Origin of the sequence: Gemmiger sp. An120, assembly GCF_002160955.1 — a bacterium.
Taxonomy (GTDB): domain Bacteria; phylum Bacillota; class Clostridia; order Oscillospirales; family Ruminococcaceae; genus Gemmiger_A; species Gemmiger_A avium.
The window spans coordinates 287,308-344,978 of the sequence record NZ_NFLN01000001.1 but is presented as its reverse complement, the minus strand read 5'-3'; the positions used below and the strand labels follow the sequence as shown (position 1 = coordinate 344,978).

47 protein-coding genes, 1 riboswitch and 1 other annotated feature (2 of these 49 only partly in view) are annotated in these 57,671 nt (G+C 60.6%); of the genes, 14 read left to right on the top strand and 33 right to left on the bottom strand.

What is annotated here, in order from left to right:
* Positions 1-1,939, bottom strand: the 5' portion of a protein-coding gene (gene uvrB / locus B5E65_RS01555; protein ID WP_087170020.1) for an excinuclease ABC subunit UvrB. 68 nt of this gene lie to the left of the window's left edge; the window shows 1,939 of its 2,007 coding nt (coding positions 1-1,939); it begins with the start codon at positions 1,937-1,939; its stop codon lies beyond the left edge, outside the window.
* A 47-nt stretch (positions 1,940-1,986) separates the two neighbouring features.
* Complete coding sequence (locus B5E65_RS01550; RefSeq protein ID WP_087170019.1) at positions 1,987-2,739, bottom strand: JAB domain-containing protein; 753 nt, start codon at positions 2,737-2,739, stop codon at positions 1,987-1,989.
* A gap of 87 nt (positions 2,740-2,826) precedes the next feature.
* Between B5E65_RS01550 and B5E65_RS01545 the strand changes: the two genes are divergently transcribed.
* Positions 2,827-3,789: an RluA family pseudouridine synthase gene (locus B5E65_RS01545; protein WP_087170018.1), complete on the top strand. Its 963-nt coding sequence runs from the start codon at positions 2,827-2,829 to the stop codon at positions 3,787-3,789.
* A gap of 24 nt (positions 3,790-3,813) precedes the next feature.
* Here B5E65_RS01545 and B5E65_RS01540 read toward each other — a convergent pair whose 3' ends face one another.
* Positions 3,814-4,734, bottom strand: a complete 921-nt coding sequence (locus tag B5E65_RS01540; RefSeq protein WP_087170017.1) for a DUF1848 domain-containing protein — start codon at positions 4,732-4,734, stop codon at positions 3,814-3,816.
* Positions 4,731-7,022: a bifunctional diguanylate cyclase/phosphodiesterase gene (locus B5E65_RS01535; RefSeq protein ID WP_158098482.1), complete on the bottom strand. Its 2,292-nt coding sequence runs from the start codon at positions 7,020-7,022 to the stop codon at positions 4,731-4,733. The genes B5E65_RS01540 and B5E65_RS01535 overlap by 4 nt, the downstream gene beginning before the upstream one ends.
* Positions 7,023-7,179: 157 nt before the next feature.
* Here B5E65_RS01535 and bsh point away from each other — a divergent pair, with 157 nt between their 5' ends.
* Together bsh and B5E65_RS01525 are read left to right on the top strand one after the other, a co-directional pair.
* Complete coding sequence (bsh, locus tag B5E65_RS01530) at positions 7,180-8,166, top strand: choloylglycine hydrolase (RefSeq protein ID WP_087170015.1); 987 nt, start codon at positions 7,180-7,182, stop codon at positions 8,164-8,166.
* Between the two features lie 28 nt (positions 8,167-8,194).
* Complete coding sequence (locus tag B5E65_RS01525; RefSeq protein WP_087170014.1) at positions 8,195-8,728, top strand: DUF308 domain-containing protein; 534 nt, start codon at positions 8,195-8,197, stop codon at positions 8,726-8,728.
* 114 nt (positions 8,729-8,842) lie between these two features.
* On the opposite strand, the gene B5E65_RS01520 is transcribed toward B5E65_RS01525, so the two are convergent.
* The 3 genes from B5E65_RS01520 to B5E65_RS01510 all read right to left on the bottom strand — a co-directional run bounded on the left by B5E65_RS01520 (position 8,843) and on the right by B5E65_RS01510 (position 11,315).
* Positions 8,843-9,943, bottom strand: coding sequence for a sensor histidine kinase (locus B5E65_RS01520; RefSeq protein ID WP_087170013.1), 1,101 nt, complete (start codon positions 9,941-9,943; stop codon positions 8,843-8,845).
* Positions 9,936-10,619 (bottom strand): VanR-ABDEGLN family response regulator transcription factor, encoded by a 684-nt coding sequence (vanR, locus tag B5E65_RS01515; protein ID WP_087170012.1) that lies wholly within the window; start codon positions 10,617-10,619, stop codon positions 9,936-9,938. Before vanR ends, B5E65_RS01520 begins: the two co-directional genes overlap by 8 nt.
* A 129-nt stretch (positions 10,620-10,748) precedes the next feature.
* Positions 10,749-11,315, bottom strand: coding sequence for a manganese efflux pump MntP (locus B5E65_RS01510; protein WP_430672982.1), 567 nt, complete (start codon positions 11,313-11,315; stop codon positions 10,749-10,751).
* Positions 11,316-11,664: 349 nt separating this feature from the next.
* On the opposite strand from B5E65_RS01510, the gene B5E65_RS01505 reads away from it, so the two are divergent.
* From B5E65_RS01505 to B5E65_RS01490, 4 genes are all read left to right on the top strand, one after another.
* Positions 11,665-12,414 carry an esterase family protein gene (locus B5E65_RS01505; RefSeq protein WP_087170063.1) on the top strand — a complete coding sequence of 250 codons (750 nt, stop codon included), beginning with the start codon at positions 11,665-11,667 and terminating at the stop codon, positions 12,412-12,414.
* Positions 12,415-12,555: 141 nt separating this feature from the next.
* Complete coding sequence (locus tag B5E65_RS01500) at positions 12,556-14,511, top strand: NAD(+) synthase (RefSeq protein WP_087170010.1); 1,956 nt, start codon at positions 12,556-12,558, stop codon at positions 14,509-14,511.
* Positions 14,512-14,706: 195 nt separating this feature from the next.
* Positions 14,707-15,087, top strand: a complete 381-nt coding sequence (locus B5E65_RS01495) for a BlaI/MecI/CopY family transcriptional regulator (RefSeq protein WP_087170009.1) — start codon at positions 14,707-14,709, stop codon at positions 15,085-15,087.
* Positions 15,084-16,919, top strand: a complete 1,836-nt coding sequence (locus B5E65_RS01490; protein WP_087170008.1) for a M56 family metallopeptidase — start codon at positions 15,084-15,086, stop codon at positions 16,917-16,919. The genes B5E65_RS01495 and B5E65_RS01490 overlap by 4 nt, the downstream gene beginning before the upstream one ends.
* Positions 16,920-16,969: 50 nt before the next feature.
* Here the strand turns inward: B5E65_RS01490 and B5E65_RS01485 are convergent, their stop codons facing one another.
* The 5 genes from B5E65_RS01485 to B5E65_RS01465 form a co-directional block, all read right to left on the bottom strand.
* On the bottom strand, positions 16,970-17,962 hold the full coding sequence (locus B5E65_RS01485; protein WP_087170007.1) for a bile acid:sodium symporter family protein: 993 nt from the start codon (positions 17,960-17,962) through the stop codon (positions 16,970-16,972).
* 114 nt (positions 17,963-18,076) lie between these two features.
* Positions 18,077-18,354 (bottom strand) — a binding site (T-box leader).
* 131 nt (positions 18,355-18,485) lie between these two features.
* A complete protein-coding gene (locus B5E65_RS01480; protein ID WP_087170006.1) occupies positions 18,486-18,854 on the bottom strand; it encodes a RidA family protein in 369 nt (122 codons plus the stop codon).
* A 109-nt stretch (positions 18,855-18,963) separates the two neighbouring features.
* Positions 18,964-20,235: a dicarboxylate/amino acid:cation symporter gene (locus B5E65_RS01475; protein WP_087170005.1), complete on the bottom strand. Its 1,272-nt coding sequence runs from the start codon at positions 20,233-20,235 to the stop codon at positions 18,964-18,966.
* A 71-nt stretch (positions 20,236-20,306) separates the two neighbouring features.
* Positions 20,307-21,476 carry a MalY/PatB family protein gene (locus tag B5E65_RS01470; protein ID WP_087170004.1) on the bottom strand — a complete coding sequence of 390 codons (1,170 nt, stop codon included), beginning with the start codon at positions 21,474-21,476 and terminating at the stop codon, positions 20,307-20,309.
* Positions 21,477-21,715: 239 nt separating this feature from the next.
* The gene (locus B5E65_RS01465) at positions 21,716-23,782 is read right to left on the bottom strand and encodes a sigma-54 interaction domain-containing protein (protein WP_087170003.1); all 2,067 of its coding nucleotides are present in this window, start codon (positions 23,780-23,782) and stop codon (positions 21,716-21,718) included.
* A 236-nt stretch (positions 23,783-24,018) separates the two neighbouring features.
* Between B5E65_RS01465 and B5E65_RS01460 the strand changes: the two genes are divergently transcribed.
* On the top strand, positions 24,019-25,311 hold the full coding sequence (locus B5E65_RS01460) for an L-cysteine desulfidase family protein (RefSeq protein WP_087170002.1): 1,293 nt from the start codon (positions 24,019-24,021) through the stop codon (positions 25,309-25,311).
* 68 nt (positions 25,312-25,379) lie between these two features.
* Here B5E65_RS01460 and B5E65_RS01455 read toward each other — a convergent pair whose 3' ends face one another.
* The 14 genes from B5E65_RS01455 to B5E65_RS01390 all read right to left on the bottom strand — a co-directional run bounded on the left by B5E65_RS01455 (position 25,380) and on the right by B5E65_RS01390 (position 43,732).
* Positions 25,380-25,985, bottom strand: coding sequence for a sugar transferase (locus B5E65_RS01455; protein ID WP_275532852.1), 606 nt, complete (start codon positions 25,983-25,985; stop codon positions 25,380-25,382).
* Between the two features lie 7 nt (positions 25,986-25,992).
* Entirely contained in the window at positions 25,993-27,858 is a 1,866-nt protein-coding gene (locus B5E65_RS01450) for a polysaccharide biosynthesis protein (RefSeq protein WP_087170000.1), read from the bottom strand.
* Between the two features lie 239 nt (positions 27,859-28,097).
* Complete coding sequence (mreB, locus tag B5E65_RS01445; RefSeq protein ID WP_087169999.1) at positions 28,098-29,120, bottom strand: rod shape-determining protein; 1,023 nt, start codon at positions 29,118-29,120, stop codon at positions 28,098-28,100.
* A gap of 69 nt (positions 29,121-29,189) precedes the next feature.
* Positions 29,190-29,897, bottom strand: coding sequence for a ComF family protein (locus B5E65_RS01440; RefSeq protein ID WP_087169998.1), 708 nt, complete (start codon positions 29,895-29,897; stop codon positions 29,190-29,192).
* Positions 29,894-32,095 carry an SF1B family DNA helicase RecD2 gene (recD2, locus tag B5E65_RS01435; RefSeq protein ID WP_087169997.1) on the bottom strand — a complete coding sequence of 734 codons (2,202 nt, stop codon included), beginning with the start codon at positions 32,093-32,095 and terminating at the stop codon, positions 29,894-29,896. Before recD2 ends, B5E65_RS01440 begins: the two co-directional genes overlap by 4 nt.
* Positions 32,096-32,221: 126 nt before the next feature.
* Entirely contained in the window at positions 32,222-33,622 is a 1,401-nt protein-coding gene (gene scfB, locus B5E65_RS01430) for a thioether cross-link-forming SCIFF peptide maturase (protein ID WP_087169996.1), read from the bottom strand.
* A 140-nt stretch (positions 33,623-33,762) separates the two neighbouring features.
* The gene (gene scfA, locus B5E65_RS01425; protein ID WP_087169995.1) at positions 33,763-33,912 is read right to left on the bottom strand and encodes a six-cysteine ranthipeptide SCIFF; all 150 of its coding nucleotides are present in this window, start codon (positions 33,910-33,912) and stop codon (positions 33,763-33,765) included.
* A 78-nt stretch (positions 33,913-33,990) separates the two neighbouring features.
* Positions 33,991-35,625, bottom strand: a complete 1,635-nt coding sequence (locus tag B5E65_RS01420; protein WP_143402940.1) for a DUF6020 family protein — start codon at positions 35,623-35,625, stop codon at positions 33,991-33,993.
* A 179-nt stretch (positions 35,626-35,804) separates the two neighbouring features.
* The gene (locus B5E65_RS01415; RefSeq protein WP_087169993.1) at positions 35,805-37,214 is read right to left on the bottom strand and encodes an aminotransferase class I/II-fold pyridoxal phosphate-dependent enzyme; all 1,410 of its coding nucleotides are present in this window, start codon (positions 37,212-37,214) and stop codon (positions 35,805-35,807) included.
* Positions 37,215-37,321: 107 nt separating this feature from the next.
* Positions 37,322-38,470 carry a methionine adenosyltransferase gene (metK, locus tag B5E65_RS01410; protein ID WP_087169992.1) on the bottom strand — a complete coding sequence of 383 codons (1,149 nt, stop codon included), beginning with the start codon at positions 38,468-38,470 and terminating at the stop codon, positions 37,322-37,324.
* A 103-nt stretch (positions 38,471-38,573) separates the two neighbouring features.
* Positions 38,574-38,671, bottom strand: a riboswitch (SAM riboswitch).
* A gap of 58 nt (positions 38,672-38,729) precedes the next feature.
* Positions 38,730-39,806: a 6-phosphofructokinase gene (locus tag B5E65_RS01405; protein WP_087169991.1), complete on the bottom strand. Its 1,077-nt coding sequence runs from the start codon at positions 39,804-39,806 to the stop codon at positions 38,730-38,732.
* A 99-nt stretch (positions 39,807-39,905) separates the two neighbouring features.
* Positions 39,906-42,374, bottom strand: coding sequence for an excinuclease ABC subunit UvrA (locus B5E65_RS16680; protein WP_087169990.1), 2,469 nt, complete (start codon positions 42,372-42,374; stop codon positions 39,906-39,908).
* A gap of 83 nt (positions 42,375-42,457) precedes the next feature.
* Positions 42,458-43,072 carry a thymidine kinase gene (locus B5E65_RS01395; RefSeq protein ID WP_087169989.1) on the bottom strand — a complete coding sequence of 205 codons (615 nt, stop codon included), beginning with the start codon at positions 43,070-43,072 and terminating at the stop codon, positions 42,458-42,460.
* Positions 43,073-43,090: 18 nt separating this feature from the next.
* Positions 43,091-43,732 carry a redox-sensing transcriptional repressor Rex gene (locus B5E65_RS01390; protein WP_087169988.1) on the bottom strand — a complete coding sequence of 214 codons (642 nt, stop codon included), beginning with the start codon at positions 43,730-43,732 and terminating at the stop codon, positions 43,091-43,093.
* A 187-nt stretch (positions 43,733-43,919) separates the two neighbouring features.
* On the opposite strand from B5E65_RS01390, the gene B5E65_RS01385 reads away from it, so the two are divergent.
* The 6 genes from B5E65_RS01385 (at position 43,920) to ftsH (ending at position 50,325) form a co-directional block, all read left to right on the top strand.
* Positions 43,920-44,636, top strand: a complete 717-nt coding sequence (locus B5E65_RS01385) for a ClpP family protease (protein WP_087169987.1) — start codon at positions 43,920-43,922, stop codon at positions 44,634-44,636.
* A gap of 149 nt (positions 44,637-44,785) precedes the next feature.
* On the top strand, positions 44,786-45,916 hold the full coding sequence (locus tag B5E65_RS01380; RefSeq protein WP_087169986.1) for an MGDG synthase family glycosyltransferase: 1,131 nt from the start codon (positions 44,786-44,788) through the stop codon (positions 45,914-45,916).
* A gap of 2 nt (positions 45,917-45,918) precedes the next feature.
* Positions 45,919-46,530, top strand: a complete 612-nt coding sequence (locus B5E65_RS01375) for a glycerol-3-phosphate acyltransferase (RefSeq protein WP_087170062.1) — start codon at positions 45,919-45,921, stop codon at positions 46,528-46,530.
* Positions 46,531-46,552: 22 nt separating this feature from the next.
* Positions 46,553-47,722, top strand: a complete 1,170-nt coding sequence (gene rlmD, locus B5E65_RS01370) for a 23S rRNA (uracil(1939)-C(5))-methyltransferase RlmD (RefSeq protein WP_242957448.1) — start codon at positions 46,553-46,555, stop codon at positions 47,720-47,722.
* Positions 47,723-47,749: 27 nt separating this feature from the next.
* On the top strand, positions 47,750-48,268 hold the full coding sequence (locus B5E65_RS01365) for a GNAT family N-acetyltransferase (RefSeq protein ID WP_143402939.1): 519 nt from the start codon (positions 47,750-47,752) through the stop codon (positions 48,266-48,268).
* 176 nt (positions 48,269-48,444) lie between these two features.
* Complete coding sequence (gene ftsH, locus B5E65_RS01360; protein ID WP_087169983.1) at positions 48,445-50,325, top strand: ATP-dependent zinc metalloprotease FtsH; 1,881 nt, start codon at positions 48,445-48,447, stop codon at positions 50,323-50,325.
* A gap of 53 nt (positions 50,326-50,378) precedes the next feature.
* Here the strand turns inward: ftsH and B5E65_RS01355 are convergent, their stop codons facing one another.
* From B5E65_RS01355 to larB, 7 genes are all read right to left on the bottom strand, one after another.
* On the bottom strand, positions 50,379-52,679 hold the full coding sequence (locus tag B5E65_RS01355) for a xanthine dehydrogenase family protein molybdopterin-binding subunit (RefSeq protein WP_087169982.1): 2,301 nt from the start codon (positions 52,677-52,679) through the stop codon (positions 50,379-50,381).
* Positions 52,663-53,148 (bottom strand): (2Fe-2S)-binding protein, encoded by a 486-nt coding sequence (locus tag B5E65_RS01350; RefSeq protein ID WP_087169981.1) that lies wholly within the window; start codon positions 53,146-53,148, stop codon positions 52,663-52,665. The genes B5E65_RS01355 and B5E65_RS01350 overlap by 17 nt, the downstream gene beginning before the upstream one ends.
* 1 nt (position 53,149) lies before the next feature.
* Positions 53,150-53,941, bottom strand: a complete 792-nt coding sequence (locus B5E65_RS01345) for an FAD binding domain-containing protein (protein ID WP_087169980.1) — start codon at positions 53,939-53,941, stop codon at positions 53,150-53,152.
* 167 nt (positions 53,942-54,108) lie between these two features.
* Entirely contained in the window at positions 54,109-55,263 is a 1,155-nt protein-coding gene (locus tag B5E65_RS01340) for a class II fructose-bisphosphate aldolase (RefSeq protein ID WP_087169979.1), read from the bottom strand.
* Positions 55,264-55,297: 34 nt separating this feature from the next.
* Positions 55,298-56,119: a sugar phosphate isomerase family gene (locus B5E65_RS01335; RefSeq protein WP_087169978.1), complete on the bottom strand. Its 822-nt coding sequence runs from the start codon at positions 56,117-56,119 to the stop codon at positions 55,298-55,300.
* Positions 56,120-56,239: 120 nt separating this feature from the next.
* Complete coding sequence (gene larC / locus B5E65_RS01330) at positions 56,240-57,532, bottom strand: nickel pincer cofactor biosynthesis protein LarC (RefSeq protein WP_087169977.1); 1,293 nt, start codon at positions 57,530-57,532, stop codon at positions 56,240-56,242.
* Positions 57,533-57,536: 4 nt separating this feature from the next.
* Positions 57,537-57,671, bottom strand: the 3' end of a protein-coding gene (larB, locus tag B5E65_RS01325; RefSeq protein WP_087169976.1) for a nickel pincer cofactor biosynthesis protein LarB. The gene runs 621 nt beyond the window's last position; 135 of the gene's 756 nt are visible here — the last part of the coding sequence; its start codon lies off the right edge, out of view — the gene reads right to left on this strand; its stop codon occupies positions 57,537-57,539.

The window sequence follows — 57,671 nt, the reverse complement described above, 5'->3', positions numbered from 1 at the left end:
CGATGCGGTCACGCAGGAAGGCCGCGTGCTCGAACTCCAGCAGGCGGGCCGCCTCCTTCATCTCGCGGGTCAGGCGGGTGATCAGCTGCTCCCGCTCCGCCTTGCTCAGGCGGCGGGTGCCGCTTTTGGCATTTTCCGCCTTGTCGCTGATCTCGATGGTATCCCGGATGCTCTTGACGATGGTTTTGGGCACGATGCCGTGCTCCTGGTTGTAGGCCATCTGGATGGCGCGGCGGCGTTCGGTCTCGGTGATGGCCTGCTCCATGCTGGGGGTGACCTGGTCGGCGTACATGATGACCGTGCCCTCCGCGTTGCGGGCCGCCCGGCCGATGGTCTGGATCAGGCTGGTCTCGCTGCGCAGGAAACCTTCCTTGTCCGCGTCCAGAATTGCCACCAGGGATACCTCCGGCAGGTCCAGGCCCTCCCGCAGCAGGTTGATGCCCACGATCACGTCGATGGCCCCGCTGCGCAGGTCCTTGATCAGTTCCATACGCTCAAAGGTATCCACCTCGTGGTGCATATACTTGACCTTGACCCCCTGGTCGGTCAGGTAATCGGTCAGGTCCTCGGCCATCTTCTTGGTCAGGGTGGTCACCAGCACCCGCTCGTTTTTGTCGGTGCGCTGGCGGATCTCGCCCAGCAGGTCCTCGATCTGGCCCTCCACCGGCTTGACCACGATCACCGGATCCACCAGGCCGGTGGGACGGATGACCTGCTGGGCCACCCGGGTGCTGTGCTCTTTCTCATAGGGGCCGGGGGTGGCGCTGACAAAGACCATCTGGTTGAGTTTCTGTTCCACCTCCTCAAATTTGAGGGGGCGATTGTCAAAGGCGGAGGGCAGGCGGAAACCAAAATCCACCAGCGTCCGCTTGCGGGCGTAGTCGCCGCCGTACATGGCCCGCAGCTGGGGCAGCATCACGTGGCTCTCGTCCACAAACAGGAGAAAGTCCTCCGGGAAGTAGTCCAGCAGGGTGGTGGGAGTGGAGCCGGGCGCCCGGCCGGACAGCACCGCCGAGTAGTTCTCGATGCCCTTGCAGGTGCCTACCTCCTGCAGCATCTCCATATCGTAGTTGGTGCGCTGGGCGATGCGCTGGGCTTCGATCAGTTTGCCCTGCTCAGTAAAGGCGCGCACCTGGGCGTCCATCTCCTCCCGGATGCGGGCCAGGCCTGCCTGCATCTTCTCCTTGGAGACGATGTAATGGCTGGCCGGGAAAATGGCCACGTGCTTGACCACGTTTTTGCGCTCACCGGTGAGAGGGTTCATCTCACTGATGCGGTCGATCTCGTCGCCGAAGAACTCCACGCGGATGGCCACGTCGTTCATATAGGCCAGGTTGATCTCCACCACGTCGCCCCGGACGCGGAACTTATTGCGCACGAAGTTGATGTCGTTGCGCTCATACTGCAGGTCCACCAGGCGGCGGCAGAGCTCGTCCCGCTCCATCTGCATGCCGGGGCGCAGGCTGATCACCATGCTGCGGTAGTCAATGGGGTCGCCCAGGCTGTAGATGCAGGAAACGCTGGCCACGATGATCACGTCCCGCCGCTCGGACAGGGCCGCGGTGGCCGAATGGCGCAGCCGGTCAATCTCGTCGTTGATGGCGCTGTCCTTTTCGATATAGGTATCGGTGGACGGGATGTAGGCCTCCGGCTGGTAGTAGTCGTAGTAGGAGACAAAATATTCCACCGCGTTCTCGGGGAAGAACTCCCGGAACTCGGTGCAGAGCTGGGCCGCCAGGGTTTTGTTGTGGGCCAGCACCAGGGTCGGGCGGTTGACCCTCTCGATCACGTTGGCCATGGTAAAGGTCTTGCCGCTGCCGGTCACGCCCAGCAGCGTCTGGGCCTTGTCCCCTTCCAGGATGCCTTTTACCAGCGCGTCGATCGCCTGGGGCTGATCGCCGGTAGGCTGATAGGGCGCATGAAGTTTGAATTGATCCATTGCCAGAATCCTCCGGATTCAGTATGCCCGTGCGGCAGGCGATTTTCTCATCCGCCGCTGCTCACAAGAAATTCCATCTCCACCGAGCCGTTCCGCAGCCGGGGCAGCCGACCGGTGGCCCGCATAGAGAGATACCGGTCCTGCGCCACTATGATATGATCCAGCAGGGCAATGCCCACCACATCCAGCTGCTGCATCAGCTTGCCGGTGATGACCGCGTCATCCGCGGAGGGGACCTCGTATCCGCCGGGGTGGTTATGGGCCAGCACCACGGTGGTAGCGCCGCTGCGCAGGGCTTCGGCCACCGCTTTCTTGGTGTCCAGCTGGACCGAGTTGCTGACGCCTTCCGCCAGGCGAACCGCCCGCAGCAGACGAAACCGGTCGTCCAGCAGCAGTTCGTAGACAATCTCCATGTTCTGGCCGTGGAACAGCGGCAGCAGGTACTCCGCCTGTTTTTCCAGCGTTTCCAGCCCTGCCCGCTGGGCGCGGCTGCGCAGATAGCAGCGGTTGACCGGCAGATAGGTGGACAGAAGCCGGGCGCTGGCCGGGCCGATGCCCTCCACCTCCAGCAGCTGGTCGTAACTGGCGTCCAGCACCTGATGCAGACCGCCGAAATGGTCGATCAGCCGGTGGGCCAAGGGATTGGTATCCCGGCGGGGAATCACAAAAAAGAGCAGGTATTCCAGCAGTTCGTGATCGGCCAGGCTTTCCAGCCCGTAGGTCTGTACCCGCTGCTGCATCCGGGCCCGATGGTTTTCGTGAACATTGTGTTCTGCACCGGCTTTATCCCGCTGCGCCATCGGCCCATCCCCTCTCTGTGCTTTACATTGGCATCGTATAATTATATACTAAATAAAAACTCTTGAAAAGAGAAAGCGAGCTGCAAAATGAAAAGTTTTACCGCCGGGGCCAATGACGATCAGGTTCGGCTTTCCCGCTTTGTAGAGCGGGTGACGTCCGGGCTTCCCACCGGGCTGCTGTATAAAAGTTTCCGCAACAAACGCATCAAGGTAAACGGCAAAAAAGCCGCCCCGGACTACCGTCTGCAGCAGGGCGACGTAATTGAGCTGTATCTGAATGACGAGTTCTTCCCCGCCGCGCCCGCGCCCCGCCGCGCACCCAAACAGCCGCGGGTGCGCGTTCTGCTGGAAAACGAGGATCTGGCGGTGCTGTACAAGCCCACTCATCTGCTTTGCCACTCCGACCGGACGGGCGACCCGGATCTGGTGAGCGCCTTTCTGGCCTATCTGGGCGAAAAGGGCGAGTTTGTGCCGGACAAAGAGAACAGCTTTACCCCCTCCATCTGCAACCGGCTGGACCGGGGCACCGAGGGGCTTGTGATTGCCGCCAAGACCTATCCGGCCCTGCGGGATATGAACGCCATCATCCGGGAGGACCGGGTGCGCAAGGAATACCTGACCATTACGGTGGGTGCCCCGCCCAAGGGCCGCCATGAGGCATGGCTGTACCACAGCGAGAAGAACAACAAAGTCACGGTGCGCCCGCAGCCTGCCGAGGGATACAAAAAGATCATCACCGAGGTGGAAGTGCTGGAGCAGAACGGGCCGTTCGCGCTCTGCCGTATCGGGCTTGTGACGGGCCGCACCCACCAGATCCGGGCGCACCTGACTTTTCTGGGCGCGCCGGTGCTGGGAGACATCAAGTACGGAAACCGGAAGATGAACGAGCGCACCGGCTTCAAGACCCAGGCGCTGTGCGCCGTACGGCTGACCTTTGGCGAGATCCCGCCGGAGAACACCCTGCAGTATCTGGCCGGCAAAACCGTGGAACTGCCCGACCCGGAAATCGTCCGGCGTTTTCATGCGCTTGCCCGGGCCGGTAAAGACTGACCGGGCTTTCCGGGCAGTCCTGTCTCACCACCAGGCCAGCTGCCCGCCGCTGAAGCGGGGCATGGGGCGGTCTTCAACCCGGTCTTCCTTTGTAAGGCGGCCAATAAGCAGCGGAGAGTCCGGGTCATGGCAGGCTGCCTTGCCCCCGGTCCGGCCGCCTGCGTAACAGTACAGGCATCCGCCTTTGCAGCTATCATAGGCGCCGATGTCCACGCTTTCGGCGCAGCGGCAGGCAGGCCGCTGCCCTGCGGCGCGGGGTACGTCCCACCGTTCTCCACGCTGCGCCGAAAGCCGATCCGGATCAATGCAGCGCGCAGGAGCAATAGGCAGGTCCGTCAGTTCCTCCGCACAGCTGCAAAGCCGGATACCATACCCGGCGGCGATCCGGGCCAGGTCTTTGGCCAGGCACTGCATCTGTTGCCGGTCCGCCTGGCGCAGCCCTGTGCCGCTCATTCCGGCCAGGGTGTCCCGGTACAGGTCCAGGAAACTGATTACACAGGTGCGGGTACACCCCTGCAGGCAGGACGCCAACTTGCGGAAATACTTCCGATGGTAATCCGGCGTATAGTGCGCCGTGAAAAAGATCGGGTCGTATCGCCAGACCATGCGTTCAGGACCCAGCTGTTTTGCCAGCTGGTGAAAAGCCGGGAGCAGAACCTGCCCTTTGGAAGGGATCCCCGGTTCCACGTCCCGGCCATAGGCGTTCAGGGTAAACTGAAAATAGTAGGGATACGCCGCGAACACATCCAGATACGGCAGCAGCGGAACCGGATTCTTTGTCCAGAACACAATGCCGTCCACCGTCTGCGGGTTCAGCTGCAGCCGGTGCACACGGTTTGCCGCATAGGGGCTGCGCACCAGCACCTCCCCCGCCCGGAAACGGGCCGCCAGCCAGGCGGGGTAAAACGCAGGCAGGTCGGTGCGGCGGCTGGCACTGACGATCATTTTTCCGCCTGCTTTCCCTGGTCAGCGCCCCAGAAACGGGCTGTAAAGGCATCCGTGTCAATCGGTTTGCTGTAGTAGTACCCCTGCCCGAAATCGCAGCCCAGGGTGCGGATCAGTTCTTCGTTTTCCTGGGTTTCCACACCCTCTACCACTACGCAGATTCCCAGGCGTTTTGCCATCTGCACCACCTGCTCCATAATAATGCGGGAACGGATATTTCCCTGATTGACCACTTCCATAAGGAAGCCCCGGTCCAGTTTCAGTTCGTCAATGTGCAGACGGCTCAGCGTATTCAGCGAGGAATACCCGCTGCCGAAATCATCCATGGAGATGTGGAAGCCTATCTTCCGCAGCTGTTCAATGCGGGCGTTCAATTCTTCGGCGTTTTCCAGCGCCAGACCTTCCAGAATTTCCAGCGTGATCCAGTGGGCAGGGATATTGTATTGCTGAATGATCTGCTGCAGCTTCGGGATATAGTCCGCCTCGAAGAAAAGCAGTTTGGACTGGTTTACCGACAGCGGAACCGGCTCGATCCCCTGGTCCATCCAGGCACGCAGCTGCCGGCAGGCACAGTCCACCATATACAGATCCAGCGATACGCTGAATCCATTGGCTTCAAACAGTGGGATAAACTGGTCGGGATACAGCATCCGTCCATTGCCGGGCAGCCAGCGCACCAGCGCTTCGGCACCGCCCAGGCGACCGGTACGCAGATCGATCTTGGGCTGCAGATACATGCAAAATTCCCGGTCCTGCAAAGCCTGATGCATATGGCTTTGCACATAGTTGTCTATTTCTTCTTTTTTGTGAAGTTCCGCGTCGTAGATCCACACGGTGCTGAGGTTTGCATTTTTGGCACGCTCCAGCGCAAAAAGCGCCCGGGTCATCGCGCCGTTGATATCCTGCGGGGCAGCGGCGCACTCCGCCGCGGAGAGCATTCCGCAGTACATCATCACCCGATAGTCACTGCTGTGGTTTACCAGGGCGGTGCGGCAGATCTCCTCCACGATCTGATTCAGCCGCTCTGCCACCTGACCGGCGTCCGTGCCCCGCAGAACCGCAAAGAAACGGTCCGCGTTATCGCGGCAGCAGAATTCCTCCGGGAGAAGATGGCCGGACAGCTGCTGGTGAATATGGCACAGCAGGCGGTCCGCCCGCTCACGGCCGAAAATCTCATTGATAAACTTGAACTGATGCACATTCAGTGCCACCACGTTGACATCGCCGGACTGGGGCATCGTCTCGGTCAGCCGCAGCATAAAGCTGCGCAGATTGTCCCCGCCGGTGAGCGGATCCTGAAATGCCATGGCGTGCAGTTCCTGGTTGCTGTGCCGGGTCAGCCGGTACCCATAGGTCAGGAGAATCACCATAAGCAGCAGCGCGCCCGCAAAGGTAACCGCAATCACCATGACGATCCGGTAAATACCGCTGCTTTCCTGCATGCTGTTGACGCAAAGCATATACCAGTTGTTTATCCCAACCGGCTGCAGAAGCGCCTGATAGCTGTGCCCCTTATAGCGGAAAGAAGTATAAATGGTTTCCTGGGCGGCCAGTGCCGCCTGAACCCGTTCTGCCTCCTCGTCGGAAAAGTACGGGCCCTCAAAAATGGTTTCAATATCCTCCTGCACAATGGCATTCTGTGACCGGATCAGGAACCGGCCCTCCGTGTTGATCATATGGATATGCCCGTTTCCGCCCAGCACTGTATCGCCGCTGAGAATGTCGCTGAAAATTTCCAGCTGATCACTGGCGATCAGGGAACCCACCACCTGACCGTTTTTCTCCACCGGAATCCCATATACAAAAATCTTTTCCCGGGTCAGTTCGCTTTCAAACAGGTAAGACAGCACCGTTTCCCCGTTCCATGTCCGGTACACCACGTCCTGAACCTCCGGCTGCATATCGGTTACCTGCACACTGGTGCGCACCGGATCGCCCAGGATTGCCACTATACCCGTATTGTCCACCGGAAAATAGGCCATTGTTACGAAATCGTTGCGCAGGCTGGACTCGTCCAGGATCCGGGCAAAATTGTCTGCCTGTTCCACATCGCTGAATTCCAGAAAGCTGGACATGGTGGTAAGGATTTGGAAATCCGAACTGATCTGCTTGTTCAGCCTGCTTTTATATTCCTCCGTCTCCGCGCGCATCTGGCTGTTGGTGACCTCCACCATGGAGTTCACAAGAAAAGCCGCCACCCCAATGCCTACAGCCAAGAGAAGCAGCACTGCTATCAAAATTATGCCGGCCACATGGCGCAGACGGGCTTGTATCTGGTTTTCTTCCATCGGGTTGTCCCCCTCTCTGCTTGCCGGACAACAGCCGGAGCCTCTTTGCTGTAATGATAGCATATCAAATCTGAATCTGCAAACGTTCCCTCTGGTGTGTTCCGCATTTCCGGGATATACTATAACCATATTCATTCTCTATAAGGAGGCAGCATGTATGTGTACTAGTCTGGCAGCCCGGTCCGCCGGCCCGCTGTTTGGCCGCAACCTGGATCTGGGGTACTCGTTCGGCGAGCAGGTGGTCATTACGCCGCGCAGGTATCCGTTCCCCTTCCGGCTGCGGGAACCGCTTCCCCAGCATTATGCCCTGATCGGCATGGCCACCGTAGCCAACAACTATCCCCTCTATGCGGAGGCCATGAACGAAAAAGGCCTGTACATGGCCGGGCTGAACTTTCCCGGGAACGCGTACTATCCCCCGGCCGAGGACGGAGACACCCAGGCGGTAACCCCCTACGAGCTGATCCCTCTGATTCTGGGACGCTGCGCCGATCTGGCACAGGCGCGGCAGATACTGGAAGGGCTGCGCCTGGCCGCGATCCCCTTTGCACCGGGTTACCCTCTGGCGCCGCTGCACTGGCATATCGCTGATGCTTCCGGCTGCCTGGTTATGGAAGCTACCCGGGACGGCATTCATCTGTATGAGGATCCCGCCGGCGTGCTGACCAACAACCCGCCGTATCCGCTTCAGCTGGCCAACCTGAACAATTATATGCATCTGTCCGCCCGGTCGCCGGAAAACCGGTTCGCGCCCGGCCTGGATCTGCATACCGTGGGCCAGGGCATGGGAGCCATCGGGCTGCCGGGCGACTGGTCGCCCCAGTCCCGCTTTGTCCGCGCCTGCTTTTTGAAGGAGAACGCCCTGTGGGGCGATGCCCCCGAAGAGGCTGTGGGTGAATTCTTCCATATTCTGGACGGGGTTGCCATGGTGCGCGGCAGCGTAATTACGCCGGAGGGCAAACCGGATATTACCACCTATTCCTGCTGTATTGACGCATCCACCGGCATATACTATTACAAAACCTACGGCAACAACCAGATCAGCGCCGTACACCTGCACGGGGCGGATCTGGAGGGTGAGCAGCTGTCCTGCTTCCCGCTGATTGCCGGTCAGCAGATCTGCCACGTCAACGCAGAGAGCTGAGAATTTTTTATGGTAGGGGGCCTGCGCCTTGTTTCAGTTTTTCTGGGTTCGCACCGCATCGGTCTGGCTGGCTGCGCTGTATATGGTATTCGGTATTCTGCTGCTGCTCTTTCCCGGTGAAAGCGGCACGGTATTTATCTGGATGCTTGCTGCCGGTTCAGCGCTGTACGGGCTGGGGCATCTGTTCCGCTATGCAAAAGGGCGCAAAGCGGGGCAGTCTTTGCCCGGGGATCTGTTTTCAGGCGTTCTGACACTGGCATTCGCTCTCTTTGCCATGCTATGGCCTCATGTAATTCTGTCATTTCTGCCGCTGGTACTGGGCGCGCTGCTGTTGCTGGACGGGCTCGGCAAACTTCCCCTTGCCATTGATGCGCTGCGCTACCAGCAGCAGGCGCGTGTTCCTTTGGCTGTTTCCAGCTTTCTGCCGCTGGCTCTGGGGCTGCTCATTCTGATTCGCCCCTTTCAGACGGCCCAGCTGGTGATCCGGGTATTCGGTATTGCGCTGCTGCTGGACGGCGTCAGCGATCTGGCCGCCTGTCTGACGGAACGGCGCAGCCGCTAAGATTTCCGGTTTTGCCGGAACTTATTCAACAGGAAAACGGCGGACAGCCGCGGGAATCACTCCCCGGCTGCCCGCCGTTTTTTATTGCTGTTTTCCGCCCGCACCGTTTTTGTCTCAGGCGGGCAGCGTAACGGTGAAACGGATGGTTTCCTGTTCGCTTTGTGCCTCTATAGAGCCGCCGTGCGCCTCCACAATTTCCCGGGCAATGGCCAGGCCCAGGCCGGCATTTCCGGTATCGGTGCCCCGGGAGGAATCCAGCCGGAAAAACTGGTCAAACATCCGTTTCAGCTTTTCCGCCGGAATCGTTCTGCCGGCGTTCTGGAAAGTCAGCACCACAGCCCCTTCGCGCTGCTGGGCCCGAATCTGCACGGTGGAAGCCGGATAGGCATAATGTGCGGCGTTGTTGAGCAGGTTATCGAACACACGCGCCATCTTGTCCGGGTCGCAGACAACGGTAAGCGTTTGGGGAAGGTCCAGCGTGCAGCGCATTTTCTTCTGGCGCAGGGTCGGTTCAAATTCGCTGACGATCTGTTCCAGCATCCGTTTCAGGTCCACGCTCTGCAGCTCCAGTTCCAGGTGGGTCAGGCTGAACCGGGTAATGTCAAAGAATTCATTCACCAGATCTTCCAGCCGCAGCGCCTTTTCCAGAGCCACGCCGGTATACCGGGCGCGCATCGCCGGGGAAAGTTCCGGTTCATCCTGCAGCAGGGTCAGGTACCCGATCACACTGGTGAGGGGCGTTTTCAGGTCGTGGGCCAGGTAGACCACCAGGTCGTTTTTCCGCTGTTCCGCATCCCGGGCGGCCTGGATATTGCGCAGCGCCTGTTCCCGCACCAGGTTCAAGCGGTTTTCCGCATTTTTCATGGACTCCGGCAGTCGGATGGGGGTATCACCGGGATGGGCCAGCGCGGCGGTGCTTACCATAAGCAGTTCCATATCCCGTATCGGGCGGGCAATATAGAAATAGCTGATCACGGCCCAGCCAGCCAGCAGCAGCACGCAAAAGACTATTTCCACATTGCTTCTGACAAAATGCAGCACTTCATACAGGGCGCCCGGCTGCAAAACAAATGTGTTGTCCAGGATAACGCCGCTGGCCAGCACCAGCAGCAGGATCGCGGCCCAGGCACACAGGTACCCCAGATAATGCAGCCAGGCTTTCAGCGCCCGGTTGCGGCAGGTTTTAATTTTTTCGGAAAAGCTTTGCTCACTCAATGGTATACCCCACTCCCCAGACGGTCTTGATGAATTTCGGTTTGCGGCTGGGCTCGTGCATCTTCTCCCGCAGGCGGGCGATATGACTCATAACGGTATTGTTGCTGTCCATATACTTTTCGCCCCACACCGCTTCGAACAGCTCCTCGCTGGAAACCACCTGCCCCTGGCGGCTGCACAGATACCAAAGAATAGAGAATTCCAGCGGGGTGAGCGACAGTTCCTCCCCAAACAGGGTGCATTTGTGGGAGGCGCGGGAAATCTGCAGCCCGCGGATATCGTACTCCTGCACCGGGCCGCTGCCGCCCGGATTATACCGGGTATACCGGCGCAGCTGGGTTTTCACCCGGGCCACCAGTTCCAGCGGGTTGAAAGGCTTGGTGATATAGTCGTCCGCCCCCAGGGTCAGACCGGTGATCTTGTCCATGTCCTCCACCCGGGCCGTGAGCATCAGAATCGGGAAAAGATGTTGTTCCCGGATGCGGCGGCACAACGCAAACCCGTCCATATCCGGCAGCATCACATCCAGGATTGCCAGATCCAGCGGGTGGTTCTGCACACAATCCAGCGCCTGCGCAGCATTCAGGCATTTGTGCACAGTAAAGCCCTCGTTTGTCAGATACAGCTCCACCAGATCCGCAATTGCCTTTTCGTCGTCAACAACCAAAATATCCATGTGTTCCTCTGTTGTTCTTATTAAAAAAGAGTATCGGTCAGCTTCACTATATCACACCAACGGGGGAATTTCCACACAAAAACGCGGCGGGATTTTGCCTCTTCCCGCCGCGTTTTTCTCTTGTCTGGCTTACAGGATCCCCAGATGTTCAACCAGAATCCGTAGACCCATCAGAACCAGCACCGCACCGCCCAGCAGTTCGGCCCGCTTTTTGCCGCGCATCCCTACCACGCCGCCGGCACGCACGCCGATGGCCGACAGAATAAAGGTGGTCACGCCAATCAGGCATACGGCCTGCAGGATGGGTACCCCCAGGAATGCAAAGGTAATGCCCACGGTGAGCGCGTCAATGCTGGTGGCCACCGCCATCGGCAGCATAGCCCGCCAGCCAAAGGAGGCCTCTACCTTTTCTTCCCCGCCGGTCAGCGCCTCTCGGATCATGTTCGCGCCGATCAGCCCCAACAATACAAAGGCGATCCAGTGGTCCAGATGGGTGATCAGGCTCTGAAACCGCACGCCCAGCAGCCAGCCCAGAAGCGGCATCAGCGCCTGAAAGCCGCCAAACCAGGCACCGGCGGTCAGCGAGTGGCGCAGGTTGACCCGCCCGGCGGACAGACCTTTACACACCGATACAGCGAATGCGTCCATGGACAGCCCCACGGCAACCAAAAACAGTTCTGCTAAACCCATTTGTATGCTCCCTTCATTGGGCGTTTTGGGCAACAAAAAACGAGACCTATTTGCGGTATGCAAATAAGTCTCGTCATGAAAAACAAAGCCAGAGGCACGGCCCCAGTATGTTGACCTTGTTACGCCAAAGCGCCGACTACTCCCTTAGTTCCCGAACATGGTATCACAGCTTGCGGGGCTTGTCAAGCAGCAAACGAAAAATGCGCGGAAAAGGCCGTGAAATCCCTTGCCAAAGTATTGACAAAGGCTTGTCCGCTTTGCTATTGTAAAGTTAACAAAGGTGTTTTTGGCCGTGCCGGCCCATACATTGCGGCCTGTGCGGCCGGCCCTTGAAAATCCGGAGGAGGTGCCTGCCATGGAAGTGCGTTATTTCAAGGAGCCCAGCCGGTTTTTGAACCGGGATATGGAGTTCAAGGTCTACGGGCAGGGCGGCCAGCCCTGTATCGCGTTCCCCTGTGAGTGCGGGCGTTTTTACGATTTTGAGAACAACGGGATGGTTCAGGCTGTGGCGCCTCTCCTGGAAGAAGGACGCTTGCTGCTGATCACGGTGGACAGCATCGACCGGGAAAGCTGGAACGGCGAAGGGCCTGCCCGGCCCCGCATTGAGATGCAGGAACGCTGGCACAACTATATTTGCGAAGAAATCATTCCCCGGGCACTGCAACTCTCCGCCTGGAACGGCCGGGTCCTGACCGCGGGCTGCAGCCTGGGCGCACTGCATGCGGTAAACCTGTACCTGCGCCGCCCCGATCTGGTGCGGGGCGCCATCGGGCTGTCCGGCATCTACAGTGCCGCCTATTTCTTTGACGGCTACATGGATGATCTGGTATACCGCAACAGTCCCATGGACTACATGGCCAACATGCCCGCGGATCATTCCTATATTCCCCTGCTGCGGGATCAGGGCAAGCTGATCCTGTGTGCCGGGCAGGGCGCTTTTGAAAACGACGCGCTGGCCAGCACCCAGGAACTCACCCATATTCTGCGGAACCTGGGCGTGAATGTCTGGAAGGACATCTGGGGCACCGATGTGGTGCATGACTGGCCCTGGTGGTGCAAGCAGCTGCCCTATTTCCTGCGCAATCTGCTGGATACCGGCAACTGACCACTTTGCCAATAACTTTAAAGGCCCGCCGCGCGCTGTGCGCAGCGGGCCTTTGCTCTTTCCTGCCCGATATGCTATACTGACAACGACAACCAAATGCTTCCCGTACGGCACGGGAAAATACAGACAGGTGGGAACAGGATGCAATACGGTTTTATCAAGGCGGCAGCTGTCTCCCCCGCGCTGCGGGTGGCGGACTGCGCATTCAACGCACAGGAACTGATCCGGGCTTTGCAGGATGCGCACGAGCAGGGCATTCAGCTGCTCTGTACCCCGGAACTGGGAATCACCAGTTATACCTGCGGCGATCTGTTTTTGCAGGAGCCTCTGCTGCAGGGGGCCAAGCAGGCGCTGCGCCGGATCGTACAGGCCAGCGCCGGGCTGGATCCGGTGCTGCTGGTAGGTCTGCCCCTGCTGGTGGAACAGAAATTATACAACTGTGCGGCGGTGGTGCATGACGGCGCTGTGCTGGGTTTTGTGCCCAAAACCCATCTGCCCAATTACGCCGAGTTTTACGAACTGCGGCACTTTACCCCCGCCCCGGCGGAAACCGTGACGGTGGCGTTTGAGGGGCAGCCGGTACCGTTTGGCACAAAGCTGCTGTTCCGCTGCCGTCAGCTGCCGCAGTTCTGCCTGGCGGTGGAACTGTGCGAGGATTTATGGGCCCCTGTTCCGCCCAGCATCGGGCATGCGCTGGCGGGCGCTACCGTGATTGCCAACCTGTCGGCCAGCAACGAGACGGTCGGCAAGGCTGAATACCGCCGCCAGCTGGTAACCGGGCAGTCGGCCCGGCTGCTTTGCGGGTATCTGTACGCCGATGCGGGTTATGGTGAATCCACCACCGACATGGTTTTTGCCGCCCATAACCTGGTTGCGGAAAACGGTTCCCTGCTGGCGGAGTGCGGGCCTTTTGGCACCGGATACGTCTCCACCGAACTGGATGTGCAGCGGCTGGCGGCGGAACGGCAGCGGAACACCTCCTTCTCCCCTGCCGGGCACGACCGGTATCTGGAAATCCCATTTGACCTGACGATGCGGGAAGTTCCCCTTACCCGGCCGGTGAATCCCATGCCCTTTGTGCCCTCTGATGAAGCAGGCCGCGCCAGGCGGTGTGAATTGATCCTGAACATTCAGAGCCAGGGCCTGGCCAAGCGCCTGGAGCACGCCCATGCGAACTGCGCGGTAATCGGTATTTCCGGCGGTTTGGACAGCTGCCTTGCCCTGCTGGTTGCTGTGCGGGCGTTCCGCCTGCTGGGGCGTGACCCGGCCGGCGTACAGGCTGTGACCATGCCCTGCTTCGGCACCACCCGGCGCACCCGTTCCAACGCGGAAGTTCTCTGCCGGGAGCTGGGGGTAAGTTTTCAGGAAGTGAACATTGCCGCCACGGTACAGAGCCACTTTGCCGACATCGGGCATGATCCCTCGGTGCTGGACATTACGTTTGAGAACGCGCAGGCCCGGGTACGCACCCTGGAACTGATGGATCTGGCCAACCAGCAGGGCGGCCTGGTGATCGGCACCGGCGATCTGAGCGAGCTGGCGCTGGGCTGGGCCACCTACAACGGCGACCACATGAGCATGTACGGCGTAAACGCCGGGATCCCCAAAACGCTGGTACGGCATCTGGTGGCCTATGAGGCTGCCCGGGCGGAGAGCGAAGAGCTCCGCCGCGTGCTGCTGGATATTCTGGACACCCCGGTAAGCCCGGAACTGCTGCCCGCTGACGAGAACGGGCAGATTGCCCAGCAGACTGAACAGCTGGTAGGCCCCTATGAGCTGCACGATTTTTACCTCTATCATGTGCTGCGATTCGGCTTTGGCCCTGCCAAGATCCTGCATCTGGCCCGTGCCGCTTTTGCCGGGCGGTACAGCGATGCGGTGCTTCTGCACTGGCTGGAGAACTTCTACCGCCGTTTCTTTGTGCAGCAGTTCAAGCGCAGCTGTTTGCCGGACGGCCCCAAGGTAGGGTCGGCGGCGCTGTCTCCCCGGGGCGACTGGCGGATGCCCAGCGATGCCTGCAGCACCCTTTGGCTGGCCGAGCTGGAACAGCTTCGGAACGGCAACGGAGAAGCCTCTGCCCGGCAGCGCGTAAATTGAATCCCCTATACAAAACGGATGCGGAAAGCCCGGTTGGCTTGCCGCGTCCGTTTTTGTTTTGCCGCATCCAAAAGCAGCCGTTTGTAAAACGCCCGGTCCCGTGTATATTTCGCTGCATTTACAGGTTGACATTTGTTTACCTGTTCTGTTACAATGCAAGTAAGGTAATCAATTGTCTACCAAAGGAGGCAGGATATGGACGTAATTCGATTGTCCGACAGCGAGTGGCTGTTGATGAACGCGCTTTGGGACCACTCTCCCCGTACCATTACCCAGCTGGTGGAGCAGCTGCGGGAGGATACCGGCTGGAGCAAACACACGGTAATCACCATGCTGTCCCGCCTGGAGGCGAAAGGCGCTGTCCGGCACGAGGAAGGCGAACGGGCCAAACAGTTCTACCCCATTCTGGACCGGACCGCCACCCAACGGCAGGAAACCCGCAGTTTTCTTTCCCGCCTGTATGGCGGCAGTTTGAAGCTGATGGTGAATACACTGGTGGGCGACACCCGCCTGTCCGATGAGGATCTGGCCGCGCTGGACGCCCTGCTGAAAAAAGCGGAGGAGGAACAGCCATGATCGCTTCGGTTTCGGAACTTCTTGTCACCTCGTCGGTATTGATTCTGGCTTTGCTGGTGCTTCGGCAGCTGCTGCGTGGCCGGATCAGCCGCCGCCTTCAGTACAGCCTGTGGGGGTTGGCGGCGCTTCGGCTGCTGCTTCCCTTCTCCCTGCCCGCAGGCAGCAGTGTGATGAATCTTTCCAGTGCCCGCCGTGTAGAGGCCGTCATTACCGGGCAGACCGTCCGGGTGCAGGCCGGCGGCATAGCAGTTCCCGGGCCTGCGGCCGCCGGAACCGGCGCAGCTGCTGCTTCTGAAGGGGTTTCCGTTCTGCCAGTACTGTGGCTGGCAGGCGTTCTGGCCGCAGCGGTATGGTTTCTCTTTGTGAATCTCCGGTTCGCCCGCCAGCTGCGCGCGGCACGCCGTCCGATGGCCGCCGATTGTTCTCTGCCGGTCTACCGTGTCAGCGGGCTCAGTTCGCCCTGTCTGTTCGGGCTGCTGCGGCCGGCGGTATACGTTCCCACGGAAGTAACCGGTGACCCTGCCATGCTGCGGCACATTCTGGTGCATGAAGAGTCCCACTGGAGGCAGCGGGACCACATCTGGGCGCTGGTGCGGGCAGTCTGTCTGTGCCTGTACTGGTTTGATCCGCTGGTGTGGGCAGCAGCGGCGGCTTCCCGGGAAGACTGCGAGCGCGCCTGCGACGAACGGGCTGTCCGGGTACTGGGTGAGCCGGAGCGGATTGCCTACGGGCACACGCTGGTCGCAGTGGTCCGGCGGATGCGCGGGCCGGTCTACCCGGGCTGCACCGCTACCACCATGAGCGCCGGACGGAACAGCCTGCAGCGGCGCATTGCGCTGATCGTTTCCGGCACCCGTACCCGCATCTGGGCGGCGGCGGCCCTGGCGGTCTGCGCGGCAGTGCTGATCGGATGTACCTTTACCGGCCGAAAGGCCGACCCGCAGCAGGCCCTGGATGAACTGGAAAACAGCATTGCCTTTGACGGAACCGCCATTACCTTTACCCTGCCGGAAAGCTACACACCCGCCAGCGACTGGAACATTCTGGTCTATGGTCAGGCCGCTATGGGCACGGACAACATGAGTGTGCATTTTCTGGAACAGGAAAACGCGGATCGCAGTTGGCAGGCCGGCCAGACCTATTCCATTGCTCTGGGGGAAACAACCTATCGCAGCCTGCAGATGGACGCGTATCTGCCCGGTGACGAGGATCCAAGCCTGACGGTGGATCTGCTTGCCAAGGCCGGCATCGAGCCGGCGGCAGCCCTCAGCACCTACTATGTGACCTTCGGCAGTGAGACGGAGGATTCAGCTTTCGACCTGCGGCTGATGCTGCCCGAGGGGTGGGAGGTTCGCTCCAGGCTGGAGGAAGGGGTATACAATATGCCCAACAGCCCCACCGTCTCCTTCGCCAGCCTGCTCTCCCCCATGGATATCTACAACGGAGACGTGCTGGTGGGCATCCTGAAATACGGCCGATACACCCCCTATACCGAAGAACCCGTGCCGCCGGAGGATGAGTATAAAACCGTTTACACGGAACTGCGGCTTTCCAGCGTTGATATCTGGAACCCGTACACGGCGGTAAGCCGGTACGACCAGGGCGAAAGCGGTATTGCGGACGTTATTTATAAGGACAGTGCCTATATGGAAGCCCATCCGGAGGAAAACATGGCATCCGTACCGGAACTTGAAACCAAGGGCCTGCTCTGCTTTAACCGGGAACTGGAAGTCTACATCGCGCTTCGCTTTGAACCGGATCAGGTACCCGACGAGGATACTCTGAATCTGATTGCCGGCAGCCTGCAGATCGGCCCTGTCGGAACACTGTAAACCGGAAGAAGCCCCGCACCGGAACGGCGCGGGGCTTCTTTGTGCCAAGTTTATTTGCTTTCGGCAGCGGCTTTGGCAGCCTTTTTCTCCGCGGCAGCGGCCATGATGTTGGCCACGATGGAGCCGGAGATATTATGCCATACGCTGAACAGGGCGCCGGGCACAGTGGCCAGAGCCAGGTCCGGGAAGACGGTGCCGGCCAGACTGGTGGCCAGACCGCTGTTCTGCATGCCCACTTCGATGGATACAGCGTTGCACTTGGGATCGCTCATCTTCAGCAACTTGCCCACGCCATAGCCCAGGGCATAGCCAAGCAGATTGTGCAGGATCACGACGGTCAGGATCAGGATGCCGTTGGCAAACAGCTTTTCGGCATTGGGGGCCACCACAGCACCCACGATGGTCACGATCGCCACCACCGAGATCAGCGGCAGGATCTCCACAACGGCCTGGGTAAACTTGCCGAACAGCTTGTTGATGATGAAGCCCAGCGCGATGGGGATGATCACGATCTTTACGATGCTCATGAACATGTCCATCATGTTGACGGTGACGGTCTCATGGGCATACAGATAGGTCAGGGCCGGGGTCAGGAACGGAGCCAGAACGGTGGAGCAGGCGGTCATGCCTACGCTCAGGGCCACATCACCCTTGGCCAGGAAGGTCATCACGTTGGAGGAAGTGCCGCCCGGGCAGGTACCCACCAGAATGACGCCCACCGCCAGTTCCGGGCCCAGGGCAAAGACCTTGGTCAGCAGGAATGCCAGCAGCGGCATGATGACGAACTGCGCGGCACAGCCGACCAGCACGTCCTTGGGACGGGAGAACACGACCTTAAAGTCGTCCAGCTTCAGGGTCAGGCCCATGCCGAACATGACCACCATCAGCAGGTTGTTCACCGTAACAATGCGGGTGACCACATTGTAATCCTTGCCCACCCACAAAAAGCTCTCGGGTACGAAGAAAGCAATAACAGCCACGACCAGCACAATAATGGCCATGTATTTGCCCGCAAATTTGCTTACTTTCCTCAACGCTTCCATGTTCATTTCTCCTCTCAGTTTGCCGCTCGGCGGCTATATCCTGAACCGAGTCCGCGGCCCGGCGTCAGCCTGATCCCACACAGGCAAACAAAAAAGCCTTTGCCTCCTGCGCATGCAAGAGACAAAGGCTTGTAAAGCAAGCACTCTGCGGTACCACTCTTATTGCCCGGAAATACCGGACCACTCTGTCCACATCGGGCTGCAGCCAGGCAGCCGAATGGGTGACAGGATAACGGCTGTCAGCCGGCGTAGCTTACTTGAGCCCGGTATCCGGGCGGTTCAGCCTGCAGCTCCGAGGGGATGCTTCGGGCAAAGCACGCTGCTGCCTTTCACCACCCGGCAGCTCTCTGAAAGCGGTCATTTGCCTTACTTGGCCTCATCAACGCTTTATCTTGATGAACTGGCAATGAGGCCATTATACCGCGTTCGGAGAAAAAGTCAACGGGCAGCCACAGGTTTTTCGCTTTTTCACAAAGATCTGTTCGGGTTTTCGCGCACGATTGCCCTTGACAGTTCTGTACGCTTACTTCTCGGCGATCGCTTCGATCTCGCACAGGGCGCCCTTGGGCAGATCCTTCACGGCCACGCAGCTGCGGGCGGGCTTGGAGGTGAAGAACTTGGCGTACACTTCGTTGAAGGCGGCAAAATCGCCCATGTTGGCCAGGAAGCAGGTGGTCTTGACAACCTTGTCGAAGCCGGAGCCGGCCGCTTCCAGAATGGCACCCACGTTCTTGCAGCTCCACTCCGCCTGGGCGGCGATGCCCTCGGGCATGTTGCCGGTGGCAGGATCTACCGGCAGCTGGCCGGAAGTGATGACGAGGTTGCCCACCTCATAGCCCTGAGAGTACGGTCCGATCGCGCCGGGAGCGTTGTTGGTAGCAATAACTTTCATTTGGATACATCCTCCTGTTTTCTGATTTTCTGTGCAATATCCCTCCGCCGCAGCGGGCGGAGGGACAGCAGCATTTTCTGATTTGATTATAGCACAAGGGGCCGCAAAATCAAGCTTGCTCCCCCTCAGCCTTGCGGGCCGCGGCGCCCTTCAGCCAGTCCTTGCCTTCCACCAGGCGGGCCACCATCATGGAGGCCAGGGTATCGCCGGAAGCGTTCAGGCAGGTGGCGGCGGGATCGAACAGGAAACCCAGGGTGGCAATCAGCGGGAACGCCTCTGCCGGGAAGCCAAACAGGCTGACAATCAGCATTTCGCCCACCAGGCCGCCGCCGGGCGCACCGCTGAGCACAAAGGCGGACATTACCGCCACCACGATGGCCATTGCATAGGTATCCACGCCGGTGAAGGGCATTCCGAACACGCCGAACAGGAACGCGATCTTCACAATGGAGCTCAGCACGGAACCGTCCATATGGGCTGTGGCGCCCAGCGGCAGAACCAGGTCGCTCACGTCCTTGGGTACACCGATGTTGTCGCAGGCTTCCTTGTTGACCGGCAGGGTGGCCACCGAACTCTGGGTGGCAAAGGCGGTAACCGCCGGGGCAAAGATGTTTTTGAGCATCTTTTTCACGCCGGTTTTACCGCCGGCAAACAGGGCGTACAGAGGGAAGAAAATCATCACATACAGCAGGCACAGCGGGTAGTACACCACCATGGAGCGGCCATAATCGCCCAGCAGTTCGGGGCCGAACTCACCGATCAGGTTGGCAAAATACGCGCCCAGGCCAATGGGGGCAATCTTCATGATCAGGTCCACGAACTTCATGATGACCTGGTTCAGGTTGCCCAGGAGTTTGCCCACCGGGCTCTCGTCACCGCCGCAGGCGGATACGCAGAAACCGAACAGAATAGCAAAGATGATCAGCGGCAGCATGTTCTGACGGCTGAGCAGTTCAGGGAAGTCGCTGACCGTCAGGCTGTTGACCAGCATTTCAGAAGCACTTTGCATCTCGCCCATCTCGGCCTGGCCCATCTGGATATTGGTACCGGCAGAAGGGCTGAACAAATTGACCCAGCAAAGCACGCAGACGCCTGCGATTGCGCCGGTAACCAGGAACACCAGAATGGTACTGCCCAGAATTTTGCCCAGGCGCTTCATGTTCAGCATACTGCCCACCGCCGAGGCAATGGACACAAACACCAGCGGCACCACAATGGTGAACAGCAGATTCAGAAAGATTTCGCCCAGGGGTTTCAGGGTCTGCCCCAGAGAGGGCGACACCACGCCAATGATGGAACCGACGGCAATGCCGCCCAGCAGCAGGATCGGGAGTTTGTACTGCTCCCAGAAGGACTTTTTGCGCACGGTCTGGTTAGCCATTGTATTGCTCCTTTTTCTCTTCTTCTTTTGGGTTGTCGTCCGGTATGGTTGTACGGTGATAAATCTGCCGCTTACAGCGCGTCCACGGCCGCCTGCAGCTGTTTCATGGCCTGTTCCAGCACACTGCGCGGGCAGGCCGCGTTGAGCCGCATAAAGCCGGTCAGGCTGCGGCCGAAACTCCAGCCCTCGTTCAGGCCCAGACCTGCTTTTTCAATCATAAAGCGGCGCAGCTCCTCGTTGCTCATATGCAGATCACGGCAATCCAGCCACATCAGATAGGTGGCATCCGGCACGGTGGGCTTGATGCGCGGGATATACTGCGCGCAGTAGTCCGCCACAAACCGGAAGTTGCCATCCAGATACACCAGCAGCTGCTCCAGCCATTCTTCGCCCTCATTGAAGGCAGCCTGCATGGCGGTCAGGCTGAACGCATTGTTCCGGTGAATGTCCATCGCGCCCCAGAACTTATCGTACACTTCCTTCATGCGCTTGTTCGGGAACACGGTGGTGGAGGCCTGCAGGCCTGCCAGGTTGAAGGTTTTGGTGCCGGAAATGCAGGTTACCACCTGGGAGGCTACCTCCGGAGACAGGCTGGCGGTGGGGATGTGCTTCTTGCCGTGGAAAATCAGATCGGAGTGGATCTCGTCGCTCACCAGCAGCACGTTGTATTTGCGGCACAGATCCGTCATGCGGGTCAGCTCTTCCCGTGTCCAGACAATACCCAGCGGGTTGTGGGGGCTGCACAGCAGGAACATACTCACCTGCGGCAGTTTTGCTTCAAAATCCTCCCAGTCGATGGTCCAGCGTCCATCCTTTTCCACCAGCTGGTTTTCCACAACCGTACGGTTCCAGGCTTCGGTCACATCATAGAACTCAGAATAGACCGGGGTCTGGATCAGCACCTTGCCGCCTTCCGGTGTAAAAAGCCGGACCAGGGCGCTCAGCGCCGGAACTACGCCAAGGCTCCAGCTGACCAGACTTTTATCAATCGTCCAGCCGTTGCGCCGCTGCTGCCAGCCGCAGATCGCATCGAAATAGCTGTCAGGACGGCTGGTGTATCCCCAAATTCCCTCCTGCGCCCGTGCGGTCAGCGCATCGATGATCGGCTGCGCGGTTTTGAAGTCCATATCCGCTACCCACAGAGGAATCACCTGATCGGTTCCGAATTTCTTGATCCGCTCGTCGTATTTGGCCGCGTTGTTGCGGCTGCGGTCTACTACCTGATCAAAATTGTACTGCATACTTCTGATCCGTCCTTCCCGTGTTGCTGCGAACCCGTTCGGCGTTCGCAAGATTTCGCTTTTCCTGTAGCAACTCCCGTGCCAACCATTCCAATTTTACCGGATGCGGCCGGAAGTTTCGGCGTTTTCTCTTACTATTTCTTGTCTCTTTTGTGTATTTTATCCCAATGTCGGGTCGCAAGCTTCTACGCAAATCGGCAGGGGCTTGCGGTTCAAATTTAATTGGTCACATCAACCAATTAACCAATTTGATTTTCCCGACAGAACCGGACCCCCTGTTCCGTGAGCCGGCTGCCGCCGCGTCCCCGGCTGATCTGCACCAGGCCCTCCCGGTTCAGCGCGGCCAGGATATGGCGCACCTCCAGTTGAGAGAGCGCGACCCCTTCCTCGCGGGCAGCACGCAGCAGGCTGTCGCGGCCTGCTCCCGCACCGGCCGCCAGCAGCAGCCGGCGCAGAACAAATCGTCTGGCTTCTTCCGAACCCGGCTGCTCCATCACCGGCTGCGGCACCGCACGGGCAGGCTGAGGGCGTTCCTCCCGCAGCGGGCAATACCGGAACGTGGGCGGCAGATCCTCCGGCCCGATCACGGCATTTCCGGTACAGCTGAAATACTCCACCACGTTGCGTAGCTCGCGGATATTGCCCCGCCACTGATGGCTGGCCAGCACAGCCCGTACCTCTTCCGACAGGCGGAATCGCGCCCCCAGCCTGGCCTGGAAATGCTCGATCAACAAAAACAGGTCTTCGCCCCGCTCCCGCAGCGGCGGAATCAGCACAGGCAGCGTATTCAGCCGGTAATACAGATCCCGGCGGAAACTGCCCTCTTCCACCCGCTGTTCCAGGTCTTCGTTGGTGGCCGCCACAATCCGCACGTTCACGCTGATGATCTGGTTGCCGCCCACCCGCATGATCTCCCGCTCCTGCAATACCCGCAGAAGCTTGATCTGCAGCGCGGGGCTCATGCCCTCCACCTCATCCAGGAAGAGAGTCCCGCCGTGGGCAAACTCAAACATGCCGGGCTTACCGCCCCGCCGTGCCCCGGTAAAGGCCCCATCCTCATAGCCGAACAGCTCGCTCTCCAGCAGGTTCTCCGGCATGGCGGCACAGTTCAGCGCCACAAACGGGCCGTTCGACCGGGGCGATGCGTTGTGCACCGCATGGGCAAACAGCTCCTTGCCCGTACCGGTTTCCCCGATCAGCAGAACCGGGAGGTCATTGGCCGCCATGCGCCGGGCAATGCTGACACTGCGTCGGATTGCCGCCGAATCGCCCAGCACGTCGTCAAAGGTATATTTGGCGTGATGGCCCTTGTGCAGCAGCTGGCTGCGCAGCTCGTTCTGGCGGTTTTCCGCGTCGCTGAACCGCTGCAGGCCGGCAAAGGCGCCGATGCAGTCTCCGCCCCGCAGGACCGGCGCCATGGTTACGTTCACATTGGTGCCGCCGATCTTCATGACCCGGGGCGGCAGAGGACGCCGGCTTTTCAGGCATTCCCGGAACGGCAGATAGGGATACACGGCGGTGGCCTCCTGATGAAGCGCCAGTTTGCTGTTTACCCCGGTAATTTCTTCCGCTTTTCGGTTACAGGCAAACACCTCCCCTTTCTCATTTACCCCAATCATGCCCTCTTCCAGGATTTCAAGCAGCAGTTCAAACTGGCTTTCCAGGCGGCGGCTTCGGTTGAACATCTGGTCAAAGCTGTAGGTATTGGCCGCCACCGCGTTCTGATACGCCTGAAACCGGGATGTTTCCAGCAATTCGTCCAGCCCAAGACGCAAAGCCGCCTCGGTCATGGTGGAGGCGGTCAGCACCCGCTGGCCAATATCCAGCACTTTTTTGATGCAGGGAGGGGCGTAACGCTGCTCATGGGGTGTTACCACAAGATCATAGTCTTCCGCCCGGACCCGCAGCGGAGACCCCGGATAGTACATCTCAAACACCAGCTGGTTGACCCCCAGCTGGTTCAAGCGGCTGACTGCCTCCCGGGCCATCTTATCGCTCAGATTGACAAACAGTACCCGTGTCCCCGCCGGAAGGTTTTGCAGCTGGCGAACCACTTCCCATAAAAATGTGACCTGGATCTCCATGACTTCGCCGTCAATGGGGATGTACTGACGCAGATCGCCCACCGATTCAAACGCGTCGGTGGAGACCATATACAAATCGGCCCGTTCCAGATTTTCCACCGAACCATCCCGCACACTGTAGGCGGAAATCTGGATCCGCGTGCCGAAAAGCTCCCGGATCTGCTTGGCATAAAACCGCCCCGCCTGCGGATCCAGCGCCACGATAGCGACCTTCTTTTTCATTGCTTCACCGCCCAAACCAATTTATGACCAATTACCAATTTACGCTTTTATATTGCCAGAAAAAGCGGCATTTTGTCAATACTTTTATAGTTTCTTACAAATCGCGCCTCAAATCCTGTTCAAAACCCTCGGCAAACTTTATTATTTAATTCTGGCATGGTTTTTGCTTGCTGATTTGTGAACGGTATTGCCGGTATGTATGGGAACCGGCCATTGATAAAAGGAGATGGAACCATATGCTGAACAAACAGGAAATGCTGACATTGCTTCGACAGGAGGTTGTTCCTGCGTTGGGCTGCACCGAACCGGTGTGCGTAGCGCTGGCCGCCGCCGATGCCTACCACGCCATCGGCGGGCAGATTGTATCGGTAAAGGTTCAGGTGAATCCCGGCGTATATAAAAACGGAATGTCGGTGGGCATTCCCGGTTTCGACCGGGTCGGTCTGAAATACGCAGCGGCACTGGGCGCTTGTCTGGGGAATCCGGAAAAAGGGCTGCAGCTTCTGGAAGAGATCAACAGCATTGTAAGCAAAGAGGCTACCCGCCTGGTGGAGGAAAAGCAGGTTTCGGTGACCATCGCGGAAGAGGAAACCCAGCTGTACGCCCATGCGGAGATCATCACGACCCGCGGACTGGGCATCAGCACCATCCGGAACACCCATTCCAATATCGTATTCACCAGCGCCAACAACCAGGTTCTGGTACAGAAAGAGTATTCCCTGGAAGGCGAGGACGAGCTGCACGAAAAGCTGCGCACCATGACGGTGGCCGAGATCCGGGAACTGGTGGACAGCGCTTCCGCCGAAGAACTGGATTTCATGATGGACGGCGCCAAAATGAACGGCGATCTGGCGGACTACGGGCTGGAGCACCCGCTGGGTATCGGAATCGCCAGCACCCTGAAGAATCAGCTTGGCACCGATGTGCTGGGCGACAACCTGTTCAGCAACACCATGGTACGGGTGGCCAGCAGTGCCGAGGGACGTATGAGCGGCTGCCCCTATGCGGTAATGAGCAGCGCGGGAAGCGGCAACCACGGCATCACGGCGATCATTCCTGTTATGGAGATGGCGCGTCATCAGAATGCCAGCCGGGAAGCCACCGTCAAGGCGCTGGCATTCTCCCACATGCTGAATGTGTACATCAAACTGTTTACCGGCAAGCTGAGCGCCACCTGCGGCTGCGGCGTGAGTGCTGCTGCCGCGGCCAGCGCCGCCATGGTCTGGCTGATGGGCGGCACCGATGCGCAGATGGGCGCCGCAATCATCAACATGTCCGCAAACCTGACCGGCATGATCTGCGACGGCGGCAAGATCGGCTGCGCCCTGAAGCTGGCCACCGCATCCAGCGCCGCCCTGATGAGCGCCTACCTGGCGGTGGGCGGCGTTGTGGTAAACGCAACCGACGGCATCTGTGCGATCACCCCGGAACAGGCCATCCGCAATATGGGCCGGATCAGCAACCCGGGCATGGTGGAGACCGACCGCACGATTCTGGACATTATGATCGAAAAGGACCACGGCGTGTAAAACACCTGGCTATACAGCAGCAGCGCGCCCCTTTGACAGGCCTGTCAAAGGGGCGCGCTGCTGTATTTTTATTTTTCGGAAGGCTCCTCGTGTTTGCCTTCCACAATTCCTTTATGGGATACCACGTTCAGGGCGGTACGCAAAATGATGCGGATGTCCAGCCAGAAACTCATATGAGCAACGTAGTAGCCGTCCAACTCTGCCTTGACCGGGATAGGGAGTTCGTCCCGGCCGTTGATCTGTGCCCAGCCGGTCAGGCCTGGCACGCAGTCGTTGGCACCATACTTATCCCGCTCGGCCACCAGATCGTCCTGGTTCCAGAGAGCGGGGCGCGGGCCCACAATGCTCATTTCCCCTTTCAGGATATTGAACAGCTGCGGCAGCTCATCCAGACTGGTCTTGCGCAGAAAATGCCCCACCGGCGTAATGAACGCATCCGGATTTTCCAGCATATGGGTGGGCATATCGTGCGGCGTATCGGTGCGCATACTGCGGAATTTGTAGATGGAGAAAAAGGTCTTGCCTTTTCCCACCCGTTTCTGCTTGAACAGCACCGGGCCGGGGCTGGAGAATTTTACGCAAAGGGCCAGCACGATCAGCAGGGGCGAAAGAACGATTACAGCCAGCAGGCTGAGAACGAAATCCATAACTCGCTTGAAACAGGCTCGGTACACGGGGCTGTCACATCCTCTCTTCTCCGCCGGCATTGTGATGGAAGGTAGGCACCATATCAATCAGTGCCTGCACCAGATTTTCGCTGTTGTTGCTGTAGGCAATCTGCTTGAGCGCCGACAGATGGTCAAAGAAAGTATTCTTGTTCATCTTCAGCGGCGCGCCAATGTAGATTTTTTCGCTGTCGGTTTTCTGCAGGCCTTCCTCGTCCATGAGCAGTTCCTCATACAGCTTTTCACCGGGGCGCAGGCCGGTAAACTTGATCTCGATGTCTTTATACGGGATAAAGCCGGAAAGCTTGATCAGGTTTTCGGCCAGTTCCAGAATCCGCATGGGCTTGCCCATATCCAGCACGAAGATCTCGCCGCCCTTGGCCATGGCGCCGGCCTCCAGCACCAGGCTGACCGCCTCGGAAATGGTCATAAAGTACCGGACGATATCCGGGTGGGTAACCGTGACCGGGCCGCCGCAGGCGATCTGATCCTTGAACAGCGGGATGACCGATCCGTTGGAGCCCAGTACATTGCCGAACCGAACCGCCACAAACCGGGTAGAGCCGCCCTGCTGGGCCATCGCCTGCACGATCATTTCGCACACCCGCTTGGTGGCCCCCATCACATTGGTGGGGTTGACGGCCTTATCGGTGGAAATCAGCACAAACTGCTCCGCACCGTATTTTTCCGCACAGATTGCCGTGTTGTAGGTGCCGAACACGTTGTTCTTGACCGCTTCTTCCGGGCTGCCCTCCATCAGCGGCACATGCTTGTGCGCCGCCGCATGGAACACCACCTGCGGCCGGTAGCGGGCAAACAGCGCATCCATCTTTTTGGAATCCCGCACCGAGGCAATCTGCACTTCCAGGTTCAGGGCAGTACCATACCGGCGCTTGAGTTCCTGCTGAATATCATACGCGCTGTTTTCGTAAATATCCACGATCAGCAGCTGCGCCGGGTTGTAGGACGCAATCTGCCGGCAGAGCTCCGAACCAATGGAGCCGCCGCCGCCGGTAACCATGATCCGCTTGCCGCCCACCAGCTGGGCAATCGTACTGGACAGGTGGATCTCTTCCCGGCCCAGCAGGTCTTCCACCCGCACATCGCGGATACGGGAGGCCAGGTCCTTGCCGTCGGTGATCATCTTGACAATATCCGGCAGGATCCGCACATTGCACTTGGTGCGGTTGCAGATGGACAGAATCCGGCGCTTGCCTTCTTCATCCAGCGTGGGAATGGCCAGCAGGATTGTTTCGATCTCGCAGCGTTCCACCAGTTCCGGAATATCCTCGGTGGTACCCATGATCTGCACGCCCATAATATACCGGCCCTGTTTTTCCGGCGCGTCGTCCACACAGCAGATGATGTTCATATCGGCGCTGGGCTTCTTGTACTGTTCATGCAGCAGGGTGGACGCCGCGTCCCCCGCGCCGATCAGCAGAGTACGCCGTGACTTGTTGCGGGACTGCCCCAGCCGCACGTTCCGGTACATCCGGTAGGTAAGCCGGGAGTACAGCGTCAGCGTAGTGGCAAACAGCGCGCTCAGGCAATAGACCGATATCGGCACCCGGCGCTCGCTGAATATGAACAGTGTACCCACCACAAACAGGGTCATGGCCACGGCAGATGCTACGCACAGCCGGAAAAACTCCACAATTTCCGCATACCGCCACAAGCTGTCGTACATGCCGAACAGGCCGTAGACGATCTCGTAACAGCAGACGAAGAAAAAGCAGCTGGCCACCAGCAGGCTGGCATAGTCCTGATACTGCACCCGCCCATTGATCAGCACCCAGGGCACCACATAGGCAATCGTAATAATGACTACGTCAAACAGGATCAGCACCTGCTTGCGAAAACGCCGTAAAAGGCCAAGTAGCATAGTAATCAAATCGGTTCCTCCATGGGCAGGCCGCATCCCACCGGCTGCCATTTGTTCCGCCGCGCAAAAAATAAGCCCTGCTGTACTGCAGCTGCAGGGCACAAAGATTCCGTTGTTTTGTCCTGTATTATTGTACACTATTTTACGTCAGGAATCAACGGATAACCCCACCGACATCCCATCACGGCACAAAAAACGGCTTCTGGCATCTGCAGAAGCCGTTTCAAAAGCATCGACTATCAGCGGTGGCCGATGCGCGGGGTGGCATTTTTAAAGCCTACTTCCAGCTGGTCCACCATGTCCAGGGACTTGGCGGTCCCCAGCGCCACGCAGTTGACCGTATCCGGAGAAAGGTGCACCCGCACCTTGAGTTCCTGCGACAGATACTCCGGCAAGCCGCGCAGCATGGCACCACCGCCGGTCAGCATGACACCATCGGCAAAGATGTCGCCGGCCAGTTCCGGCGGAGTATGCTCCAGGACCTGGTGCGCCGCGGCGGCAATCTGTTCCGCCAGCATCATAACCGGCTCGTACAGATCCTCGGTGCGGATCGCCACCCGCTGGGGAAGGCCGGTGATCAGACTGCGGCCTTTGACATCCATCGTGGCCGAGAAGTCCAGGCAGGGGCAGCAGGCCACCTGCTTCTTCAGTTCCTCCGCCATCCGCTGGCCGATGGCAATGCTGTATTTCTGGCGCACAAACTTCAGAATTTCGTCGTCAAAGGTATTGCCGGCGATATCCACACCCGCCGACTGCACCTTGCCGCCCAGACTGATCACGGCGATATCGGTGGTGCCGCCGCCGATGTCAATAATCATACAGCCGCGGGGCTGCATAATATCCACGCCGCTGCCCAGAGCCGCCGCCAGCGGTTCGTCGATCAGGTACACCTGCCGGGCACCGGCCGCCACAACGGCTTCCACCACAGCATCGCTTTCAATGCCGGTGATGGCCGCCGGTACGCACACCGCCACGCGGGGCTTGATAAACCGGGAATCATACACCAGATTCACAAACCGGCCGATCATTTCCTGGGTGATTTTATGATCCGAGATTACGCCGTCTTTCAGCGGACGGATTGCCTCAATATAGCTGGGCGTCCGGCCTACCATGGCCAGTGCCTGCTCCCCTACGGCCAGCACCTGGTTTTTCCGGCGGTCCACCGCCACAATGCTGGGCTGGTTGAGCACCACGCCCTTCCCCTCTACTGCCACGATCACGGTAGTAGTGCCAAGATCGATCCCGATATCGTTCTGCGCCATACTATGCCTCTCCTTTATTCTATTCTGAAACACGCGGATCCTTCGACGACCCGCTTGTGATGATTCGTTTTACATGTCATCCCGGCCTGGGAATGACGCCGCAATGCAGACCAGATCCACCGACTGCGCCCCGGCCCGAAGCAGCACCCGGGCACACTCGTTCGCGGTGCCGCCGGTTGTGATGACGTCATCCACCAGCAAAATCCGCCGCCCGGCTACAGGCTGCTGCCGGACAACACATACCGCCCCGCGGGCATTGCGCAGCCGGTCCTTTCCGTTCAGGCCCTCCTGCGGTTCCCTGCCCGGCATCTTTTTCAGGACGTCCTGCCAGGGAACCCCTGTTGCCCGGCTCAGGCGGATTGCCAGCAGACGGGCAGGCTGCCATGTCCGCCGGTGGGAGGAGGGTGCGGGCACGATCAGATCCGCCGGGGCCAGCGGCAGCCGCTCTGCCTGCATTGTACCATAGGCAGCAGCAAAATCGCAACCGAACAAGGTCGCCATCTGCGCCCCGAACCAGCGGGCGGCATCCGGATGGCCGCCTTTCTTGAACCGGAGCACCCCGCCGCGTGCCAGGCCTTTATACCGGTACAGCGCGGCGGCGCGGCCCAGGTTGTCGATATGGAATTCTGTTTCCGGCAGATGGGGCGGACGCAGCACAAGCCGGTGCAGCTGGGCAGCGCAGTCCGGGCACTCTGTCAGAGGCCCCAGCACCTGCCCGCAGAATGGGCAGCGCGGCGGATACACCAGGTCCAGCATCCGCTGCACGGCGGGCTTCATCCGCCAATCTCCTGGCTGAGCAGCCAGCCCAGTGCACTGTAGCGCATGTTCTGGCGCACGTTGGCCACCATAGCCGACACCATGGCACGGCGCCCGGGAATCACGCACAGACTGCGCGCACGGGTAACGCCGGTATAGAACAGATTGCGGTACCGCAGTTTTTCCGGCACATCCGCCGTGGGCAGCACCACAGCCGGGAACTCGTTACCCTGGCTTTTGTGCACGGTAACCGCATAGGCAATTTCCAGTTCTGCCAGGTTTTCCTGGCCATAGGTAACGCAGCGGTCATCCATCTGCACCCGCATTGTCCCCTGTGCCGGATCGATGGCGGTCACAATTCCCACGTCGCCGTTATAGGCGCCCACGCCGGTCTCGCCGCCGTCCCGCTCAAAGGGAATATCGTAGTTGTTGCGCACCTGCATCACCTTGTCCCCTACCCGGAACACGCGGCCGGCGGTTTCGATCTGGGCCAGGCCGGGACGGGGCGGATTGAGACGCTGCTGCAGCTGCTTGTTGAGTTCCACGGTGCCCACCGGACCGATCTTGGTGGGGCACAGCACCTGGATATCCCGGATCGGGTCAAAGCCATAGCGGCGGGGCAGCCGGGTGCAGACCAGGTCGCACACCAGCTGCTGGCAGGCAGCGCCGTCCGCTTCGATCATGAAGAAATCATCGTCCTTGCCGCCGTTGAGCAACGGTTCGCCCTCCACGATCCGGTGGGCGTTGGAGACGATCAGGCTTTTGGCGGCCTGGCGGAAAATCTCATTCAGGCAGACGGTGGGAAGACTGCCTGCCCGGAGCACCTCTCCCAGGATATTGCCCGGCCCTACGCTGGGCAGCTGGTTGGCATCCCCTACCATGATAATGCGGCAGCCCACCCGCAGCGCGGCCAGCAGACTCTGGAACAGCTTGACGTCCACCATACTCATCTCGTCCAGAATCACCGCATCACAGCGCAGCAGATTCTTTTCGTTATGAATGAACCGCACGACGCCGCCGGTATAGTCCACCTCCAGCAGGCGGTGGATGGTGGAAGCCCGGTGGCCGGTGAGTTCTTCCAGCCGTTTGGCGGCCCGGCCGGTGGGGGCACAGAGCGACACCCGTTCGCCCTGATGTTCCAGCAGCGCAATGATGGCATTGACGGTGGTGGTTTTGCCGGTGCCCGGCCCGCCGGTAAGCACCATCACCCGGCTGGACACCGCCATCCGGATGGCTTCCCGCTGGGCGGGCGCATAGGAAAATCCCTGGCCCCGTTCCAGCGCCTGCAGGTTGATCTCCACGTCCCGGGGCGGCTGGGCCGGATGTGCAGCCAGATCCCGCAGCCGGGCGGCGATGTCCTGCTCTGCGCAGAGAAGGTCCGGCAGGAAGATGAATTCCCGTTCGCCCATGGGCAGGCTGCGGACCTCATCCTCTTCCAGAGCGCGGGAAAGCTGACGGTCCACCCGTTCCGGCTCCACCCCCAAAAATCGGGCCACCGAGGTGACCAGCTGGATTCGGGGCAGGCAGGTATGGCCATTGCCCGCATTGAGGCGCAGGGTGTACAGCAGCGCGGCACTGACCCGCAGTTCGCTGTCCTGCCCCAGCTGCAGTTCGGCGGCGATCTTATCCACCTGGGTAAAACGCATCTGCAGCGGTTCCCCGCAGAGCAGGTAGGGATTCTGCGTCAGGGCATCCACTGTGGCAGGGCCCAGGTGCCGGAACACCTCCACCGCCCGGGAAGGCGAGATACCGAAGCGGCCCAGCCAGGTAATGGCCTCCCGCACCCCGAACATACGCTGAAATTCATGCTGAATGGCCCGGGCTTTTTCAGAGGTAATGCCCCGGATAAAGGTAAGCTGTTCCGGATCGGAGGCAATTATATCCAGGGTCTGCATGCCAAACCGGTCGATAATCTTGCGCGCCGTGGCCGCGCCGATATAGGGCAGTGCCCCGCTGGACAGATACACCTGCAGAGCGGTCAGGTCCTGCGGCACAGCGGTTTCGCAGCTTTGCGCCTGAAACTGAAAGCCATAGGTTTTGTGTTCGCCAAAGGTGCCGTACACGGTAACGGATTCGCCTTCGTGCACCTCACCGATGGTTCCGGCAACCGCGTGGAGTTCCCCATCGGCAGCCAGTTCAAAAACGGTGTAGCCGGTTTCACTGTTCTCGTAGATAACCCGCGCCACCGTTCCCTGCAGCGCCTGCAGCGTTTCTTCCATCTCCGGCCACCCCCTCTGTTTGCGGTTTGTGCAGCGGGTGCCCGCCGCACAGCATTATTTTTATTATATCGCTCCCGCCGCGGTTTGTAAACAAAAGCCGGGCCCCGCACAGGGCCCGGCAAGGATTCATTTTTCGGCGTCTTCGGCGGTTTTTTTGTCCTCCGCCTGGGCAACCTGGAGCATGATGGCGCATTCCATCCGCTTGCGGAACAGCTCACAGCCGTACTCGTACACGCCGCGGATGCTGCCGGTGGCGTGGTAGGCGTTGGCCGCGCAGCCGCCGGAGCAGTACAACCGGGCCCAGCAGTCTTTGCAGCCGGGACGGGCGTACACATTGCAGAGTTTGAACTCATCCCGCAGCTCGGTGTTGGTCACTCCCTGCCACACATCGCCCATCCGGTACTTCTCGTCCCCCACAAACTGATGGCAGGGGTACAGATCACCCCAGGGGGTGACGGCCAGGTACTCGGTGCCGCTGCCGCAGCCCGCGATCCGCTTGTAGATGCAGGGGCCGTGGGTCAGGTCGATCATGTAGTGATAGAAGGTGAACGGACGGCCCTCCCGGCGGCGGCGCAGCATCTCATTGGCCAGGATCTCGTACTGCTCTTTCAGCACGGGCAGGTCTTCCTCGGTCAGGGCGTAGGGCTCGCCGGGGGCGCAGACCACCGGCTCCATGCTCAGCTCGGTAAAGCCCAGGTCGGCCATGTGGAAGATGTCGTTGGTGAAATCCAGGTTGTTGTGGGTGAAAGTGCCCCGCACATAGTAGTCCTTGTTGCCGCGGCGGCGGGCAAACTCCTGGAATTTGGGCACGATCTTGTCGTAGCTGCCCTCCCCCGCATAGTTGCGGCGCAGACGGTCATGGACTTCCTTGCGGCCGTCCAGACTCATGACCACATTGTGCATCTCTTTGTTGGCGAACTCGATCACCTCATCGTCCACCAGCACGCCGTTGGTGGTCAGGGTGAAGCGGAAATTCTTGTTCTTTTCTTTTTCGATGCTGCGGGCGTAGGCCACCAGATCCTTGACGACCTGCCAGTTCATCAGCGGCTCGCCGCCGAAGAAGTCCACTTCCAGGTTGCGGCGGGTGCCGGAATGCGCCACCAGGAAGTCCAGCGCCTGCTTGCCCACCTCAAAGCTCATGAGGGCCCGGTCGCCGTGGTACTTGCCCTGGCTGGCAAAGCAGTATTCACAGTTCAGGTTGCAGGTATGCGCCACATGCAGGCACAGTGCCTTGATATCGTTGCTGCGCTTTTTGAAATCGAACGCCATATCGGCGTACACATCTTCGCTGTAGAGCTTGCCGGCTTTCTGCAGCGCGCGCACATCCTCGATGCAATCCCGCAGGTCCTGCTCGGTAACATCTGGACGGTCGCCGTACTTTTCCAGCATCCGGCGCACGATCTCGTCTTCCGGGGTCTGGGGGTAGAGGGCGATAATGTCATAGGCTACCTCATCCACCACATGCACAGAGCCGCTGTACACGTCCAGCACGATGTTGTAGCCGTTCAATTTATACTGATGGATCATGAACCCACATTTCCTTTCTCTGACGGGCAGGGTAAAGTGATGAATATAAGAAGCCGCCAAAAAATCTGCGGCGGCGAAAAACGCAAAAAATACCGCCTGCGCACGCACAATGCGGCAGGCGGTACGCTGCAGGACGAAACTTACTTTTCGTTCTTATGCTCGCACATCTGGTTGGCAACACCGCAGGAGGTCTTGCAGGCAGACTGGCAGGAAGTCTGGCATTCGCCACAGCCGCCGTTCTGCACGCTCTGGGCCAGGTCACGGGTCTCGAGAGTCTGAATACGGTTCATTGATGCGTACCCCTTTCCAAAACCATACGTCTGCGGCCAGGCAAACGCCCGGTGCAGCGCATTGGGAATTTTTGATTATTATACACTGGATACGGCAGCTTCGTCAATACCCTCTTTCGCGCCGCCCGCCAAAGCCATGAATACCGCCGCCGGAAGCAGGAACGCAAAAACCAGCACATAGCGCAGTTGGATGTAGCTGGGCGCCCCCAGCAGCAGGCCCACCCACACCAGATACATGGGCAAATACGCCAGAAGCAGCCGGGTCTGGCGCCGCAGCGCCAGGATGATCCCGCACAGGATTACGCCGAAAATCACAAGGGCCGGCGGCGGGAAGGTTGCCCGCGCCTCCAGTTCGTCCCGCAGGCCGTTCCAGCCGGTAAGCCAGAGCACCAGGTCTTTGCTGGTGATGCCGTAGGCGCCATTGCTGTCCTCATAGGGGAAGGAATAACTGCCCCCGTCAAACCGCGGGTTAATATAGCCCATTACCTCGGCGGCCCAGGCACGGAGATAGATCCGCCACTGGCTGGGCAGCAGCCGCAGCCAGCTTTGCAGCAGATCCAGCTTGGCCTGCCAGCTTCCAAAGTAACCGATGTTGAAGTCCGGGCTTGCCTTGATGGGGTCCACCGTGACCGGCGAATAGGCCTGCCCCAGGGCCGATACCGGGATGATATTCTCGATGCTCAGCGCATTGTGTTCGGTGAAGGCCTCCGGTTCCGAAGCTGCCACGGCCCCCAGCTGCTGCAGGGGAATGGCCCAGGCTTCGGCGGTAAGGCGGCTTTGCAGCCCCAGTGCGGAATACACAGGGCCCGTAATCAGCTTGATTGCAATCAGCATAGGCAGCAGTACGGTCAGAACCCTGTGGCGGGCGGGCTTGAAAGCGGCAAACAGCACCAAGGAAACTACCGCGGCGATAGGCCAGCCGTTGCCCCGCAGAAAACAAAGCAGCAAGGTCAGCACTGCCAGCCGTACTGCCGGGCCGCGCCGGCGCAGGTTCTCCCCATGGCAGCGGGCGGTATCGTACAGGAACAGGCAATACAGGGCAAGCACTGCGTTGAACAGCGGGTCTTTCCACATGACCAGGCTCTGGAAAGCATACATCGTAGTACCGCAAAACAGCGACAGGCCCATGACCGTCCAAAGGAGCCCACCGCCCCGGCGGCGGATCCATACCAGCGTGTATGCCAACACGCCTGCGATTACGGTCATCTGCATAAACCCGAACAGATAAGCACCTACTTCAATCATGCCAAGTTTGTAGAAGGGCCCCAGGATGAACCGCAGCAGCAACGTATAGGAAATCGGATGGGCGTCGTTCAGGCCTCCCTCAAAGGCCTGTTTCAGCAGCTGAACCGAGTCCACATCCAGCCGCACCGGTCCCCAGCACAAAAACACTGGCATCCAAAGCACCAGAATCACGCCGGTGTAGAGAAGCCAGGTACGCCACACAGGGCCCTCTGGTGCAGAAAGCGGGCGCAGCGGGCACCGGATTGCAAACCGGCACAGCCCCAGCACGGCCGGGAACAGCAGCGCTGCCATCAGCAGCCAGAAAAAGAGAAATGCCAGCCCCAAAGACGCTGCCAGAACCCCCTGAATCTGCAGGCAAAAGCAGAACACCAGACAGAATCCGCCGCAGAGAATGCTCTCACGCCGGTCCGGCCGGCCGTTCAGCCCCTGCAGGGTACACAGCAGAAACAGGATGAAAAACACGCCCATTCTCACCGGACCCCAAACCTGGCAGGCAAAGTACACCAACAGCGCACAAAACAGCACGCTGATCAGCGCCGCGGCCGGAAGATGGCGGCGATTTCGCATTGCAAAATTTTCAAACGTTTTTGTCAATCGGTCCACGTAGATTCCTCTCTTTCGATCCCCATTCCGCAATCAGGACAGCTTTATTCCGCCAAAATCCGCAAGGCACCGTTCTCTTCGCCGCTGTGCAGCACCACGCCGCGGGCTGTCAATGCCCGGCATCCCTGCAGGAACGCTTCATCCACCCGCTCGCCGGGCAGAATCAGCGGAATTCCCGGCGGATATGCCCACAGATAGCCGGCGCTGATCCGGCCTGCCGCCTGCTCCAGCGGCATCGGAGCCGCCGGGCGTTCCATCGCCTGCCAGGGCGGCAGAACCGCCTCGGGCACAGGCAGCGGCGGCAGCGGTGCGGGCGGCGGTACGGCAGGCAGCGTTTCATCGATAGCGCGCAGCGCCCTGGCCAGGGCACCCAGCGTTTCGTCCGTATCGCCCGGGCCGGTCATGGCCAGGGCCCAGTCCGCCCCGGCCATCTCCAGTTCCAGATTGTATTCTTCCCGCAGGCGGTCTTTCAATTCCCGGCCGGTCAGCGGGCCGGAGCCGATCACAATTTTGCCGGGATCCCGGGCAAAGGGCAGGCTGAGTTCGTCCCCCAGCAGGCGCAGACTGTGCAGGGGGCCGGTCTCCCGGCGGAAGCGTTCCAGACGCTCCCGCCAGGCAGGCAGAGCTTTTTCTCCCTGCTCCGTCAGCCAGTCTACGCAGCCGTCCAGCGAAGCCATCAGCAGGTAAGAGGGGCTGCTGGTCTCAAAAACAGCCAGCTGCCTGTCCACCGCCGACGGGTCTGCCAGCGGGCCGGCGCAGTGCAGAATCGCCGTCTGGGTCAGGCTGGGCAGGGTTTTGTGCAGGCTTTGGATCACTAGGTCCGCCCCGGCCGCCACGGCCCCCGCCGGGAACGCCCCATACAGCCCCAGATGGGCGCCGTGGGCCTCGTCCACCAGCACCGGCACTCCTGCGTCGTGGGCCAGTTTCACCAGGGCTGGCAGATCGCTCAGGAGGCCCTCATAGGTGGGGCTGGTCAGGATGACCAGTTTGGCATCCGGAAAGCGGGCCAGGCCCTGCGCCAGGCTTTCCGGGCTGACCGGCCCGGCAAAGCTCCAGCCTGGCACCGGCTGCGGCTGCAAAAACGCGGGGCGCAGGCGGCAAAGTTCCAGCGCGTGGAACACCGATTTATGGCAGGCGCGGGCCACCAGCACCCGGCTGCCCGCCGGGGCCAGCGCCCGGATGCCCGCCAGGATCCCTCCGGTAGAACCATTGATCAAAAACCAGCTTTTCCGCACGCCCCAAAGCGCTGCCGCCCGCTCCTGCGCGGCCCGAAGAATCCCCTGGGCGTCATGCAGATCGTCAAATCCGGTGATCTCGGTGATGTCCAGCCTGGCTCCCAGGGTATGCAGATACTCCGCCAGCGCCTCGTTGCGCTTGTGCCCCGGCATATGCAGGGGGATCTGGCCGGATTTTGACAGTTCTTCCAGACGGGCCAGCAGCGACAGTGCTTTCATGGATGCCTCTTTTCAACTTACAGGAAAGCGGCGGGTGAAGCAGGGGTACTCTCCCCCGCCCCGCCCGCCGGTTCAGTTTCGCTCATTCACCGCAGAACAGCAGCCTGTTACAGCCCCAGTTCTTTCCGCAGCGCATCGGTTTTGCCGGTCTTTTCCCAGGAAATATCCAGGTCTTCCCGGCCCATGTGGCCGTAGGCGGCCAGCTGCCGGTAGATGGGACGGCGCAGCCCCAGATCCCGGATAATCGCCGCGGGGCGCAGGTCAAACACCTTGCACACCGCCTGCTGCAGCGCATCGTCCCCCACCGTGCCGGTGCCGAAGGTATCCACCATCACGCTGACCGGCTCGGCCACGCCGATGGCGTAGGCCAGCTGCACCTCACAACGATGGGCCAGGCCTGCCGCCACAATATTCTTGGCCACCCACCGGGCAGCATAAGCGGCGCTGCGGTCCACCTTGCTGGGGTCCTTGCCGCTGAACGCACCGCCGCCATGACGGGCATAGCCACCGTAGGTATCCACGATGATCTTGCGGCCGGTCAGGCCGGAGTCGCCCTGCGGGCCGCCCACCACAAAGCGACCGGTGGGGTTGATGTAATACTTGGTGTTTTCGTCCAGCAGTTCGGCGGGGATGACCGGCAGGATCACCTGTTCCATCACGTCATGGCGCAGCTGTTCCATGGTAACATCGGGGCTGTGCTGGCTGGAGATGACCACCGCGTCCACGCGGGTGGGACGGCCGTCGTCATATTCCACGGTGACCTGGCTTTTGCCGTCCGGACGCAGATAATCCAGCGTGCCGTTCTTGCGCACAGCGGTCAGCCGCAGCGCCAGTTTATGGGCCAGGCTGATCGGCAGCGGCATCAGTTCCGGGGTTTCATCGCAGGCGTAGCCGAACATCATGCCCTGGTCGCCCGCGCCGCCCACGTCGTCGTTGGTGCCCAGCGCGATGTCGGGACTCTGTTCGTCGATGTTGGTGATAACGGCGCAGGTGTCTGCGTCAAAGCCGAACTTGGCGCGGGTATAGCCAATGTCCCGGATCACCTGACGGGCCACCGACTGGATATCCACATAGCAACTGGTGGTGATCTCGCCCATCACATGGACAAGGCCGGTGGAACAGGTGGTCTCGCAGGCTACCCGGGCATCCGGGTCCTCTGCCAGGATGGCGTCCAGCACTGCGTCGCTGATCTGGTCGCAGATTTTGTCGGGATGCCCTTCGGTGACCGACTCGGACGTAAAAAGATGTTTTGCCATGACAAATTGCCCTCCATAAAATAAAATTCTTGAAAAGCAACTTGCCTAAAAGCGCCACCGTGCGCAAAAAAACGCCCGGGGCCGAAAGCTCCGGGCGCATACACGCTTATCTTTCGGTTTCCCGCAGGATTTGGCACCTTACATACAAATGCAGGTTGCCGGGCTTCACAGGGCCTGTCCCTCCGCCGCTCTTGATAAGTTGCTATTCAATTTTCGACAACTATCATAGCACGCGGGAAAAGGCTTGTCAATCAGTTTTTCAGCCCATGCTGATTCCCATGCGGCGGGCAACCTCCAGCATGCCGTGGCTTTCCGGCACAAGGCGGCTCTTGCCGGCGATATCCTTGAGCTTGTTCTCGCCCACATGGTTGTTCTTCATGGCCACGGTGATGCCGTAGTTCTCGTCCTCCACCATCTTGGCGGCATAGGAACCGAACTGGGTGGCCAGCACGCGGTCATAGGCAGAGGGGCTGCCGCCGCGCTGCATGTGGCCCGGCACGCAGACACGGGTCTCGAAGCCGGTCATCTTCTCGATCTGCTTGGCGATCCGGTTGGTGGCAGTGGTATAGCCCTGCTCAGCCCGCTTGGCGGCCCGCTCTTTCTTCTTCATGCGGGCTTCCTCGGCATCGTATACGCCCTCTGCCACGGCCACGATGGAGAAGTTCTTTCCCTGCGCGGCGCGGGCCTCGATGGCGGCGCAGACATTGTCGATGGTATAGGGCAGCTCCGGGATCAGGATGATGTCCGCACCGCCGGCAATGCCGGAGTACAGGGTAAGCCAGCCGGCTTTATTGCCCATGATCTCCACCACCATGCAGCGGCTGTGGCTGCCGGCCGTGGTGTGGATGCGGTCGATCACTTCGGTGGCGATATCCACCGCGGTGTGGAAGCCAAAGGTTACGTCGGTGCCGTAGATATCGTTGTCGATGGTCTTGGGCAGGCCGATCACGTTCAGGCCCTCTTCCGCCAGCAGGTTGGCGGTTTTATGGGTGCCGTTGCCGCCCAGGCAGAGCAGGCAGTCCAGCTTCATGTCCTTGTAGTTCTTTTTCATGGCGTCGACCTTGTCCACATTGTCGTCGCCCATCACCCGCATCAGTTTGAACGGGGTGCGCTTGGTGCCCAGGATCGTGCCGCCCACCGTCAGGATGCCGGAAAATTCATAGGGCTGCATAACCCGCCAGTCGCCATTGATCAGGCCGGAATAGCCGTTGATGATGCCGATGATCTCCACGTCCTCGCCGAAGCGCTGATACAGCGCCTTGGCCACACCCCGGATCGTCGCGTTCAGGCCCGGGCAATCGCCTCCGGACGTAAGGATACCTACACGTTTTTTCATTCTCAATTCCTCCTTATTAAATTCTCAGGAGATTGTACTTACAGAGTACCTCTTTGACCGGGTACTTGTCAATGCAATTCTGCATCCGATTTCTTCGGTTTATTCCGCTTCGGCCATGTCGCACAGGCTGCGCAGACAGTCGGCGGTAACGCCGGAACCGCTTGCCAGCAGATCCGCCGGCGTACCCGTAAATACCAGCGCGCCGCCGTCCTCGCCGCCGCCCGGCCCCAGATCCACCACCCAGTCGCTGTGCAGGATCACCTGGGGATCGTGCTCCACCAGGATTACGGTGCCGCCCGCTTCGGTCAGCTCGTCCAGCAGGCTCAGAAAATGCTGCACATCCTGCGGATGCAGCCCGCGGGTGGGCTCATCCATCAGGTAAAGCGTATCCGCCCCGGCGCCGCCCAGCAGTTCCCGGGCAAGCAGCAGCCTCTGGGCTTCCCCGCCGGACAGGGTGGGCAGTGTCTGGCCCAGCGTCAGGTATCCCAGCCCGACACGCTGCAGCAGCTGCAGCACCCGGTCCAGTTTTTTGCTGCCCGCAAACAGCCGGGCGGCTTCGTCCACCGTCAGGTCCAGCGCTTCACTCACATTCACGCCCCGGTATTGTACCGCCAGCACCTCCGGGCGGAATCGTTTTCCGCCGCAGTCAGGGCAGACCTGCTGTGCATCAGCAAAGAACAGCAGGTCGCTGGGCACGACCCCCAGCCCCTGGCAGGTTTCGCAGCGGCCGCCCGGCGTATTGAAGGAAAACTCCCGCCCGGTCAGCCCCTTTGCCCTGGCTTCGGGGCAGGCGGCAAACAGCGCCCGCAGCGGGGTCCAAGCGTCGGTGTAGGTGGCCACGTTGGAGCGTTTTCCCCGGGCGGGCGGGGTCTGGGTCAGGCAGACCCGGCGGGCAAAGCGGGCACAGCCCTCCACACCGTTTGTTTCACCCGGCCGGTCGCCCCCGGCGATCAGGTCAAACACAAGGGTAGATTTGCCGGCGCCGGAGGGGCCGGTGACGGTGGTGATGCACCCGCCCGGCACCGTCAGGGAAAGCTCGCGCAGGTTGTTCCGGCACGCGCCCTGCACCCGGATCGGGGCACCTGTGGGCTTGCGCAGCCGGGAGGTCACCTTGCTGCAAGCGTTCAGCCACCGGCCGGTGGCCGAATCTGGGTTGGCGGCCACCTGGGCAGGCGTTCCCGCTGCCACCACACGGCCGCCCTGCCGCCCGGCCCCGGGCCCCATATCCACGATCCAGTCCGCCGCCCGCATCACCTCCGGGTCGTGCTCGATGACCAGCACGGTGTTTCCCTCGTCCCGCAGATGCTGCAGCATCCCGATCAGGCCGCGGGTATCCCGTGGATGCAGCCCGGCGGTGGGCTCATCCAGAATATAAATCAGGCCTGTAAGATCCGCGTCCAGCGCCGCGGCCAGGCGCAGCCGCTGGCTTTCCCCGCCGGACAGGGTCACGGTGCGCCGGTCCGGGGTCAGATACCCCAGCCCAACCCGCTGCAACCGCGCCAGCTTGGTGTGCAGATCGGCCAGATAATCTTTGACCAGGGGGCGGTGCTGCGGCGCAAGGGCGGATTCCAAACGATCCACCCACTCCAGCAGCCGGTCCAGGGAGAGCGCCGCCAGCTCCGGCAGGCGGGCGCCTTCCACCGTGACACGGCGGGATTCTTCGTTCAGCCGCTCTCCCTGACAGGCCGGACAGACCGCCATCTCAAAGTAGGACTCCAGCCCCCGGGCATCCCCCTCATGGGCGGCCAGCCGCCTTTGCAGCATCGGCTCAATCCCCTCAAACCGCCCCTGGGCGGCAGAAGCAGGCGGCGTCAGGCCTTCGGCTTCCGCCAGTGCCGCCGTCCCCTCATACAGCAGCGTTTTGTGCCGGGGCGAAAACTGCGCCACCGGAACATCCGGCACCTCGGGCAGGCCGAACCAGCGGCAGGCCGCCGCGTACAGGCCGATCTGGTATTCCCGGTATTTGGCAGGCCAGAAGTCCACCGCCCCTGCCTCCAGGCTGCGGCTTTCATCCACAGCGGCAGCACGGCGGACCGCCAGTGTCTGCCCCAGGCCCTGGCAGGCCGGACAGGCGCCCTCCTTGGTATTGAAGGAAAAATCGGTGCGGGTCAGTTTGCGCAGCCGTCCGCCGCAGGCCGGGCAATCCATCCACACCAGGAAGTCATCCCCCCGCCGCTCGGTGATTTCCGGACTGTCGGCCGCGCAGATCTCCGTCCCGCAGAGCGGACAACGCCGCCGGCCCAGTTTTTCAAACAGCATCCGCAGTTCCGTGTAGATATCGGTCAGGGTACCCACGGTGGACCGGGAGCTGCGGTTGGCCGCGGTCTGCGGGATCAGGACAGCCGGGGACGCGCCCTGGATGCGCTCCACGCCGGGTTTGGCGATGCCCTGCATGGACAAAGCCTCCAGATATTTGCGCTGGCACTCCTGAAACAGCACATCCACCAGCAGGGTGGATTTTCCCGATCCGGACACGCCGGTGACCACGGTCAGGCTGTTCTTGGGCAGGTCCACGGAGATGTGATCCAGTGTTCCCTGCCAGGCATTGCGGATACGGATATGCGGCATGCGGGCTCCTCTCTCCGCCGAAAGCGGGTACAAGACAACGAAAGGCCAACGTTTGCACGTCGGCCTTTTGGCAAAGATACAGCTTACATCGGCTGCTCTGCTTTCTTCTTTTCGTAAAATGCCCGGCGCACGGAAAAATAGCACTGCGGGCAAAGGCTCTGGTATTCCACGCTGTTTTCCTGGTCGATCGCGACCTGCGCGCCCTCGAACACGAATTCGCCGTTCACCTTGCGGGCATTGCAGATTGCCTTGCGGCCACAGGTACAGATGGTTTTCATCTCTTCAATGGCGTGGGCCAGTTCCAGCAGGCGGGTGGAGCCGGGGAATCCCTGCAGGGAGAAGTCGGTGCGCAGGCCATAACAGATCACCGGAATATTCAGTTCCACCGTGACCATAAACAGCTGCTCGGCCTGTTCCGGGGTAAAGAACTGGCTTTCATCCGCCAGCACACAGGCCAGAGGGGCCCGGGCCGATTCGGCACGAACCGCTTCCAGCACATCCATCTCCCGGGGTACCGCCAGGTCCACTTTACGGGTTACCCCCAGACGGCTTACCAGTTTGTCGCCGCCTTTGGTGTCCACGCTGGGCTTTAGCACCAGAACGCGCATTCCCCGTTCTTCATAGTTGTGCGCCACCTGCATGAGAGCCGTGCTCTTGCCGCTGTTCATCGCACCATATCGAAAGTACAATTTTGCCATGCGGGAAAGGGTCCTTTCTCATGTATCGTTGCGCAGCCGGTAGCCAAGGCTCATCAGGCTGTCGCCCAGATGGACGTTTTCCACCGTGACATCCGGGTACGGCACCGACAGATCGTAATGGCTGAAGTTCCAGAAGCCGCGGATCCCCAGCTCCACCAGCGTGGAGGAGAGTTCCTTGGCGCCTTCACGGGGTACGCAGAGAACGGCCACCGCCGGATGTTCGGCGCGGCAGAACTCTTCCAGTTCCCGCACATGGCGGATTGGAATTTCACCCAGAAGCAGGCGGCCCACCTTTTCCTCGCTGACGTCAAATGCACCGATCAGCTTATACCCGTTGGTATCCCGGGTGAGGAAGCTGGACACAGCGGTACCCAGACGGCCCGTACCGATCAGGATTGTGGGCAGAAGGGTGCCGTCGCCAAAAAGCAGCTTGCTGAGTTCTGCCAGCAGAACCTCTACGTTGTAGCCGATCCCCTGCTGGCCGAAGCCGCCGAAACAGTTAAAATCCTGACGCACCTGCGACGCCGTGGTGCCCATCACGCGAGCAAGCTCGCTGGAGGAAACCTTGGTTACGCCGCTGCGCTGCATATTGGTCAGGTACCGGTAATACTTGGGCAAACGCTTGATCACCGGAAGTGAGACCTTGCCCTGAGCAGACATCAATCGACCATCCCTTCCCGGATAAATTCTGTACAAAATATAGCACACCAATATCTTTATTATACGTCTGAAACGCGGCTTGTCAAATGTTCTTTCCTCGGTGTGGGCATAATTGGGCACCCGTCACGGCAAACTATATTCTGCGGCCCTGCGCGGGGCGCAAAAATGCATATTCGGGAGGCACAGTATGGGGCAGGAACATTTTGAAAACACAGAGGAAAATCTGGATCAGCTGGAGCAGCAGGTCATCCGGGACATGGGTTCCGTGCTGCGCACACGCGGCCCGCACGCCATCCACTGTCTGACGGTCGTGGGCACCATTGAGGGGCATGTAGCTGCCGGGCAGGGGCAGAAAACCACCCGCTATGAACATGTGATTCCCCAGCTGGTGGCCATCCAGGAGGATCCGGAGGTGGAAGGCCTGCTGGTTATCCTGAATACGGTGGGCGGCGACGTGGAGGCCGGGCTGGCGCTGGCCGAACTGATCAGCGGCATCACAAAACCCAGCGCCACCCTTGTGCTGGGCGGCGGGCACTCGATCGGGATTCCGCTGGCGGTAAGTGCACGGCGCAGCTTTATCGTACCCACCGCCACCATGACCCTGCATCCGGTACGGCACTCCGGGCTGGTGCTGGGGGTGCCCCAGACCCTGCGGTATTTTGAGCAGATGCAGCAGCGGATCACCGGCTTTGTGGCAGGGCATTCCCAGATCTCCGCCCGGCGGTTCAACCAGCTGATGATGCGCACCGGCGAGCTTGTCATGGACGTGGGCACCGTACTGACCGGAGAACGGGCGGTAAAGGAAGGTCTGATTGACCAGCTGGGGACCCTGAGCGACGCACTGCAATATCTGTACAGCCAGATTGAGCAGGACGGTACACAAACACCGGAAACTGCGAATTAATCGGCAACAGGGCTATTATTTTCCTCTGATTTTTGGTACACTTAAGCTGGTGTTGTATTCGGTTTTGGGAAAGGGCCGGTGCAGCAGGTTCTTCGCCCGGGAAGTCTTTCCGGACGCCGTTTTTCTAAGAAAAGAGGAAAAGAAGATTCATGAACTTCTTGATTTTATCCTGCAGCACCGGGGAGGGCCACAATGCGGCCGCCCGGGCTGTTCAGGAGGAACTGACACGGCAGGGTCACGAAGCGGTGCTGCAGGACATGATGCTGCTGGCCGGGCCGCATGTGGCCCGGGCGGTGGGCGGCGGCTATGTGGGCACTGTGCAGCACGCGCCCCGGCTTTTTTCCGCCCTGTATGATGCAGGGTCCCATTTGAGTTCCGCCCGGCGGCGCTCGCCGGTGTATTACGCCAACGCGCTGGTGGCCGGGCGGCTGGAACGGCTGCTTGCCCGGGGGCGGTTTGACGGGGTGGTCACCACCCATCTGTTCTGTGCCGAGACCCTGACCTGGCTGAAACGGCACGGGCGGCTGCATGTCCCCTGCCTTGCGGTGGCGACCGATTACACCTGCATTCCCTTTTGGGAGGAGACTGACTGCGACCGATATGTAATCCCGCACCCGGAATTGACCGATGAATTTGCCGGGCGGGGCATTCCCCGCAGCCGGCTGCTTGCTTTTGGCATTCCGGTCAGCGCGCGGTTCAGCCAGCCGATGGACCCGGCGGCGGCCCGGGCCCGCTGCGGCCTGCCGCCGGACAGCCGGGTTTATCTGGTCATGGGCGGCAGCATGGGATTTGGCCAGATCCGCCAGCTGACCGACCGGCTGGCGGAAGCCTGCCTGCCCGGCGAACAGGTGGTGGTGCTCTGCGGCCGGAACGACAAGCTGAAAGCCGCCATCGAACGCCGCCATCCGGCAGGCGGCCCCGCCGTTACGGCGGTGGGCTATACCCGCCGTGTGGCCGACTATATGGCCGGCTGCGCCGTGATCTATACAAAGCCCGGCGGTCTGACCAGCACCGAAGCGGCGGTGCGGCGTATTCCCATTGTACATACTTCCTGTATTCCCGGATGCGAAACGCGCAATCTGGCATTTTTTGCCGGGCACGGCCTGTCCATGGCAGCCCGGAAACTGCCGGAACAGGTATCCTGCGGGCTGCAGCTGGTGCGGGATGAGCTCTCCGCCGAGGCCATGCGCCGGGCCCAGGCGGAGCACATTTCCCCCTGTGCTGCCAGCCGTCTGGTGGAGGCGCTGGTGCAGCTGTGCAGCAGCCGAAAGGAGGTATGACCGTGCGGTATCTTCTGTTCATTCTGTTTGGCTATCTCTGCGGCAGTGTGCTGAACGGATACCTGCTTCCCCTCTGGATCAAGCATGTGGATGTGACCAAAAACAGCCCGGACCACAACCCCGGGGCCGCCAATGTTTTTCTGTATGCCGGGATCCCGCTGGGTGTTCTGGTGATCCTGCTGGAGCTGGCCAAGGGAGCAGTTCCGGTATACTGGGCCACGCGGGTTCTGGATGTTCGCGCGCTGCCGTTCGCCCTTGTTCTGGCCGCGCCGGTGCTGGGCCACGCCTGCCCTTTCTGGTGTCCCCATGGCGGCGGCAAGGCGATCGCCGTCTCCTTTGGCGCCCTGCTGGGGCTGCTGCCGGAATTTCATCCGCTGGCGCTGCTGGTGTTTTTCTACCTGCTGTTTTCGCTGATCATCCGCATCCAGCCGCACTTTTTCCGTTCCATCATCACCTATCTGTGTTTTGCTGCCGCGGCGCTGTATTTCGTCCCGGGGCCTGTACTGCCGCTGGGCTGTCTGCTGATTGCCGTCATCGTGATCGGGGCCCATCTGGCACGCTACCAGGGGGAACACCCGTGGATCGCCACGCGGCTGTTCCATCACGGGCGCTGAACGTCCGGCACAAGGAGGAGCTATGCAACCTATCATGACCCCGCGGGATTGCCCGCTTCGCCGCAAAGGATGCGGCGGCTGCCAGTACGCAGAAATCCCCTATCCGCAGCAGCTTGCCCGCAAACAGGCCCACGCCCGGAAGCTTCTGGCGGAATGGGGGCCGGTAGAGCCGGTGCTGGGAATGGAAGACCCCTGCCGCTATCGCTGCAAGGTTACCGCCAGTTTTGCCGAGGATGGGCGCCGCGGGCTGGTATGCGGCCTGTATGCCAAGGGCAGCCGCCGGGTGCTGCCCGCGGACGGCTGCCCGCTGCAGGACGAACTGGCGGAACAGGCGGTCCATGCGGTATTGCAGGCCGCGCGGGAATGCCGCTACACGGTGTACGACCCGATGCGGCGCACCGGCCTTGTGCGGCACATTCAGATCCGGCGGGGGCTGTATACCGGCCAGCTGATGGTCACGCTGGTAACCGGGCCGGACATTTTGCCCGGAAGCCGTCGGTTTGCCGCCCGGGTGCGGGAGTTGTGCCCGGATGTAACCACCCTGGTGCAGAATATTAACCCCCGGCCCACCAGCATGGTGCTGGGCGATAAATGCCGCACCCTGTTCGGCCCGGGTTTCATTGAGGACACCCTGTGCGGGCTGCGGTTCCGCATTTCCCCCGCTTCCTTTTATCAGGTAAATCCCCGCCAGACCCAGCGGCTGTACGAGCTGGCCATCCGCGAAGCGGGGCTTACCGGCCGCGAGACGGTGCTGGACGCCTACTGCGGAACCGGCACCATCGGTCTGGCCGCAGCGGGCAGGGCGGCCCAGGTACTGGGCGTGGAACTGAACGCCGCCGCCGTGCGGGATGCCCAGGCAAACGCCCGGCACAACCACATTCAGAACGCCCGGTTTGTCTGTGCCGACGCGGACGAATACATGAACCGGCTTGCCGAAGAGCACGCCGCCCCGGACGTGGTTTTTATGGACCCGCCCCGGTCCGGCAGCACGCCGGAATTCCTTGCCGCACTGGGAAAGCTGGCCCCCTCCCGCGTGGTGTACATCTCCTGTGATCCGTCCACCCAGGCGCGGGACATTGCCCTGCTTGTCCGGGAGGGCTACCGGATGGTACGCGCCACACCGGTGGACATGTTTCCCTATACGGAACATCTGGAATCGGTCGCGCTCTTAGTCAGGACAGAGAAACGATGAAAGGCAGTGCCTATGTGCTAACAGGAATTGCGGATTCACACCGATCGGTTAATCATGCGGCCCGTCCAGGAGGGTGATTGGCCGGACATCCAACGAATTTGGGAAGGCGTGAATGCTTCCCCCTATGCCCGGTTCGATCGTCCCCACAACACCGACAGCACCGATGTTCAGGGCCGGATTGCCCGGTGGGCTGCTGCCGGGCAAGGCCCGGATCATTTTTTCTTTGCGGTTTGCCTTTGCAAAACGGTCATCGGCTACATTGCCTTTAACCGCCGGCCGATCGGGTACGAGGTGGGCTATTGTTTTGATCCGGCGTACCATGGCAAAGGGTATGCATCGGAAAGCCTGTCTGCTCTCATGCGGCTTATGCAAAACCGGGGTGTACGAAAACCGACCGCAGGGACCGCGGTCGAGAATATGCCTTCCGTCAGGCTGCTCACCTCTTTGGGTTTTGTTCTGACCGGAACCGAGCCGGTATCCTTCTATGCGGACGAAGCGGGAAGGCCGGTCTTCTTCGAGGGCGGCGTTTTTGAGGCTGTACTGTAAAAAATGTCTTGTACAAACAAAACGCTCAATTCATTCATATTCCCGTTACAGTTTCGGGTAAAAATCCTGCTATACTATAGTCATCGGGGCACATCCGCCGTGTTTGGACCGGGCGGGATGTGCCCGTTTCGCCGCTTTTGGGCGGCTTTCTGTAAACCGATGGAGGGATACAAACTATGCAGGAGATAAAAGATACCGACGCAAAACCCACGCCCCCGAAAAAACCGCTTATTTTCTATTACATCATTGCCATGATCGTGGTAATGCTGCTCAACGCGCTGCTGTTCCCCTCTGTGCTGGAGCGGCAGGTGACCGAGGTGCCTTATAACGAGTTCCTGGATATGGTGGACGAGGGCCAGGTAACCGAAGTCGCCCTGAGCGAAGCCGATGAACAGCTGGTATTCATTGCGGGCGAGGACGAAAATTCGCTGCGCATCTACAAAACCGGCATCTGGCCGGATGACGGTCAGCGTCTGCTGCAGCAGCTGCGCAGCGATCCAAACATCGACTTTTCCGCCGAGATTCCCACCCAGGCCAATCCCCTGCTGAGCTTTATCGTCAGCTGGGTGTTCCCGATCTTCTTCTTCCTGATTATCGGCGAACTGCTTTCCCGCTTTATGATGAAGCGGATGAACAAACAGATGGGCGGCGGATTCGGCAACGCCATGACCTTTGGCAAGTCCGGCGCCAAGATCTATGTGGAAGAATCCGCTACCGGCGTGACCTTTGCCGATGTGGCCGGGCAGGAAGAAGCCAAGGAATCCCTGAAAGAAGTGGTGGACTTTCTGCATGAGCCGGGCAAGTATGCCGACATCGGCGCACGGCTGCCCAAAGGCGTGCTGCTGGTGGGCCCTCCGGGTACCGGCAAGACCCTGCTGGCCAAGGCTGTGGCCGGTGAGGCGCATGTGCCTTTCTTCTCCATTTCCGGTTCGGAATTTGTGGAGATGTTTGTGGGCATGGGCGCCGCCAAGGTGCGGGATCTGTTCAAACAGGCCAACGAGAAGGCCCCCTGTATCGTATTTATCGACGAGATCGACGCCATCGGCAAAAAACGTGATACCGGCGGTCTGGGCGGCAACGACGAGCGCGAGCAGACCCTGAACCAGCTGCTGGCGGAAATGGACGGTTTTGACAGCGGCAAGGGCGTGGTTCTGCTGGCGGCAACCAACCGCCCCGAAAGCCTGGACCCGGCGCTGCTGCGGCCCGGCCGGTTTGACCGCCGGGTACCGGTGGAACTGCCCGATCTGAACGGACGGAAAGCCATCTTCCGGGTGCATGCCCGCAAGGTGCACATTCAGGAACCGGTGGACTGGGATATGCTGGCCCGGGCCACGGCGGGCGCTTCCGGCGCCGAACTGGCCAACATTGTAAACGAAGCCGCCCTGCGGGCCGTACGGCTGGGCCGCCAGCAGGTGACCCAGGCCGATCTGGAGGAAAGCGTGGAGACGGTGATTGCCGGTGCCCAGCGCAAGAACGCCATGATCTCGGCCGAAGAGAAAAAGATTGTGGCCTACCACGAGATCGGCCACGCCCTGGTGGCCGCGCTGCAGAGCCATTCGGCCCCTGTTACCAAGATCACCATTATCCCCCGCACCTCCGGTGCGCTGGGCTACACCATGCAGGTGGATGAGGGCAACAAGTCCCTGATGAGCCGGGCGGAAATTCTGGCCCGCATCGCCACCCTGACCGGCGGCCGCAGCGCCGAGGAACTGATCTTTGGCAAGGACAATATGACCACCGGCGCCTCCAACGACATTGAGCAGGCCACCAAACTGGCCCGCGCCATGATCACCCGGTATGGCATGACCGATGAGTTCGACATGATGGCACTGGAGACGGTGCAGAACCAGTATCTGGGCGGAGACGCCAGCCTGACCTGCGGTGCACAGACCGCCGCCCGCATCGACGAGATGGTCTCCCAGACCATTCGCCAGGCCCACGAAAAGGCCTACAACCTGCTGAAAGATCACGAGGATCAGCTGCGCAGACTGTCCGACTACCTGCTGGAACGGGAAACCATTACCGGCGAGGAATTCATGAAGCTGCTGCAGGCATAACAAAGCAACGCCCCCGGAAAGGCAACCGCTCTTTCCGGGGGCGTTTTGTTGTTTTAGTCCTGCTGTTTATGGTGCAGACCCAGCAGCACCTTTTCCGGTGTGATGGGCAGTTCCCGATGCCATACGCCGGTAGCGCTGTGAATCGCGTGGGCAATGGCCGGCGAAGGGGTGTTGATCACGATCTCGCCGATGGATTTGGCGCCGAACGGGCCGGTGGGCTCGTAACTGGGCTCAAATTCCACATGCAGGGTACCCATATCCTGCCGGGTGGGCAGCTTGTACTGCATAAAGCTGTTCTCGGCAATCTGGCCCAGAGCGTTGGTGGTCACGTTCTCGTAAAGGGTCATGCCGATACCCTGCACCAGGCCGCCCTCGGTCTGGATGCGGGCCAGGTTCGGGTTGATGGGGGTGCCGCAGTCCACAACCGCCACAAATTCCAGCGGACGGACACTGCCGGTTTCCGGGTCCAGCTCGATCTCCGCCATGCCCACCATGAACGGCGGGGGCGAAGTGGGCGAGGAATGGGAGCAGGTGGCCTGCATGGCCGGTGCGGTGCCGCACATGGACCGGGTAGCAATATCCGCCAGGGACACCGCGCCGCCGCCGTCCAGCCGGCGCACCTCGCGGCCCGCGAACTCCAGATCGGATGCTTCGCAGCCCAGCATCTCCGCGGCCAGGGAGCAGATCTTGGTTTTCAGTTCGGCACAGGCCTTTTCCACCGCCTTGCCGGTAACGTAGGTGGTGGAGGACGCATAGGAGCCGGAATCGTAGGGCGAAGCGTCGGTATCCGCGCCGAACACCGCCACATCGTCCACCGAGCAGTCCATGCACTCGGCAGCCATCTGGGCCAGAATGGTATCACAGCCGGTACCCATGTCCGCCGCGCCGATGGTCAGGGAGTAGCAGCCCTGATCGTCCAGCTTGATGGTGGCGGAACCCACGTCCACGCCGGAAATGCCGGAGCCCTGCATGGCCATCGCCACGCCGGCCGCCCGGATCTTGCCGTCGGGCTGTACCCGGGGGGTACGGCGATGCTCCCAGTCAAACAGGTCGGCACAGCGCAGCATGCACCGGTCCAGCGCGCAGGCCAGCGTTTTTTCGTTGTAGTAAGCGGGCATGACCTGGCCTTCCCGCACCATATTGCGCAGGCGCAGCTGCACCGGGTCGATGCCCAGCTTGTCGGCCAGTTCGTTCACCGCCGATTCCACCGCAAAGATGCCCTGGGTAGCGCCGTAGCCACGGTAGGCACCGGCGGCCTGCTGGTTGGTATACACCACATCATAGGCAAACCGGAACGCCTCCAGCCCGCCGGTGTACAGTGGGATGGATTTATGACCGGACAGGCCCACGGTAGTGGGGCCGTGTTCGCCGTAGGCGCCGGTGTTGGACAGAGTGTACACATCCATGGCACGGATGCGGCCCTCCTTGCTGGCGCCTACCCGGACATGAATCTCCATCTCATGGCGGGGAGAACCGGCAATCTGGCACTCACGCCGGGTATAAATCATCCGGGCGGGGCGGCCGGTTTTCAGGGTGACAAAGGCGGGATAGACCTCCGCCACCACCGTCTGCTTGGCGCCGAAGCCGCCGCCGATGCGAGGCTTTTCCACATGGATGCGGGAAACCGGAATATCCAGTGCGTGGGACAGGATGCGGCGCACATGGAACACGATCTGGGTGGAGCTGATCACATGCAGCCGGCCGTACGGGTCCAGCTCGGTATAGGTGCGGAAGGTCTCCATCATGGCCTGCTGGAACGCCTTGGTATGGTAGGTATGCTCCACCACCATGTCGCAGTCGGCCAGCACACTGTCCACATCGCCATCGCTCTCGCTGCCGCAGGCGCACAGGTTGCGGGTGTTGTCCGCCCCCACCGGGCAGCATGCTTTCCAGTCTTCCTCCGGATGCACCAGCACCGGATTGTCCTTGGCGGTGTGGAAATCCAGCACCGCGGGCTGCACATCGTACTGCACCTTGATCAGCTTGAGCGCCTTGTCGGCGGCCTTTTCGTTTTCGGCGGCCACGATCGCCACCGCGTCCCCTACAAACCGCACCCGGCGGTCCAGGATCAGGCGGTCGTAGGGCGAGGGTTCCGGATAGGTCTGCCCGGCCTGGGCATACCGTTTCTGGGGCACATCCTGCCAGGTATAGATGCCCACCACGCCGGGCACCTTGCCCGCCACGGTGGTGTTGATCTCCCGGATTACCGCATGGGCATGGGGGCTGCGCAGCACCTTGACCACCAGGCAATCGGAGGGGGTAACGTCCTCCAGATAGGCAGGCTTGCCCAGCAGCAGACGCATGGCGTCCTTTTTGCGCACCGGGCGGCCCACAACCTTATTTTTCTGCTCCATCCCGGGCACCTCCCTGCTCTTTTTTACTGTTCAGATAGGCGCGGATCCCCCGCAGCTGCCCGTCATAGCCGGAGCAGCGGCACAGGTTGCCCGCCAGATAGGCGCGGATCTCCTCATCGGTGGGATCGGGGTTCTCCCGCAGCAGGGCAATGGTGTTCATCACAAAGCCCGGATTGCAGAAGCCGCACTGATCCGCGCCCTGATCCGCGATAAAGGTGACAAATTCTTCCGCTTCACTCTGCAGACCTTCCAGGGTCTGCACCGAATGGCCGTCGGCACGGGCCGCCAGCACACTGCAGGAGAGCACCGGCACACCGTCCAGCAGCACGGTGCACAGCCCGCAGTTGGCGGTATCGCAGCCCCGCTTGACGCTGACGCAGCCCTGCGCACGGACAAAATCCAGCAGCAGGGTATCGGGATCGGCCTGCGCCGTAATGGCCCGGCCGTTCAGATTCAGTTTGATTTCCATCTCAGCACCCCTCCATCTGTACAAGGCCGCGGCGCACCAGTGCTTCGCATACAAGGCGGCGGTACTCTTCCCCGGCACGCAGATTGCTGCCCAGCGGCACACGGGCTGCCAGGTCTTTGGCAAACGCAGCGGCACTGGTTTCGTTCACACCGGCTGCCAGCAGGCCTTTCTCGTCGTCAAATGCCATGGCGCGCATAGGCCGGGCACCGATGACGCAGCAGGTCTGCCCGTTCTGCCGGGCGATGGCGCAGGTCAGGGTGGGAAAATCCGTAGCCGAGTTGCGCTGGCTCAGGTACACCACCCGGCGGGGCGCACGGGGCAGGTAGACCCGCACCAGAATATCCCGCTGCTGGCGGGGCATCCCGATAAAATCGGCAAGGGACATCATCCCGGCGTGGTACAGTTCCACCCGGGCATCCAGCGCCAGGAACAGGGTGAGCACATCCGAAAAGCCAAACCGGCCGTACAGGCTGCCGCCCACTGTGGCCAGGTTGCGGAACTGCACGCCCACGATATGCTTGACCGCCTCGGCCATGGCACCCTGGGTCAGAGCGGCCAGGCCGGGGTGCTGTTCCAGCTGGCGCAGGCTGACCATGGCGCCGATCACATAGTCGTCCGGCGTCTCTTCAATGTGGTTCAGCCCCAATTCACACAGGTCAATGGCAGTACCCACCTGGCTGTTCTGCATCCGCAGCCAGAGCATGCCACCCAATACCACGCTGCTTTTTTTCTGGCAAAGGGTATAGGCTTCCTCCAAAGTCTGGGGACGCACATACTCCCGTATCGTCAACACGATCTTCTACATCCTTCCGGCGCCGTGCCAAAGCACGGCGTTTCTTGTGATTTTTCAGCCCCATTATACCATGGGCCCGGCACAAATACAAATCCCGTTAACACAGAAAAGCGGCGCGCCGCCCTGAAACAGGACAGCGCACCGCTGCTTTGCGTATGAAACAGAGATCAGATGCCTTCCTTGCGGTAGCGCTCGGCCATCTCGTCCAGGGTGACCTTCTCCACCAGGGGAGCCTTGCCCACGCTGCCGAATTCCACGATCAGGGTACCCACAACCTCGCGCACGCCCTTTTCGATGCAGTTCACGATAGCGGCCACGTCCTCGTCGGGGATGTTGCCGTACATGACGGTGTCCATGATCGGGGGCAGGAACGCGCGGGGATCAAAGGCGGACTTCTTCTCTTCCAGCAGCTGGTAGATCGCACCGATGGAGGGGCTCTTCTGCAGCTCGGGACGGGCCACAAACAGCTCCTTCATGTTGCGGGTAACGGCCAGGCGGATATCGGTATCCACATTGATCTTGCCGATGCCGCAGTGGGAGACCTCTTTCAGCTGGGCCAGTTCAATGCCGTAGGCGTTCTGGATGTCGCCGCCCAGGGCGTTGATCTCGTTGACGATGTACTGGGGAACGGTGGAAGAACCATGGCTGACCAGCACGCAGAAGATGCCGGCATGGCGCAGGCACTCCTTGGTGGCAATGGCGATCTCCTTGCGGAGCTTGGCCCCCTTGCCCTTGTTGGCGCCGTGCATGGTGCCGTAGCTGATGGCCAGGGCATCCACCTTGGTCTTTTTGATGAATTCCACCGCATCCAGGGGATTGGTATAGGTGGAGTTGTTGCTGAACACGTGGTCTTCCACGCCGGCCAGCACGCCCAGCTCGGCCTCTACGGTGACGCCGCGCTCATGAGCATACTTGACCACCTCACGGGTGAGCTCGATGTTCTGCTCAAAGGGCAGGCTGGAACCGTCGATCATAACGCTGGTGTAGCCGCCGGCGATAGCCGCCTTGCAGCTTTCAAAGTTACGGCCATGGTCCAGATGCAGGGCCACGGGAATGGGGCTGTTCTCACCGTATTTCTTTACCGCGTCACCGATGTTGGCGGCACCCTTGATCTTATCTTCCAGGGTGGCGTTCATAAAATCGGTGCGGCCGCCCATAAAGCCGTTGGCCAGATCAGCGCCCTGCAGAATCGCCGCAGAGCGGAACATCTCGTGTACTTCGATGGCGGCTTTCGCCTGGGCCACGGCGTTTACGTTGAACGCGCCCTGGGCGTAGTCGTATTTATCGGTGGCTTCCAGAATCGCGCGAAGAGGTACTAACATGGCGGATACCTTCCTTTCTTATGCGTCGGGCCGCTTAAAACGGCTGCTGGGCCGCGTTGGCGTTGGTGATGATCATAGCGTCGGGATGGTTCTGCAGCAGGGTAGCCGGGAAATGGGCGCTTACCTCGCCGTAGGCAGCCTGCCGGATCACCGCCCGGTGCCAGTCACGGAAGACACCCAGACGCACCTTGCGGGCGGACAGAATCTCGTGGATGCCGATGGTGACACACTTTTTGGGCATAGCGTCGATGGCACCGTTCAGATCGCCGATGGCGTTGGTGGTGCGGGTCTCGCGGGAGATGTCCAGCACGCGGGTATGCAGCTGGGCGTATTCCTCTGCGGTCAGTTCGTCCTGAGGCTCGTTGAAAGCCAGGTGCCCGTTGATGCCGATGCCGCCAAAGGCAATGTCCACACCGCCCAGTTCCTCGATCAGGCGGGGAATGTACTCCAGGTTCTGCGGATCCGGGAACACCCGCTGCTCCTCCGGTACGACCAGTTCCGGATCAATCTGGCTGTAGACGGTACGTTCCATGAAGCCCCGGAAGGACAGCTTGTTGCCCATATCAATCCAGCTGCCGTCGTCTTTCAGGTACTCGTCCATATTGATGAACCAGCAGTTCTTGAGGCTGACCCGCTCCCGATTAACCAGCCGCACAAAGATGGGATACTGCCCCACCGGGCCCACCGGGCAGATGAACACCGTCTTTTTGCCGGCGGCGTTGTTGGCCTTGATGCAGTTCAGCATCTCAAGAGCCAGTTCGTAGAATACTTCGCCCGAATCCCCCAGTTTGAGGATAGGCACCTTGGCATCCTTGCCCAGGTCCTGCGCCGAAATCTGATAATACTCGAAGCTCATACTCAACCTCCTGTTGTGACAGCCTCACAGGGCGGGCCGAACGATCCGGCATCCGCCTTTTTCTCTATAAATATCCTAACACAACCGAAGGATTTGATGCAACAAAACAAACGCAATCGTTTACTTTGCTGCCGATTTTTCCACTTCCTGCTGCACCTGGCGGAGGGGAACGCCCTTCTGCCGGGCAATGCGGGCCGCGTCGTCGTACTCGGCCTTGATCCGATCCACGCCCCAGCCCCGGGCCCTCTTGGCCCTGACCGGGCCATATTCGGTATCTACCGTAATAGCTTCCCGTTCCAGCATATACCGCTCGCAGAGGGTGCGGCGCACCCCCAGTGTGGTGGTATGGCGCAGCAGCAGACCAGCCATCTCGTCCGCCTGGTCCATACGGCACAGGCAGGTCAGCAGCACCGCCGGGCGATTCTTTTTCATCTGGATGGGGGTGCTGAACACATCCAGCGCCCCTGCATCCAGCAAGACCTGGGTGCAGAAGCCGATAGCTTCGCCGGTCATATCGTCCAGATTGCAGCACAGCTGGGCGATCTGGGGCAGGGGTTCCCCTTCTGCCTGGCCCAGGTATACTCGCACGCAATTGGCCACCCCGAAGTCCTTTGTACCCATCCCGTAGCCGATCTTCTCGGCGCAGAAGGGCGGCATGGGGCCGAAGCGGGTGACGAAATGTTTCAGCAGGGCCGCGCCAGTGGGGGTGCACAGTTCTCCCTGCACGCTGCCGCCATACCAGGGAATCCCCTGCAGCAGCCAGGCCGTGGCAGGAGCCGGTACCGGCAGCACCCCGTGGGCACAGCGCACATGGCCGCTGCCCGCGTGCACCGGGCTGGCCAGCACCTGCTGCGGCGCCAGCATATGCATCAGCAGGCAGACGCCGGTGATGTCCGCCACCGCGTCCATGGTGCCCACTTCATGGAAATGGATCTGCTCCACCGGGCAGCCGTGCGCATGAGCCTCGGCCTGCGCAATCAGGTCGTACACCGCCAGCACATCCTGGCGCACCGGCGCGGGGACATTCATCTTCTCCACCAGCGCCCGGATATCTGCCGGGGAAGCATGGTGATGATGGTGGTGGGAATGGGCGGCTTCTTCGCCGGGATGCATGTGCCCGTGGACATGCTCCTCCCCGTGGCAATGGGTATGATCATGGGTGTGGGCAGCATGGGTGTGCAGGTCCACATCCTCGCTGTGCTCCTCCTGCCCGTGTACGGTCACCTCCACCCGGGTGCCCCGGATGCCGCAGCTTTCCGCGTCGCGGCGGGTCACCTGCACACCGGGCAGGCCCAGATGGTTCATGGTTTCAAAAAATTCCTGCCGGACTGCGGGGTCCAGCAGCTCGCTCAAGGCACTCATGAGCATATCCCCCGCCGCGCCCATGGCACATTCCAGATAGATGGTGCGCATTCTGTCACTCCCCTATATGATTGATCATGCTGGCCAGATACCCGGCCCCGAATCCGTTGTCGATATTCACCACGCTGACCCCGCTGGCGCAGGAGTTCAGCATGGAAAGCAGGGCGCTCATCCCGCCGAAGGAGGCGCC

Excerpts from the sequence above, each read along its gene's own strand:
- B5E65_RS01340 (WP_087169979.1), bottom strand. The coding sequence starts at position 55,263 with ATGTTAGTACCTCTTCGCGCGATTCTGGAAGCCACCGATAAATACGAC.
- B5E65_RS01415 (WP_087169993.1), bottom strand. The coding sequence starts at position 37,214 with ATGAAAGCACTGTCGCTGCTGGCCCGTCTGGAAGAACTGTCAAAATCC.
- B5E65_RS01500 (WP_087170010.1), top strand. The coding sequence starts at position 12,556 with ATGCAATACGGTTTTATCAAGGCGGCAGCTGTCTCCCCCGCGCTGCGG.
- B5E65_RS01450 (WP_087170000.1), bottom strand. The coding sequence starts at position 27,858 with ATGCTACTTGGCCTTTTACGGCGTTTTCGCAAGCAGGTGCTGATCCTG.
- ftsH (WP_087169983.1), top strand. The coding sequence starts at position 48,445 with ATGCAGGAGATAAAAGATACCGACGCAAAACCCACGCCCCCGAAAAAA.
- B5E65_RS01485 (WP_087170007.1), bottom strand. The coding sequence starts at position 17,962 with ATGGAAGCGTTGAGGAAAGTAAGCAAATTTGCGGGCAAATACATGGCC.
- B5E65_RS01420 (WP_143402940.1), bottom strand. The coding sequence starts at position 35,625 with ATGGGCGTGTTTTTCATCCTGTTTCTGCTGTGTACCCTGCAGGGGCTG.
- recD2 (WP_087169997.1), bottom strand. The coding sequence starts at position 32,095 with ATGGAAGAAACGCTGCAGGCGCTGCAGGGAACGGTGGCGCGGGTTATC.
- B5E65_RS01460 (WP_087170002.1), top strand. The coding sequence starts at position 24,019 with ATGCTGAACAAACAGGAAATGCTGACATTGCTTCGACAGGAGGTTGTT.
- B5E65_RS01545 (WP_087170018.1), top strand. The coding sequence starts at position 2,827 with ATGAAAAGTTTTACCGCCGGGGCCAATGACGATCAGGTTCGGCTTTCC.
- B5E65_RS01395 (WP_087169989.1), bottom strand. The coding sequence starts at position 43,072 with ATGGCAAAATTGTACTTTCGATATGGTGCGATGAACAGCGGCAAGAGC.
- B5E65_RS01550 (WP_087170019.1), bottom strand. The coding sequence starts at position 2,739 with ATGGCGCAGCGGGATAAAGCCGGTGCAGAACACAATGTTCACGAAAAC.
- B5E65_RS01380 (WP_087169986.1), top strand. The coding sequence starts at position 44,786 with ATGAACTTCTTGATTTTATCCTGCAGCACCGGGGAGGGCCACAATGCG.
- vanR (WP_087170012.1), bottom strand. The coding sequence starts at position 10,619 with ATGGATATTTTGGTTGTTGACGACGAAAAGGCAATTGCGGATCTGGTG.
- B5E65_RS01535 (WP_158098482.1), bottom strand. The coding sequence starts at position 7,022 with ATGGAAGAAAACCAGATACAAGCCCGTCTGCGCCATGTGGCCGGCATA.
- B5E65_RS01465 (WP_087170003.1), bottom strand. The coding sequence starts at position 23,782 with ATGAAAAAGAAGGTCGCTATCGTGGCGCTGGATCCGCAGGCGGGGCGG.
- B5E65_RS01405 (WP_087169991.1), bottom strand. The coding sequence starts at position 39,806 with ATGAAAAAACGTGTAGGTATCCTTACGTCCGGAGGCGATTGCCCGGGC.
- bsh (WP_087170015.1), top strand. The coding sequence starts at position 7,180 with ATGTGTACTAGTCTGGCAGCCCGGTCCGCCGGCCCGCTGTTTGGCCGC.
- B5E65_RS01480 (WP_087170006.1), bottom strand. The coding sequence starts at position 18,854 with ATGAAAGTTATTGCTACCAACAACGCTCCCGGCGCGATCGGACCGTAC.
- larC (WP_087169977.1), bottom strand. The coding sequence starts at position 57,532 with ATGCGCACCATCTATCTGGAATGTGCCATGGGCGCGGCGGGGGATATG.
- B5E65_RS01470 (WP_087170004.1), bottom strand. The coding sequence starts at position 21,476 with ATGCAGTACAATTTTGATCAGGTAGTAGACCGCAGCCGCAACAACGCG.
- mreB (WP_087169999.1), bottom strand. The coding sequence starts at position 29,120 with ATGGCGCAGAACGATATCGGGATCGATCTTGGCACTACTACCGTGATC.
- scfB (WP_087169996.1), bottom strand. The coding sequence starts at position 33,622 with ATGATCCATCAGTATAAATTGAACGGCTACAACATCGTGCTGGACGTG.
- B5E65_RS01385 (WP_087169987.1), top strand. The coding sequence starts at position 43,920 with ATGGGGCAGGAACATTTTGAAAACACAGAGGAAAATCTGGATCAGCTG.
- B5E65_RS01475 (WP_087170005.1), bottom strand. The coding sequence starts at position 20,235 with ATGGCTAACCAGACCGTGCGCAAAAAGTCCTTCTGGGAGCAGTACAAA.
- B5E65_RS01355 (WP_087169982.1), bottom strand. The coding sequence starts at position 52,679 with ATGGAGCAGAAAAATAAGGTTGTGGGCCGCCCGGTGCGCAAAAAGGAC.
- B5E65_RS01505 (WP_087170063.1), top strand. The coding sequence starts at position 11,665 with ATGGAAGTGCGTTATTTCAAGGAGCCCAGCCGGTTTTTGAACCGGGAT.
- scfA (WP_087169995.1), bottom strand. The coding sequence starts at position 33,912 with ATGAACCGTATTCAGACTCTCGAGACCCGTGACCTGGCCCAGAGCGTG.
- B5E65_RS01440 (WP_087169998.1), bottom strand. The coding sequence starts at position 29,897 with ATGAAGCCCGCCGTGCAGCGGATGCTGGACCTGGTGTATCCGCCGCGC.
- B5E65_RS01540 (WP_087170017.1), bottom strand. The coding sequence starts at position 4,734 with ATGATCGTCAGTGCCAGCCGCCGCACCGACCTGCCTGCGTTTTACCCC.
- B5E65_RS01350 (WP_087169981.1), bottom strand. The coding sequence starts at position 53,148 with ATGGAAATCAAACTGAATCTGAACGGCCGGGCCATTACGGCGCAGGCC.
- metK (WP_087169992.1), bottom strand. The coding sequence starts at position 38,470 with ATGGCAAAACATCTTTTTACGTCCGAGTCGGTCACCGAAGGGCATCCC.
- rlmD (WP_242957448.1), top strand. The coding sequence starts at position 46,553 with ATGCAACCTATCATGACCCCGCGGGATTGCCCGCTTCGCCGCAAAGGA.
- B5E65_RS01490 (WP_087170008.1), top strand. The coding sequence starts at position 15,084 with ATGATCGCTTCGGTTTCGGAACTTCTTGTCACCTCGTCGGTATTGATT.
- B5E65_RS01335 (WP_087169978.1), bottom strand. The coding sequence starts at position 56,119 with ATGAGCTTCGAGTATTATCAGATTTCGGCGCAGGACCTGGGCAAGGAT.
- B5E65_RS01495 (WP_087170009.1), top strand. The coding sequence starts at position 14,707 with ATGGACGTAATTCGATTGTCCGACAGCGAGTGGCTGTTGATGAACGCG.
- B5E65_RS01390 (WP_087169988.1), bottom strand. The coding sequence starts at position 43,732 with ATGTCTGCTCAGGGCAAGGTCTCACTTCCGGTGATCAAGCGTTTGCCC.
- B5E65_RS16680 (WP_087169990.1), bottom strand. The coding sequence starts at position 42,374 with ATGCCGCATATCCGTATCCGCAATGCCTGGCAGGGAACACTGGATCAC.